The 48,650-nt window shown below is 69.8% G+C and carries 61 protein-coding genes (1 of these 61 running past the window's edge); 4 read left to right on the top strand and 57 right to left on the bottom strand.

Annotation, left to right across the window (positions count from 1 at the left end):
- Positions 1-22 precede the first annotated feature (22 nt).
- Complete coding sequence (locus IH80_RS0109055; RefSeq protein WP_030959061.1) at positions 23-892, bottom strand: polysaccharide deacetylase family protein; 870 nt, start codon at positions 890-892, stop codon at positions 23-25.
- A 14-nt stretch (positions 893-906) separates the two neighbouring features.
- Positions 907-1,785 (bottom strand): polysaccharide deacetylase family protein, encoded by an 879-nt coding sequence (locus tag IH80_RS0109050; RefSeq protein WP_030959059.1) that lies wholly within the window; start codon positions 1,783-1,785, stop codon positions 907-909.
- Between the two features lie 185 nt (positions 1,786-1,970).
- Here IH80_RS0109050 and IH80_RS0109045 point away from each other — a divergent pair, with 185 nt between their 5' ends.
- Positions 1,971-3,167, top strand: coding sequence for a THUMP-like domain-containing protein (locus IH80_RS0109045; RefSeq protein WP_030959058.1), 1,197 nt, complete (start codon positions 1,971-1,973; stop codon positions 3,165-3,167).
- A 160-nt stretch (positions 3,168-3,327) separates the two neighbouring features.
- On the opposite strand, the gene IH80_RS0109040 is transcribed toward IH80_RS0109045, so the two are convergent.
- Genes IH80_RS0109040 through tsaB form a run of 4 tightly spaced genes read right to left on the bottom strand, consistent with a single transcriptional unit; the run spans position 3,328 to position 5,915 of the window.
- Positions 3,328-3,600, bottom strand: coding sequence for a hypothetical protein (locus IH80_RS0109040; protein ID WP_030959057.1), 273 nt, complete (start codon positions 3,598-3,600; stop codon positions 3,328-3,330).
- Positions 3,597-4,754 carry a tRNA (adenosine(37)-N6)-threonylcarbamoyltransferase complex transferase subunit TsaD gene (gene tsaD / locus IH80_RS0109035; RefSeq protein ID WP_030959056.1) on the bottom strand — a complete coding sequence of 386 codons (1,158 nt, stop codon included), beginning with the start codon at positions 4,752-4,754 and terminating at the stop codon, positions 3,597-3,599. The genes IH80_RS0109040 and tsaD overlap by 4 nt, the downstream gene beginning before the upstream one ends.
- Positions 4,747-5,226, bottom strand: coding sequence for a ribosomal protein S18-alanine N-acetyltransferase (rimI, locus tag IH80_RS0109030; protein ID WP_030653711.1), 480 nt, complete (start codon positions 5,224-5,226; stop codon positions 4,747-4,749). Before rimI ends, tsaD begins: the two co-directional genes overlap by 8 nt.
- Positions 5,227-5,252: 26 nt before the next feature.
- Positions 5,253-5,915, bottom strand: coding sequence for a tRNA (adenosine(37)-N6)-threonylcarbamoyltransferase complex dimerization subunit type 1 TsaB (gene tsaB / locus IH80_RS0109025; RefSeq protein ID WP_030959055.1), 663 nt, complete (start codon positions 5,913-5,915; stop codon positions 5,253-5,255).
- Between the two features lie 119 nt (positions 5,916-6,034).
- On the opposite strand from tsaB, the gene IH80_RS0109020 reads away from it, so the two are divergent.
- Positions 6,035-6,595 (top strand): hypothetical protein, encoded by a 561-nt coding sequence (locus tag IH80_RS0109020; RefSeq protein ID WP_030959054.1) that lies wholly within the window; start codon positions 6,035-6,037, stop codon positions 6,593-6,595.
- A 64-nt stretch (positions 6,596-6,659) separates the two neighbouring features.
- Here the strand turns inward: IH80_RS0109020 and IH80_RS43605 are convergent, their stop codons facing one another.
- The 9 genes from IH80_RS43605 to IH80_RS0108975 form a co-directional block, all read right to left on the bottom strand.
- Positions 6,660-6,848, bottom strand: coding sequence for a hypothetical protein (locus tag IH80_RS43605; protein ID WP_107056778.1), 189 nt, complete (start codon positions 6,846-6,848; stop codon positions 6,660-6,662).
- Positions 6,849-6,964: 116 nt separating this feature from the next.
- The gene (gene tsaE / locus IH80_RS0109010) at positions 6,965-7,531 is read right to left on the bottom strand and encodes a tRNA (adenosine(37)-N6)-threonylcarbamoyltransferase complex ATPase subunit type 1 TsaE (protein WP_267883513.1); all 567 of its coding nucleotides are present in this window, start codon (positions 7,529-7,531) and stop codon (positions 6,965-6,967) included.
- Positions 7,482-8,741 (bottom strand): alpha/beta fold hydrolase, encoded by a 1,260-nt coding sequence (locus tag IH80_RS0109005; protein ID WP_078906392.1) that lies wholly within the window; start codon positions 8,739-8,741, stop codon positions 7,482-7,484. Before IH80_RS0109005 ends, tsaE begins: the two co-directional genes overlap by 50 nt.
- A complete protein-coding gene (gene alr, locus IH80_RS0109000) occupies positions 8,686-9,822 on the bottom strand; it encodes an alanine racemase (protein WP_030959048.1) in 1,137 nt (378 codons plus the stop codon). The genes IH80_RS0109005 and alr overlap by 56 nt, the downstream gene beginning before the upstream one ends.
- Before the next feature lie 96 nt (positions 9,823-9,918).
- A complete protein-coding gene (locus IH80_RS0108995; protein WP_030959047.1) occupies positions 9,919-11,322 on the bottom strand; it encodes a bifunctional ADP-dependent NAD(P)H-hydrate dehydratase/NAD(P)H-hydrate epimerase in 1,404 nt (467 codons plus the stop codon).
- 3 nt (positions 11,323-11,325) lie between these two features.
- Entirely contained in the window at positions 11,326-11,694 is a 369-nt protein-coding gene (locus tag IH80_RS0108990) for a holo-ACP synthase (RefSeq protein ID WP_030959046.1), read from the bottom strand.
- 21 nt (positions 11,695-11,715) lie between these two features.
- Entirely contained in the window at positions 11,716-13,563 is a 1,848-nt protein-coding gene (gene glmS / locus IH80_RS0108985) for a glutamine--fructose-6-phosphate transaminase (isomerizing) (protein WP_030959044.1), read from the bottom strand.
- A gap of 108 nt (positions 13,564-13,671) precedes the next feature.
- Positions 13,672-14,442, bottom strand: coding sequence for a hypothetical protein (locus IH80_RS0108980; protein WP_030959042.1), 771 nt, complete (start codon positions 14,440-14,442; stop codon positions 13,672-13,674).
- 196 nt (positions 14,443-14,638) lie between these two features.
- Positions 14,639-15,373 (bottom strand): hypothetical protein, encoded by a 735-nt coding sequence (locus tag IH80_RS0108975; protein WP_158943339.1) that lies wholly within the window; start codon positions 15,371-15,373, stop codon positions 14,639-14,641.
- Positions 15,374-15,629: 256 nt separating this feature from the next.
- Here IH80_RS0108975 and coaA point away from each other — a divergent pair, with 256 nt between their 5' ends.
- Both coaA and IH80_RS0108965 read left to right on the top strand, forming a co-directional pair.
- Positions 15,630-16,679, top strand: coding sequence for a type I pantothenate kinase (gene coaA / locus IH80_RS0108970; protein WP_030959039.1), 1,050 nt, complete (start codon positions 15,630-15,632; stop codon positions 16,677-16,679).
- 16 nt (positions 16,680-16,695) lie between these two features.
- Positions 16,696-17,667, top strand: coding sequence for a DUF389 domain-containing protein (locus tag IH80_RS0108965; RefSeq protein WP_030959038.1), 972 nt, complete (start codon positions 16,696-16,698; stop codon positions 17,665-17,667).
- A 13-nt stretch (positions 17,668-17,680) separates the two neighbouring features.
- Here IH80_RS0108965 and glmM read toward each other — a convergent pair whose 3' ends face one another.
- From glmM to IH80_RS0108755, 42 genes are all read right to left on the bottom strand, one after another.
- Complete coding sequence (gene glmM / locus IH80_RS0108960; RefSeq protein ID WP_030959036.1) at positions 17,681-19,039, bottom strand: phosphoglucosamine mutase; 1,359 nt, start codon at positions 19,037-19,039, stop codon at positions 17,681-17,683.
- Between the two features lie 135 nt (positions 19,040-19,174).
- Complete coding sequence (rpsI, locus tag IH80_RS0108955; protein ID WP_030773858.1) at positions 19,175-19,690, bottom strand: 30S ribosomal protein S9; 516 nt, start codon at positions 19,688-19,690, stop codon at positions 19,175-19,177.
- A 42-nt stretch (positions 19,691-19,732) separates the two neighbouring features.
- Positions 19,733-20,176, bottom strand: coding sequence for a 50S ribosomal protein L13 (rplM, locus tag IH80_RS0108950; protein ID WP_030959034.1), 444 nt, complete (start codon positions 20,174-20,176; stop codon positions 19,733-19,735).
- A 237-nt stretch (positions 20,177-20,413) separates the two neighbouring features.
- On the bottom strand, positions 20,414-21,697 hold the full coding sequence (locus IH80_RS0108945; RefSeq protein ID WP_234432168.1) for a glycosyltransferase family 87 protein: 1,284 nt from the start codon (positions 21,695-21,697) through the stop codon (positions 20,414-20,416).
- Positions 21,698-21,715: 18 nt separating this feature from the next.
- Complete coding sequence (locus tag IH80_RS0108940; RefSeq protein ID WP_078906391.1) at positions 21,716-23,344, bottom strand: ABC-F family ATP-binding cassette domain-containing protein; 1,629 nt, start codon at positions 23,342-23,344, stop codon at positions 21,716-21,718.
- Between the two features lie 44 nt (positions 23,345-23,388).
- Positions 23,389-24,240, bottom strand: coding sequence for a tRNA pseudouridine(38-40) synthase TruA (gene truA / locus IH80_RS0108935; RefSeq protein ID WP_030959031.1), 852 nt, complete (start codon positions 24,238-24,240; stop codon positions 23,389-23,391).
- Between the two features lie 102 nt (positions 24,241-24,342).
- The gene (gene rplQ, locus IH80_RS0108930) at positions 24,343-24,804 is read right to left on the bottom strand and encodes a 50S ribosomal protein L17 (protein WP_030154710.1); all 462 of its coding nucleotides are present in this window, start codon (positions 24,802-24,804) and stop codon (positions 24,343-24,345) included.
- 105 nt (positions 24,805-24,909) lie between these two features.
- Positions 24,910-25,932 (bottom strand): DNA-directed RNA polymerase subunit alpha, encoded by a 1,023-nt coding sequence (locus tag IH80_RS0108925; RefSeq protein ID WP_007265920.1) that lies wholly within the window; start codon positions 25,930-25,932, stop codon positions 24,910-24,912.
- 151 nt (positions 25,933-26,083) lie between these two features.
- Positions 26,084-26,488 (bottom strand): 30S ribosomal protein S11, encoded by a 405-nt coding sequence (gene rpsK, locus IH80_RS0108920; protein WP_003956432.1) that lies wholly within the window; start codon positions 26,486-26,488, stop codon positions 26,084-26,086.
- 54 nt (positions 26,489-26,542) lie between these two features.
- Entirely contained in the window at positions 26,543-26,923 is a 381-nt protein-coding gene (gene rpsM, locus IH80_RS0108915; RefSeq protein ID WP_007265919.1) for a 30S ribosomal protein S13, read from the bottom strand.
- A 199-nt stretch (positions 26,924-27,122) separates the two neighbouring features.
- The gene (gene rpmJ, locus IH80_RS0108910) at positions 27,123-27,236 is read right to left on the bottom strand and encodes a 50S ribosomal protein L36 (protein WP_003956441.1); all 114 of its coding nucleotides are present in this window, start codon (positions 27,234-27,236) and stop codon (positions 27,123-27,125) included.
- Between the two features lie 73 nt (positions 27,237-27,309).
- Positions 27,310-27,531 (bottom strand): translation initiation factor IF-1, encoded by a 222-nt coding sequence (gene infA / locus IH80_RS0108905; protein WP_003956442.1) that lies wholly within the window; start codon positions 27,529-27,531, stop codon positions 27,310-27,312.
- A gap of 138 nt (positions 27,532-27,669) precedes the next feature.
- Positions 27,670-28,521, bottom strand: a complete 852-nt coding sequence (gene map, locus IH80_RS0108900; RefSeq protein ID WP_030959029.1) for a type I methionyl aminopeptidase — start codon at positions 28,519-28,521, stop codon at positions 27,670-27,672.
- 93 nt (positions 28,522-28,614) lie between these two features.
- Positions 28,615-29,262, bottom strand: a complete 648-nt coding sequence (locus tag IH80_RS0108895) for an adenylate kinase (RefSeq protein WP_030959027.1) — start codon at positions 29,260-29,262, stop codon at positions 28,615-28,617.
- Positions 29,262-30,575, bottom strand: coding sequence for a preprotein translocase subunit SecY (secY, locus tag IH80_RS0108890; RefSeq protein WP_030026339.1), 1,314 nt, complete (start codon positions 30,573-30,575; stop codon positions 29,262-29,264). The genes IH80_RS0108895 and secY overlap by 1 nt, the downstream gene beginning before the upstream one ends.
- A 187-nt stretch (positions 30,576-30,762) precedes the next feature.
- Complete coding sequence (gene rplO / locus IH80_RS0108885; protein WP_030842688.1) at positions 30,763-31,218, bottom strand: 50S ribosomal protein L15; 456 nt, start codon at positions 31,216-31,218, stop codon at positions 30,763-30,765.
- Positions 31,219-31,220: 2 nt separating this feature from the next.
- On the bottom strand, positions 31,221-31,403 hold the full coding sequence (gene rpmD, locus IH80_RS0108880; protein ID WP_005313525.1) for a 50S ribosomal protein L30: 183 nt from the start codon (positions 31,401-31,403) through the stop codon (positions 31,221-31,223).
- Complete coding sequence (gene rpsE / locus IH80_RS0108875) at positions 31,403-32,005, bottom strand: 30S ribosomal protein S5 (RefSeq protein WP_007265914.1); 603 nt, start codon at positions 32,003-32,005, stop codon at positions 31,403-31,405. The genes rpmD and rpsE overlap by 1 nt, the downstream gene beginning before the upstream one ends.
- 45 nt (positions 32,006-32,050) lie before the next feature.
- Positions 32,051-32,434 (bottom strand): 50S ribosomal protein L18, encoded by a 384-nt coding sequence (rplR, locus tag IH80_RS0108870; RefSeq protein ID WP_030026334.1) that lies wholly within the window; start codon positions 32,432-32,434, stop codon positions 32,051-32,053.
- 2 nt (positions 32,435-32,436) lie between these two features.
- Positions 32,437-32,976, bottom strand: coding sequence for a 50S ribosomal protein L6 (rplF, locus tag IH80_RS0108865; protein WP_030773832.1), 540 nt, complete (start codon positions 32,974-32,976; stop codon positions 32,437-32,439).
- A gap of 20 nt (positions 32,977-32,996) precedes the next feature.
- Positions 32,997-33,395: a 30S ribosomal protein S8 gene (gene rpsH, locus IH80_RS0108860; protein ID WP_007265911.1), complete on the bottom strand. Its 399-nt coding sequence runs from the start codon at positions 33,393-33,395 to the stop codon at positions 32,997-32,999.
- Between the two features lie 221 nt (positions 33,396-33,616).
- Positions 33,617-33,802, bottom strand: coding sequence for a type Z 30S ribosomal protein S14 (locus tag IH80_RS0108855; RefSeq protein WP_003956452.1), 186 nt, complete (start codon positions 33,800-33,802; stop codon positions 33,617-33,619).
- Positions 33,803-33,807: 5 nt separating this feature from the next.
- The gene (gene rplE, locus IH80_RS0108850) at positions 33,808-34,359 is read right to left on the bottom strand and encodes a 50S ribosomal protein L5 (protein ID WP_030026331.1); all 552 of its coding nucleotides are present in this window, start codon (positions 34,357-34,359) and stop codon (positions 33,808-33,810) included.
- Positions 34,359-34,670: a 50S ribosomal protein L24 gene (gene rplX / locus IH80_RS0108845; RefSeq protein WP_030026329.1), complete on the bottom strand. Its 312-nt coding sequence runs from the start codon at positions 34,668-34,670 to the stop codon at positions 34,359-34,361. Before rplX ends, rplE begins: the two co-directional genes overlap by 1 nt.
- A 2-nt stretch (positions 34,671-34,672) precedes the next feature.
- On the bottom strand, positions 34,673-35,041 hold the full coding sequence (gene rplN / locus IH80_RS0108840; protein WP_003956455.1) for a 50S ribosomal protein L14: 369 nt from the start codon (positions 35,039-35,041) through the stop codon (positions 34,673-34,675).
- Between the two features lie 105 nt (positions 35,042-35,146).
- On the bottom strand, positions 35,147-35,428 hold the full coding sequence (rpsQ, locus tag IH80_RS0108835) for a 30S ribosomal protein S17 (protein WP_030008467.1): 282 nt from the start codon (positions 35,426-35,428) through the stop codon (positions 35,147-35,149).
- A complete protein-coding gene (rpmC, locus tag IH80_RS0108830; protein ID WP_007265907.1) occupies positions 35,428-35,652 on the bottom strand; it encodes a 50S ribosomal protein L29 in 225 nt (74 codons plus the stop codon). The genes rpsQ and rpmC overlap by 1 nt, the downstream gene beginning before the upstream one ends.
- On the bottom strand, positions 35,652-36,071 hold the full coding sequence (gene rplP / locus IH80_RS0108825; protein WP_030653642.1) for a 50S ribosomal protein L16: 420 nt from the start codon (positions 36,069-36,071) through the stop codon (positions 35,652-35,654). Before rplP ends, rpmC begins: the two co-directional genes overlap by 1 nt.
- Positions 36,072-36,076: 5 nt before the next feature.
- Positions 36,077-36,916, bottom strand: coding sequence for a 30S ribosomal protein S3 (rpsC, locus tag IH80_RS0108820; protein WP_007265905.1), 840 nt, complete (start codon positions 36,914-36,916; stop codon positions 36,077-36,079).
- Positions 36,916-37,263: a 50S ribosomal protein L22 gene (rplV, locus tag IH80_RS0108815; protein WP_007265904.1), complete on the bottom strand. Its 348-nt coding sequence runs from the start codon at positions 37,261-37,263 to the stop codon at positions 36,916-36,918. Before rplV ends, rpsC begins: the two co-directional genes overlap by 1 nt.
- Positions 37,264-37,306: 43 nt before the next feature.
- Positions 37,307-37,588: a 30S ribosomal protein S19 gene (gene rpsS / locus IH80_RS0108810; RefSeq protein ID WP_007265903.1), complete on the bottom strand. Its 282-nt coding sequence runs from the start codon at positions 37,586-37,588 to the stop codon at positions 37,307-37,309.
- A 12-nt stretch (positions 37,589-37,600) separates the two neighbouring features.
- The gene (gene rplB, locus IH80_RS0108805) at positions 37,601-38,437 is read right to left on the bottom strand and encodes a 50S ribosomal protein L2 (RefSeq protein ID WP_030388860.1); all 837 of its coding nucleotides are present in this window, start codon (positions 38,435-38,437) and stop codon (positions 37,601-37,603) included.
- A 39-nt stretch (positions 38,438-38,476) separates the two neighbouring features.
- Positions 38,477-38,800: a 50S ribosomal protein L23 gene (gene rplW / locus IH80_RS0108800; protein ID WP_007265901.1), complete on the bottom strand. Its 324-nt coding sequence runs from the start codon at positions 38,798-38,800 to the stop codon at positions 38,477-38,479.
- Positions 38,800-39,450, bottom strand: coding sequence for a 50S ribosomal protein L4 (rplD, locus tag IH80_RS0108795; protein ID WP_030959024.1), 651 nt, complete (start codon positions 39,448-39,450; stop codon positions 38,800-38,802). The genes rplW and rplD overlap by 1 nt, the downstream gene beginning before the upstream one ends.
- A 5-nt stretch (positions 39,451-39,455) precedes the next feature.
- Entirely contained in the window at positions 39,456-40,100 is a 645-nt protein-coding gene (rplC, locus tag IH80_RS0108790; protein ID WP_007265899.1) for a 50S ribosomal protein L3, read from the bottom strand.
- A gap of 14 nt (positions 40,101-40,114) precedes the next feature.
- Complete coding sequence (rpsJ, locus tag IH80_RS0108785) at positions 40,115-40,423, bottom strand: 30S ribosomal protein S10 (RefSeq protein WP_003948644.1); 309 nt, start codon at positions 40,421-40,423, stop codon at positions 40,115-40,117.
- Between the two features lie 467 nt (positions 40,424-40,890).
- Complete coding sequence (locus IH80_RS0108780) at positions 40,891-42,000, bottom strand: hypothetical protein (RefSeq protein WP_030959023.1); 1,110 nt, start codon at positions 41,998-42,000, stop codon at positions 40,891-40,893.
- A gap of 90 nt (positions 42,001-42,090) precedes the next feature.
- On the bottom strand, positions 42,091-44,694 hold the full coding sequence (locus tag IH80_RS40675; RefSeq protein WP_051808968.1) for a peptidoglycan recognition protein: 2,604 nt from the start codon (positions 44,692-44,694) through the stop codon (positions 42,091-42,093).
- A 138-nt stretch (positions 44,695-44,832) separates the two neighbouring features.
- A complete protein-coding gene (locus tag IH80_RS0108770) occupies positions 44,833-46,515 on the bottom strand; it encodes a hypothetical protein (RefSeq protein ID WP_158943337.1) in 1,683 nt (560 codons plus the stop codon).
- Positions 46,516-46,672: 157 nt separating this feature from the next.
- Entirely contained in the window at positions 46,673-47,575 is a 903-nt protein-coding gene (locus IH80_RS0108765; RefSeq protein WP_030959018.1) for a glycosyltransferase family 2 protein, read from the bottom strand.
- A gap of 6 nt (positions 47,576-47,581) precedes the next feature.
- Positions 47,582-48,004, bottom strand: a complete 423-nt coding sequence (locus tag IH80_RS0108760) for a DUF2304 domain-containing protein (RefSeq protein WP_078906390.1) — start codon at positions 48,002-48,004, stop codon at positions 47,582-47,584.
- A protein-coding gene (locus IH80_RS0108755; protein WP_030959016.1) for a glycosyltransferase family 2 protein crosses the window boundary here: on the bottom strand, positions 48,001-48,650 show its 3' portion. 40 nt of this gene lie beyond the right edge of the window; the window shows 650 of its 690 coding nt (coding positions 41-690); its start codon lies beyond the right edge, outside the window; its stop codon occupies positions 48,001-48,003. The genes IH80_RS0108760 and IH80_RS0108755 overlap by 4 nt, the downstream gene beginning before the upstream one ends.

Here is a 48,650-nt window from a genome sequence, read left to right as displayed (position 1 = left end):
AGATGTGTATAAGAGACAGGCCTTAGAGGTAGTCCTCCAGGCGGCCGATCTTGTAGTCCTGCTCCTGGATGCGCTGGAGCATGCGGGTCGTCATCTGGATCTCCGTCGCGCCCTTGAGTTCGGACGGGCCGCGGAAGTGGGCCAGGATGATGTCGCCGGGCTGGAGGGCGGAGCCCTGGGCGTACTGGAAGTTGTTGATCTGCATCGACACCCGCCACAGCAGGACCGACGAGACTCCGCACTCCGAGGCGGCCCGGAGGGTGTCGTCGTTGTAGTTGCCGAAGGGCGGGCGGAAGAGCGGCGGGCGCTGGCCGAAGCGCTTCTCCAGCTTGTCCTGCTGGCCGCATATCTCCTTCTTCTGCGCCTCGAAGGAGAGGTTCCGCAGGTTCGGGTGGGTCAGCGTGTGGTTGTTCACCGTGCTCGCCGAGCCGTTGTCCCGGAGCTTCTCGAAGTACCCGTAGTCCGACGAGGCCACGCTGTCCGTCAGGAACATGCCGATCGGCAGCTTGAGGTCGGCCGCCATCTTCAGGAACTCGGGGTCCTTCTCCGCACCGTCGTCGAAGGTCAGGAAGACTATTTTCTCCCCGGCAGGCAGGGGTATTCGGTCTATTACCGGGACCTTGCCCGGAGCAGCCTTCGGGATCTGCGGCTTCTGTGCGGGCTTCGGCGCGTACTGGACGGGGGCGGCCAAGCCCCACTTCTTGTACGCCTCGTCCGACGCGCCCCCCTGCGCGGGCGCGGGCGAGGACCCAGGCGCCGACGCGGACGCGGACGGCGTCTGCGACGGCTCCTGCGTCGTCTTGCGGCCCAGCCGTTCGATGGGCTCCACACTCTCCCCGCACCCCGTCAGGGAGAGCGCGAGCGCGCCGGCCGCCAGCGTTCCGGCTACCAACCGGCGCGCATACCTCACAAGTAGTCCTCCAGGCGGGCCACGGCATATCCCTTGTCCGTGACGGTCTTCATGACATGACGGATCATGTCAGGCATCGTGCCCTTCCAGTCCTCCTTACCCCGGAAGTGCGTGAGGATGATGTCACCGGGGTGCAGGTCACGGTCCCACTCGCGGTAGTCCATGCGGTTCGTGAACGCCTCCGCGTTCCACAGCGGGACGGCCTTGATGCCGCAGGACTTCGCCGCCTTGAGGGTGTCGTCGTTGTAGTTGCCGTACGGCGGCCGGAAGAGGGTCGGACGCTTGCCGAAAGTCTTCTGGATGGTGTCCTGCTGGCCGCAGATCTCCTCCCGCTGCTGCTCGTACGACAGCCCGGGCATGTAACGGTGGTTGAGGGTGTGGTTGTTCAGGGTGACGCCGGCGGCCTGCATCTGCTTGAAGTACGGGTAGTTGTCCTTCACCAGGTAGTCGCTGAGGAAGGCCGTGTACGGGATCTTCAGCTCCTGCATCATCTTCAGGAACTCGGGGTCCTTCTCCGAGCCGTCGTCGATGGTCAGGAAGACGACCTTGTCCTCGGTCGGGACGGTGGTGAAGACCGGGGGGAGTTCGTCCTCTTCGTGGTTCCACACCTCGAAACCGTCGCGCGTGCCGATGTCCGGCTTCTCCTTCGGCGCCGGGGGCGCGGCGAGCGGGACCTTGCGCAGCCCCCACTTCTTCGCCGCTGCGACGCGCGCCTGCTGCAGCGCCTTGGCCTTCTCGGCCGCACTGAGCGCGCCGGGGGCGCCCGCCTCCGCGCCCTTGGTGGCCTTCGCCTTCTCGCCCTTGTCCGGGGCGCCCGACTGCCCCGAGCCGCACGCCGTGCCGAGGGCGGCTACCAGCAGGGCGGCCACGGCCACCCCGAACCGGCCGCGCGGAACCGCCGCATGCCGGTGACCCAGTTGCGTCTTATCTTCCCTTTGTCCGACTAGCTGCATAGCAGCGCATCCTGGCACCCGACACGCGGGCTTCCGGGACGACACCGCGCACCGGGGTGCGACGTTCCTCCGGCCGGCCCACACACCCCGTCGCCGACAATGGATGCGTGACCCCCGAAGACTTCGCCGCCCTCCTCACCCCCGAGGGCCGCGCCCTGCTCGACCCGCTCCGCGACTACGACCCCGCCCAGGAGCTGGCCGTCGCCACCCGGCTGCGCCGTGAGCACCCCGCAGGGCTGGTCTCGGCGGCCCTCGGGCAGGCCCGGCTGCGGCAGCGCGCGGTGGCGAAGTTCGGGGCCGAGGACGCCTTCCGGATGTACTTCACCCCCGGCGGCGGCGAGATGGCCACCCGCGCGTCCGTGGCCGCGTACCGGGCCGAGCGGCTCGCGGCCCTCGGTGTGCGCAGCGTCGCCGACCTGTGCTGCGGCATCGGCGGTGACGCCCTCGCCCTGGCCCGGATCGGGATCCGGGTCCTCGCGGTGGACCACGACCCGCTGACGGTGGCCGTCGCGCGCGCCAACGCCGAGGCGCTGGGCCTGGCGGACCTGATCGAGGTCCGGGAGGCCGACGTCACGGAGGTGGACACCTCCGGCCACGACGCGGTCTTCATCGACCCGGCCCGGCGCGGGGGCCGTGGGCGGATCTTCGATCCGGAGTCCTACTCACCGCCGCTGTCGTGGGCCGTGGAGACGGCCCGTGCGGCGCAGTACGCCGCCATCAAGATCGCCCCGGGGATCCCGCACGAGGCAGTCCCGGCGGAGGCCGAGGCCGAGTGGATCTCCGACCAGGGGGACGTCAAGGAGGCCGTGCTCTGGTTCGGTACCGCCCCCGGGACCGTGCGCGCCACCCTGCTCCCCGGGCCGCGCGGGCTGCACACCGCCGATCCGCTGCCCGACCCGGAGGCCGGGCCGGTGGGCCGCTGGCTGTACGAGCCCGACGGGGCCGTGATCCGCGCCCATCTGGTCGCCGAGGTCACCGAGCAGCTGGACGGCCGGCTGATCGACCCGACCATCGCCTACATCACGGCGGACGAGCTGCGGGAGACGCCGTACGCGACCGCGTACGAGATCACCGACGTGCTGCCCTTCGGCCTGAAGAAGCTGAAGGCCCTGTTGCGCGAGCGCGGGGTCGGGATCCTGACCGTGAAGAAGCGCGGCTCGGCCATCGAGCCCGAGGAGCTGCGCAAGAAGGTCAAGCCGCAGGGGCCGAACTCGGCGACCGTGTTCCTGACCCGGGTGGCGGGCGCCCCCTCGATGCTGATCGGCACCCCCGCCGGGCCGCCAGCGGCGACGCCCGGGCGGTGACGTACCGGGCGGTGACGTACCGGGCGGTGACGTACCGGGCGGTGACGTGCCGGGCGTGACGTACCGGGCACGGCGGGCACGGCGGGCACGGCCCGGAGCGTCGGGCCGCTCCCCGCGGCAGGCCGCCCGCCCGGCCGATCCCCCTCGGCGGCTCGGCCGGTTACGCCCCGTCGGTCTCCACCGACTCGAACCGCCAGCGGTGCACCGCGCGCGTGATCAGGTCGGCGGCCGGTTCGGGCAGTTCGGGCAGGTCCGCCGCGATGCCCTCGGACGCCTCCCACCAGGTGATCACGAGCACCCGGTCCTGCGGGGCCCGGAACACCTCGCGGCGCACCGGTTCCCGGGCCAGGATCTGGGCCCGGGCCCACTCCAGCAGCTCGTTGCCCCGGCCGTCGGCGGCCCGGGCCTCCCACATCAGCGCGACGGTGCTCACGAGTAGAGGTTGTCCTTGCTCAGCTCGTGCACGTGGTCGTGGTCGTGTCCGTGACCGTGACCGTGCGAGTGATCGTGACCGTCCGAGCCGTCGTGGCCGTGCGTGTGGGACGTGCCCGGCACGTGCGGGTCCGTGACCGGCAGCGAGGAGTCCGCCGACAGGTCCCAGTCCGAGGGCGGACGGTTCCGCTTGACCATCTCCGCGCCGAGGGCCGCCACCATCGCGCCGTTGTCCGTGCACAGCTTCGGCCGCGGCACCCGCAGGGTGATCCCCGCGGCGTCGCAGCGCTCCTGGGCGAGCGAACGCAGCCGGGAGTTGGCCGCGACACCGCCGCCGATCATGAGGTGGTCGACGCCCTCGTCCTTGCAGGCGCGGATCGCCTTGCGCGTCAGCACGTCCACGACGGCCTCCTGGAAGGACGCCGCCACGTCGCGCACCGGCACCTCCTCGCCCGCGTTCCGCTTCGCCTCGATCCAGCGGGCGACGGCCGTCTTCAGCCCGGAGAAGGAGAAGTCGTACGCGGGGTCGCGCGAGCCCGTCAGGCCGCGCGGGAAGTTGATCGCCTTCGGGTCGCCCTCCTTCGCGAGCCGGTCGATGACCGGGCCGCCGGGGAAGCCCAGCTGGAGCACGCGTGCGATCTTGTCGAAGGCCTCGCCGGCGGCGTCGTCGATGGTCGCGCCGAGCGGCCGTACGTCGGAGGTGATGTCGGGGGCCAGCAGCAGCGAGGAGTGGCCGCCGGACACCAGGAGCGCCATGGTCGGCTCGGGCAGCGGCCCGTGCTCCAGCTGGTCCACGCAGATGTGCGAGGCCAGGTGGTTGACGCCGTACAGGGGCTTGCCGAGGGCGTAGGCGTAGGCCTTGGCGGCGGAGGTGCCCACCAGCAGCGCCCCGGCGAGGCCGGGTCCGGCCGTGACGGCGATGCCGTCGAGGTCGCGGGCGCTGACGCCGGCTTCCTTCAGGGCGCGTTCGATGGTGGGGACCATCGCCTCCAGGTGGGCCCGCGAGGCCACCTCGGGCACGACGCCGCCGAAGCGGGCGTGCTCGTCGACGCTCGACGCGATCGCGTCCGCGAGGAGGGTGGTGCCGCGGACGACGCCGACGCCGGTCTCGTCGCAGGACGTCTCGATGCCGAGGACGAGCGGTTCGTCAGCCATTGCTCTCACTGCTCTCAGTTCGTGCTTGTGCGGGGTCGGTCAGGCGCATGACGAGCGCGTCGACGTTACCCGGCTGGTAGTAGCCGCGCCGGAAGCCGATGGGCTCGAAGCCGAAGCGCTCGTAGAGCTTCTGGGCGCGGGTGTTGTCCACGCGCACCTCCAGCAGCACCTCGGCGCACTCGAACGCGGTGGCGGCGCGCAGCAGGTCGGTCAGGAGCCGGGCACCGAGCCCGGTCCCCCACTGGTCGCGGGCGGCCGCGATGGTCTGTACGTCGGCCAGGTCACCGGCGGCGGCCAGCCCGGCGTAGCCGACGAGGCGGCCGTCGGCCGTCTCGGCGACGACGTAGCGGCGGGTGGCCTGCGGTCCGCGCGCGTGGGCCAGTTCGGACCAGAACATCCCGGCGGACCAGGCGTCCTCGGGGAAGAGGTCGTGTTCCAGTTCCAGCACGGGTGCGATGTCCCACCAGCGCATCTCGCGCAGAACCGTCTCGGCCGTGGTCACTGCGGGGTGACCACCTTGTAGTTCTTGGGGACCTGCGCGTCGGGGCGGCGCAGGTAGAGCGGGGTCGGCGGGAGGAACTCCGCGCCCGCGGCGAGTCGTTCCGCCGCGAGGGAGGCCAGTGCGGCGGCCGACTGGTGCTCGGGGCCCCGGGCGTCGGGGAACACCTCGGGGTAGAGGAGCGCGCCCTGGCCGACCGCGGGCAGGCCGGCGACCTGTTCGGCGATCTCGGCCGGGCGGTCCACGGCGGGCTCGCCGACGCGCGTGCGCGGGTCCTCGTAGCGGGCCCAGTAGACCTCCTTGCGCCGCGCGTCGGTGGCGACGGTGAAGGGGCCCTCGATCCCGGCGGTGCCCGCGGCGTAGGCGAGGCCGTCGAGCGTGCACAGGCCGTGGACGGGCACGCCCAGCACGGCGGCGAAGGTGGAGGCGGTGGCGAGGCCGACGCGCAGTCCGGTGTAGGGGCCGGGGCCGACGCCGACGACGATGCCGGTGACGGCGTCGAGCTTCAGCCCGGCCTCGGCGAGGACGCGGTCCACGGAGGGGATGAGCAGCTCCCCGTGGCGGCGGGCGTCGACCTGGGCGGACTCGGCGAGGACGGCCTCGCCGTCGTGCAGGGCGACGGTGACGGCGGGCGTGGCGGTATCTACAGCGAGCAAGAGCACGCGAACAGCCTACGACTCCGGCGGCCGCACCCCTTGCGCCCGGTCGTGGAGCGGGGCGGCTGCTACCTTTCGACGGAGAGATCACGAGGGATCACGTCAGCGCGGAGAGGTGGAGCAAGGTGGCACGCAGCAGCTCGGGAATCGTGGCCGGGCTCACCGCCGCGGCGATCGCCGCCGTCGGCTTCCTCGGCTACCAGGCTTCCGCGACGGCGCCGGCGCATCCGCCGAAGGCGGCCGCGCAGGAACCGGCTCCGGCGGCGAGCCCGGCGGCCGCCGGCAAGCAGGACCCGGCGAAGCCGGTGCCCGTTCCGGAGGGTTCCGGCACGGGCGTGCGCGTCGTGTACTCGGTGGGCCAGAAGCGGGTGTGGCTGGTGGGGGACGCCACGCAGCAGCCGAAGTCGTTCGTGGTGGTGCCGAGCACGGTGCACCCGAAGCCGGGCACCTACATCGTCGGTTCGCGTTCGGGCTCGGTGACGGGCTCGGACGGGGTGCCGATCGAGCACGTGGTCCGGTTCGCCACCCAGGAGGGCGTGGCGGTCGGTTTCAGTGCCCGGGTGGACGGCACGACCCCGGAGCCCGACCCGAACAAGAAGACCGGCGGCATCCGTATGGCGCGCGCCGACGGCGACGCGATGTGGGCCTTCGCGACGATCAATTCCAAGGTCGTCGTCATTCCCTGACGGGACGCCCTTCCTTCACCCGTACGGGCGACCGGCCGTGGCCGGGACCTGGGGGACGGGACCTTCAGGCCGCTTCGGATTCCGGAGCGGCCTGTTCGCGTACGCCCCCCTCGGGCTCGCCCTCGCGCGGTGCGCGCTGTTCGCGCGAGGGCGGCGTGGAGACGGCGTTGGCGGCGATGCCGGCGGCCAGCAGTGCGTGCATGGAGACGGCGGACGGGCGGGGGTGGCGCTGTGCTCCTGCTGGTGCCGACATGGCTGCCTCCTGGACCCCGGGACACCGTACTTAGGCATACCTAAGAAACTCTCGGTACCATGTCATCACGAGGGCCGCCGCCAACGCAATATCTTGCCGACGAGTTGTCGGCACGTTTACTCCGAGAGCGCTCCGGCCAGGGCGTCCAGCCCCGCACCGGCGTCCCAGCGCGCTCCCACGCCGTGCACCGAGACCTCGCGCACGTCGTCCAGGACCTCCTCGTGGCCGACGGCCCGTGCGATCACCACGTGCAGCCTGTCGGCGGAGAGCTCCTCGACCTTGCCGTCGCCCCATTCGACGACGACCACGGACTCGGGCAGCGAGACGTCGAGGTCCAGGTCCTCCATCTCCTCCAGCCCGCCGCCCAGGCGGTACGCGTCCACGTGCACCAGCGCCGGACCGCCGGTCAGGGAGGGGTGCACCCGGGCGATCACGAAGGTCGGGGAGGTCACGGCCCCGCGCACGCCCAGGCCCTCGCCCAGGCCGCGGGTCAGCGTGGTCTTGCCCGCGCCCAGTTCGCCGGTCAGCAGGACGAGGTCGCCGGGGCGGAGCAGGCCGGCGATCCGGCGGCCCAGTTCCTGCATCGCCTGGGGGGAGTCAACGGTGATCCGGGTCTGCGCGCCGTGCCCGGACTCAGCTGCCGGTGCCTGGCTGCGCTGTGCTTCCAGCGGTACTTCTTCCATGCACGCCAACGTTAGTCGCTACGGGGACCGCCACCGCCCCGGTGCGGGCCAGCAGCTCGGTGAGCAGCCGGGTCACGGTCTCGGGGCGCTCCAGCATCATCAGGTGTCCGGTGGACTCCAGGACGACGAGTTCGGCGGCGGGCAGCACGTCCTTGATGGCCAGGCTGTGCCCGGACGGGGTGATCATGTCCCTGTCCCCGGCGATGACGGTGACCGGGATGCCGGCGAACTGCTGGAGCGCGGCGCTCTTGTCGTGGGTCTGGAAGGCCGGGTAGAACTCCGCGACGACGTCGATCGGGGTGGCCTCGATGAGCCGTTCCGCGAAGCGCGCGACGCCCGGGTCCACGTCGCGCGAACCGAACGAGTACATCTTGATCATGCCGGCGAAGAGGTCCGCGGTGGCCCGGCGGCCCTTCTCGACCAGCTCCACCTGCGATCCGAGCGCCTTCAGCACGCCCGGCAGGATCCTGCGCACGGCGCCCATGCCGGCTGCGGGGAGCCCGTACGTCACCTCGCCGAGCCTGCCGCTGGAGGTGCCGACCAGGGCGACGCCGACGACGCGGTCGCGCACGAGGTCGGGGTACTGCTCGGCGAATCCCATGATGGTCATTCCGCCCATCGAGTGACCCACCAGGATCAGCGGGCCCTCGGGGGCGGCCGCGTCGATGACGGCCTTCAGGTCCCGGCCTAGCTGCTCGATGGTCAGCGGTTCGCCGTCCGCCTGGGCCAGGCCGCGCGCGCTGCGCCCGTGGCTGCGCTGGTCCCAGTAGACCGCGCGGACCAGGCCGCGCAGGGCCGCCCGCTGGAAGTGCCAGGAGTCCTGGGCCAGGCAGTAGCCGTGGCAGAAGACGACGGTGGCCGGGGGCTCGGGCTTGCGCCGCAGCCGCCGCCGCTTGCCGTCCTCGGGGAGCTCGTCGACCTCGTAGTGGAGCTCGGTGGCGTCCTCGGCCCGGCAGGTCCCCTCGGTGCCGCGCAGGGAGCCGTAGTCCCCGGCGGCGTCGAGGGCCAGGCGGGCCTTCCTGCGCATGCCGCGCCCGACGGTGATCCGCTCGACCGCGACACCGGCCGCCGCGCCCGCGGCTATCACGCCGATGGCGGCGCCGGCCCAGCCGGCCCTGCGCCAGTTCTCGCTCACGCCGCCGCCCTCACTCCGCTCAGCCGCCCAGGTACACCCGGGGCACGCGCCCACCGATACGGGTGACGATCTCATACGCGATGGTGTGCGCGGCCTGCGCCCAGTCCTCGGCGGAGGGTTCACCGCGCTCCGGGTCCCCGAAGATGACGACCTCGTCGCCGGCGCGGGCCGGGTCTCCCTCCAGGTCGACCACGAACTGGTCCATGGCGACGCGTCCGGCGACGTGGCGCACCTTGCCGCCGACGAGCACCGGGCCGGCGCCCGACGCGTGGCGCGGGATGCCGTCGGCGTAGCCGGCCGGGACCAGCGCGAGGGTCGTCTCGCCGCCGGTGACGTAGTGGTGGCCGTAGCTGACCCCGTGCCCGGCGGGGACGGTCTTGACCAGCGCGAGGGACGCCTTGAGGGTCATGGCGGGCCGCAGGCCGAGCTGGGCGGGGGTGCCGAGCTCCGGGGCGGGCGAGACCCCGTAGACGGCGAGGCCGGGGCGCACCAGGTCGAAGTGCGACTCGGGGAGGGTGAGGGTGGCGGGCGAGTTGGCCATGTGCCGGACCTCGGGGTCGATCCCCTCCTTCTCCGCGTACGCGAGCATCTCGCGGAAGGCGTCGAGCTGGAGCCGGATCGAGGGGTGGCCGGGCTCGTCGGCGCAGGCGAAGTGCGACCAGACGCCGGTGACCTTGACGGTGCCCTCGGCCTGGGCGGCGACGGCCGCGCCGACCAGGGCCTCCCAGTCGGCGGGCTGACAGCCGTTGCGGCCGAGGCCGGTGTCGGCCTTGAGCTGGATGCGTGCGGTGCGGCCGGCCGCGCGTGCGGCCTCGCGCACCTCGTCCAGGGCCCACATCCCGCTGACGGAGACGTCCAGATCGGCCTCGACGGCCTTCCGCCAGGGCCCGCCGGGGGTCCAGAGCCAGCACAGGATGCGGCCTTCGATGCCGGCGGCGCGCAGCGCGAGGGCCTCGTCGGGGGTGGCGGTGCCGAGCCAGGCGGCGCCGGCCTCCCGGGCGGCCCTGGCGCACTCCACTGCCCCGTGCCCGTAGGCGTTCGCCTTGACGACGGCCATCAGCTCGGACCGGGGCGCCCGCTCGCGCAGTGCGCGCACGTTCTCCCGTACGGCGTCAAGATCGATCTCGGCGTACACGCGCGTCGGTGTCTCGTTCATCGCCCACAGTCTCTCAGAATCCCTGCCGGTCCCCGGTGCGGGCGTCCGAAGAGGCGGACCTTTCTCCGTTTCCCCGGCTCCGCCCGGACCCGCAGGTCAGGGGTGGCTCGTGTCCTGCCAGGCGGCCGGGAGGGCTTCGGCCACCTGGTGGGCCAGCAAGGGTCCGCCGGTGCGGCGGGCCGCCAGGCCGTGCAGGTACGCGCCCACCGAGCCGGCGTCCGCTCCGGACAGCCCGCCCGCCAGGAGGGATCCGGCCAGCCCGGACAGCACGTCCCCGCTGCCCGCGGTCGCCAGCCACGGCGTGCCCGTCGGGTTCACGCGGACCGCGCGGACGCCGCCCGAGGCGACCAGCGTCGTCGACCCCTTCAGCAGGACCGTGACCCCGTACCGCTCCGCCAGCCGCCGTACGGCCGCCAGCCGGCCCGCCTCCACCGACTCCCGAGAGACCCCGAGGAGCGCCGCCGCCTCGCCCGCGTGCGGGGTCAGCAGGGTCGGGGCGGTCCGTGCGCGCAGCGCCTCCGGGTCCAGGCCGCGCAGCCCGTCCGCGTCGACCAGGACCGCCGCGTCACCCGCGAGGACGTCCGCGACCTCACCGGCGCGCCCCTCCCCCAGCCCCGGGCCGATCACCCAGGCCTGCGCCCGGCCGGGCCCGATCAGCGTCTCGGGGTAGCGCGCCAGGACGGAGTCCGCGGCCGGGCCGACGTAGCGGACCGCGCCCGCGCCGCCGCGGAGGGCTCCGGCGACGGCCAGCACCGCCGCTCCCGGGTACTGCGCCGATCCGGCGACGATCCCGACGACGCCGCGCCGGTACTTGTCGCTCGACGCCGTCGGCTCCGGCAGCAGCCCCGCCACGTCCGCGTGCTGGAGGACCTCCACCTCGGGCTCCGGCAGTTCCAGCCCGATGTCCACGAGGTGCACCGCGCCCGCCCGGGAGGCCCCGGGGTCGATCAGCAGGCCCGGTTTGTACGCGCCGAAGGTCACCGTCACATCGGCGGTGACGGCCGGGCCCGCCACCTCCCCGGTGTCGGCGTCCACGCCGCTGGGCAGGTCCACGGCGACCACGGGGACCCCCGGCTCGATCCGCTCCGCGAGCGCGGCGCCCGCGGGCCGCAGCCCGCCCCGCCCGCCGATCCCGAGCAGGCCGTCCACCACCAGGTCCGCCCGCTGCGGTACGGCCTCCGCCACCCGCCCGCCGGCGGCCCGCAGCGCGGCCAGCCCGCCCGCGTGCATCCGTTCGGGGTCCATCGGCACGGCCGTCACCCCGGCCCCGCGCCGGGCCAGCCGCGCGCCGGCGTGGAGGGCGTCGCCGCCGTTGTCCCCCGGGCCGACGAGCAGTACGACCCGGGACCCGTAGACCCGGCCGCGCCGGCGTGCCAGCAGGCCAGCGCACACGGCGGCCAGGCCGGCCGCCGCCCGCAGCATCAGGGCGCCCTCCGGCAGCCGGGCCATCAGCTCCCGCTCGGCGGCCCGTACGGTCTCCACGCTGTAAGCAGTACGCATGGGTCAACCCTCCGCGATCACCACCGCGGAGGCCACACCGGCGTCGTGGCTCAGCGAGATGTGCCAGGACTTCACGCCCAGTTCCAGCGCCCGTGCCTGCACCGTCCCCGACACGCGCAGCCGCGGCTGCCCGGTGTCCTCCACGTAGACCTCGGCGTCGGTCCACAGCAGGCCGGCGGGCGCGCCGAGCGCCTTGGCCAGTGCCTCCTTGGCGGCGAACCGGGCGGCGAGCGAGGCGACACCGCGCCGCTCGCCGCTCGGCAGCGTCAGCTCGGCCTCGACGAACAGCCGTCCGGCGAGGTTCGGCGTGCGCTCCAGGGCCGCGCCGAACCGCTCGATCTCCGCCACATCGATCCCGACGCCGACAATCACAAGGACTTCCCCACTACCCGACTACTCCACGGTCACGGACTTTGCGAGGTTACGCGGCTGGTCCACCTCGTTGCCGCGGGCCGTGGCCAGCTCGCAGGCGAACACCTGCAACGGCACGGTCGCCACCAGCGGCTGGAGCAGCGTCGGCGTCGCCGGGATGCGGATCAGGTGGTCCGCGTACGGCACGACCGCCTCGTCGCCCTCCTCCGCGATCACGATCGTCCGCGCCCCGCGGGCCCTGATCTCCTGGATGTTCGACACGATCTTGTCGTGGAGCACGGAGCGGCCCCGCGGCGAGGGGACGACCACGACCACCGGCAGGTCCTTCTCGATGAGGGCGATCGGCCCGTGCTTGAGCTCGCCCGCCGCGAAGCCCTCGGCGTGCATGTACGCCAGCTCCTTGAGCTTGAGCGCGCCCTCCAGGGCCACCGGGTAGCCGACGTGCCGCCCGAGGAAGAGCACGGTGTTCTTGTCGGCGAGGGACCGCGCCAGCTCCCGTACCGGCTCCATGGTCTCCAGGACGGTGTCGACGGCTGCGGCGATGTCGGACAGCTCGCGGACCACCGCCTCGATCTCGTCGCCCCACTTGGTGCCGCGGACCTGCCCGAGGTAGAGCGCGACCAGGTAGCAGGCCACCAGCTGGGTCAGGAAGGCCTTGGTCGAGGCGACGGCGACCTCGGGGCCGGCGTGCGTGTAGAGCACGGCGTCCGATTCGCGCGGGATCGTCGACCCGTTCGTGTTGCAGATGGCCAGCACCCTGGCGCCCTGCTCGCGTGCGTGGCGCAGCGCCATCAGGGTGTCCATGGTCTCGCCGGACTGCGAGATGGCGACCACCAGCGTCCGCTGGTCCAGGATCGGGTCGCGGTAGCGGAACTCGCTCGCCAGCTCCGTCTCGCACGGGATGCGGGTCCAGTGCTCGATGGCCAGCTTCGCGATCATGCCGGCGTGGTAGGCCGTACCGCAGGCCACGATCACGACCTTGTCGACCTCCCGGAGCACCGAGACGGGGATGCGCACCTCGTCCAGGGTCAGCGAGCCGCTCGCGTCGATCCTGCCCAGGAGGGTGTCGGCGACGGCCTTGGGCTGCTCGGCGATCTCCTTGAGCATGAAGTAGTCGTATCCCCCCTTCTCGGCCGCCGAGGCGTCCCAGTCCACGTGGTAGGCGCGGACGGAGGCGACCGAACCGTCGAAGTTGGTCACGGTGACGCCTTCGCGGCGGAGTTCGACGACCTGGTCCTGGCCCAGCTCGATCGCGGACCGCGTGTGGGCGATGAAGGCGGCCACGTCCGAGGCGAGGAAGTTCTCCCCTTCCCCGACGCCCACCACCAGGGGGGAGTTGCGGCGCGCGCCGACCACGACGTCCGGTTCGTCGGCGTGCACGGCGACCAGGGTGAACGCACCTTCGAGGCGGCGGCACACCTGCCGCATGGCCTCGGCGAGGTCGCCGGTGGCCGAGAACTGCTCCGCCAGCAGGTGCGCGACGACCTCGGTGTCGGTCTCGGACTCCAGGCGGTGGCCCCGCTCGGCGAGTTCGGTCCGGAGCGCGGCGAAGTTCTCGATGATGCCGTTGTGCACGACGGCCACGCGCCCCGCATTGTCGAGGTGCGGGTGGGCGTTGACGTCGGTGGGCCCGCCGTGGGTCGCCCACCGGGTGTGCCCGAGTCCCGTGGAACCGGCCGGCAGCGGGTGCGCGACCAGTTCCTTCTCCAGATTGACGAGCTTGCCGGCCTTCTTGGCGGCAGCCAGGCTGCCGTCTGCGAGTACGGCGACCCCTGCCGAGTCGTAGCCGCGGTACTCGAGTCGCTTGAGTCCGGCGATGACCACATCGAGCGCAGACTGCGCTCCCACGTAACCCACAATTCCGCACATAGGGCGCAGCGTACGCCGTGGCCGGCCGTCTGCCGCGTAGCCGAACAAGACGAAACCCCGCCCCGGCGCATGGCCGGGGGCGGGGTTGACGGTGCGTCGGACGGTGCCTCAGCCGAGCTTCTTCACCTGGGTGGCGACGACGTCCTTCGGCTGCTCCGCGGCACCGGTGAGGCTCAGGGCCGAGAAGGTCGCGAGGGTGTTGCCCTTGCGCACGACCACGAGCTCCGTGGTCAACGTCCCGCCGTCCGCCTCACCCGTCACGGTGTAGGCGAGGGCCTCGTCCCCCGCGGTGACGGAAGCACCCGGGGCCACCTTCGTGATCTTGAGGGAGTCGCCGGCCTGGCTGCCCGTGTAGCCGCCGGCGCAGGCCGTGCCCGCCGTCTTGAGGGAGGCGAAGGCTTCCGTGGCGCCCTTGCCCTCGTACGAGGCGAGGTACACCGAGGTGGCCGTGCCGCCCAGGGCGTCCATGCCCGCCTTGAGCTTCTCCTCGGGGCTGGCGTCGGCGGCGGGCGCCTTGCCCTTGACGACGGCGCGGGTTCCGGCGGTGCCCGCGGCGGTGCCCACCGCGTTCATGGACTGCGCCGACACCAGCGGCTGGCACTCCGGCTTGTCGCTCTTGGCGCCGGCCGCACCGGCGGTCTCGGCCGGGGTGGGCGGCTTGACCACGTGGTTCGGCAGGTCGGCCTGGACCACGATCACGCCTTCCAGCTCGGCGCTCGTCTTCGCCTTGGCGGCCGGGGCGGCCGACGTCGCGGCGGCCTCGGACGGCTTGGCGTCGGCCTTGGTGTCCGCCTTGTCGGCGCCGCAGGCGGTGGCCAGTAGGACCATGGACACCGCGGACGCGGCCATGACAGAACGACGGACGAAAGCGTTACGCACGAGAAGACTCCCCCACAGGCAAGGACGGCAACGACACGCAGGAGCGGCACCCGGGAGTCGGATGCCGCTCGAAGACTGCTGTAGGGGCAATCTACAGAGGCAAACGATCAGCATCTTGCGAATTCGCGCAGCCGATCCACATCGTGATCGTCACGAGACCGTTCCGTCCCGGCCGGTGACGGCCGGGAGCCGCTTTTCAGCCGAGCTTCTGCAGCTGCGCGTCGATGAACGCCTGCGCGCTGGCGGGCCTGGCGTCGAAGCGGACCGTGTGGATGACGACGAGGTTGTTGCCCTTGCGGAAGGCGACCATCTGGCTGTGCAGGGCCTCGCCCTCGTCCTCGGTGGCGATCGCCCAGGCCGCGGCGTCGTCGCCGGCGGTCACGGTCGACGGCGTGACGGACTTGACCGTGGTCTTCTCACCCTTCGCCGTGGTCGTGAATCCGCCGCCACACGCCTGTCCGGCGGCCTTCAGCGAGGCGAGCGCCTCCTCGGCGCCCTTGCCGTCATAGGAGGCGAGCTGCACGGACGTCGCGGAGACGCTCAGCGGGTCGGCCGGGTCGGACGGCTTGCCGACGCCGATGCGCTCCGTGGTGGTGACGGCCTTGCCGACCGGGGCCAGGCCGCCCGCCTGGGCGAGCGCCGTGCACTCCGGCCTGCCGGTCGTGACCTCGGCCGCCTTGGCGACGTCGTCCGCCCCGGCCTTCTCGATCTTGACGTCGCGGACGTCGCCGTCGGCCAGCGTGAGCTTCTCCAGCTCGGCGGCGGTGAGGGCCTTGGCCTCGGGCGTGGGCGAGGGGGACGGGGCGGCCGCGGACGGCTTCGCGTCCTGCTCGGTGCCGGCCCCGCCCGAGGAACCGCAGGCGGTGGCCAGCAGGGCCAGGGACGCGCCGGAGGCGGTCAGGAGGGCACGACGGACGAGGGCGGTACGCACGAGGACTCCCGGGAGCGAGGTGGCGTCGGAGCAGCACGAGCGGCCCCGGTCGAGGGGGACGATCAAACGGAATGCGGCGCTCCGCACTCTACGGCCGGTCCGCGCGCCCGCCAGCTGCGTACCGGGCCCGCACGCGGATCGTGATCAGGGCGCAACCGCGATCGTCCCGAATCGAGACGGGAAGACCCGCTCCCCCCTCTGGTCACGTGACCGACCCCACCACCCACAACCGCCCCGGAGCCCCGACAATGGCGGTGTGATCACTTCGCCGCCACGAAGCAACACGCCCGCGGGTGCAACGGAGCACACCGGCCGGGAGGGGCAGCCCCCGCGGACCGCGCACCGTCGCGGCCCCGAGGTCTCGCCCTACCTCGACCTCACCCGTGCCGAATGGAGCGCCCTGCGCGAGCGGACGCCGCTGCCGCTGACCGCCGACGAGGTGGAGCGCCTGCGCGGCCTCGGCGACGTCATCGACCTCGACGAGGTCCGCGACGTGTACCTGCCGCTCTCGCGCCTGCTGAACCTCTACGTCGGCGCCACCAGCAACCTCCGCGGCACGCTGAACACCTTCCTCGGCGACGCCGGCAACGGCCACGGCGCGCAGGCGGGCACCCCCTTCGTCATAGGGGTCGCCGGGTCGGTCGCCGTCGGCAAGTCCACCGTGGCCCGCCTGCTCCAGGCCCTGCTCGCCCGCTGGCCCGAGCACCCGCGCGTGGAGCTGGTGACCACCGACGGCTTCCTGTACCCGATGAAGGAGCTCCAGCGGCGCGGCCTCACCTCCCGCAAGGGCTTCCCCGAGTCCTACGACCGCCGCGCGCTGACCCGCTTCGTCGCCGACATCAAGGCCGGCAAGGACGAGGTGCGGGCCCCGGTCTACTCGCACCTGATCTACGACATCGTGCCGGGCGAGGAGCTCGTCGTCCGCCGCCCGGACATCCTCATCGTCGAGGGCCTCAACGTGCTCCAGCCGGCGCTCCCCGGCACCGACGGCCGCACCCGCGTCGCCCTCGCCGACTACTTCGACTTCAGCGTGTACGTGGACGCCCGCCCGGAGGACATCGAGCGCTGGTACCTCAACCGCTTCCGGAAGCTGCGCGAGACCGCCTTCCAGAACCCCTTCTCGTACTTCCGCAAGTACACGCAGGTCTCCGAGGAGGAGGCCATGGAGTACGCGCAGACGATGTGGCGGACGATCAACCGGCCCAACCTGCTGGAGAACGTGGCGCCCACCCGGGGCCGCGCCACCCTCGTCGTGCGCAAGGGACCGGACCACAAGGTCCAGAAGCTGAGCCTGCGCAAGCTGTAGTGGCTAGGGTGCGGGGATGCTGCATCTGCGGATGATCACCCCGCGCCACCTCACCGAGCAGGTGGTGGAGCTGATCGACCGGACGGTCGGTACCACCCACCTGGTCGTCCTCACGGGCGCCGCCCGCGACCCGGAGGGCGACCTCGTGCTCTGCGACGTGGCGCGCGAGTCGGCCGACGAGCTGCTCCAGGAGATGCGCGCACTCGGCATCGACAGGACCGGTTCCATCGCCGTCGAGAACATCGACCTGTCGATCTCCACACGCGCCGACGACGCCGAGGAGGAGGCACCGGGCGAGGCCGCCGACGCGGTGGTGTGGGAGCAGCTCGCCGAAGCGACGCACGAGGAGTCCACCCTCACCATCACCTACGCCGCCTTCATGGTCCTGGCGACGATGATCGCGGCCTGCGGTGTCGTGCTCGACAACGCCGTGCTCATCGTGGGGGCGATGGCGGTCGGCCCCGAGTTCGGCCCGCTCGCCGGCATCTGCACCGGTCTGGTGCAGCGCCGACCTCGGCTCGCCTGGCGCTCGTTCGTCGCGCTGACGGTGGGTTTCACCGCGGCGATCGTGGCCACCACGGTCTTCAGCCTGGTCATGGACGGGCTGGGCCTCTTCCACGCGCACCTGCTGGAGAACGAACGGCCCAACACCAGCTTCATCTGGCAGCCCGACCCGTTCTCGTTCGTCGTGGCGCTGCTGGCCGGGGTGGCCGGCATGCTCTCGCTGACGTCCGCGAAGGCCGGCGCCCTGGTCGGCGTGGCGATCTCCGTCACGACCGTCCCGGCGGCCGCCAACGCCGCCGTGGCCCTCAGCTACGGCGACCTCGCCCAGATGTGGGGCTCCGGCATCCAGCTGGCGCTCAACCTGGGCGGCATCATCCTCTCGGGCACGCTCACCCTCGTCGCCTGGAAACTGCTGTGGCGCACCCAGCAGAACCGGATGATCCGGAAACCGGGTGCGCCACACAGGCCTGGCGGCGGAATCTAGGCCCGCGCAGGGGCTAGCCGAGCGCCGACTTCACGGCGTCCGCGAGCCGGCCTGCGACCGCGCGCGCCTGGTCGATGTCGGCGGCCTCGACCATCACCCGCACGAGCGGCTCCGTACCGGACGAACGCAGCAGCACCCGGCCGGTGGTGCCCAGCTCGCGCTCGGCGTCGGTCACCGCCACCGCCAGTTCGGCCGAGGTCGCCACCCGGGACTTGTCCACGTCGGGCACGTTGATCAGGACCTGCGGCAGCCGCTGCATGACGCCCGCCAGCTCGGCCAGGGACGTGCCGGTGGCCGCGACCCGCGCCGCCAGCAGCAGGCCGGTCAGGGTGCCGTCGCCGGTGGTCGCGTGGTCGAGGATGATCACGTGACCGGACTGCTCGCCGCCGAGCGCGTAGCCGTGCTCCTTCATCGACTCCAGCACGTACCGGTCGCCGACCCCGGTCTGGACGACCTGGATGCCCTCGCCCTCCATGGCCAGCTTGAAGCCCAGGTTGGACATGACCGTCCCGACCACGGTGTTCTCGCGCAGCTGGCCGGCCTCGCGCATGGCCAGCGCCAGCACCGCGAGGATCTGGTCGCCGTCGACCTCCGCGCCGCTGCCGTCCACGGCCAGGCAGCGGTCCGCGTCGCCGTCGTGCGCGATGCCCAAGTCGGCGCCGTGCTCGACCACGGCCGCCTTCAGCAGGCCGAGGTGGGTGGAGCCGCAGCCGTCGTTGATGTTCAGGCCGTCCGGCTCGGCGCCGATCGTGACGATCTCCGCGCCGGCCCGGGCGAACGCCTCGGGCGAGACGTAGGCGGCCGCGCCGTGCGCCTCGTCGAGGACGATCTTCAGGCCGTCGAGACGGTTGGGGAGGACGCCGATGAGGTGGGAGACGTACTTCTCGAAGCCCTCGGTGTAGTCCGAGACGCGGCCGACGCCGGCCCCGGTGGGCCGGTCCCAGGGGGCACCGGTGCGGTGCTCCTCGTAGACGGACTCGATGCGGTCCTCCAGCTCGTCGGCGAGCTTGTGGCCGCCGCGGGCGAAGAACTTGATGCCGTTGTCGGGCATGGCGTTGTGGCTGGCGGAGAGCATCACGCCGAGGTCGGCACCCAGCGCACCGGTGAGATACGCCACCGCCGGGGTGGGCAGCACACCGACGCGCAGGACGTCCACGCCCGCGCTCGCGAGGCCGGCCACGACCGCGGCCTCGAGGAATTCACCGGAGGCCCGGGGGTCCCGGCCGACCACGGCGGTCGCCCGGTGGCCTTCGAAGGTGCCCGCCTCGGCGAGTACGTGGGCAGCCGCCACGGAGAGGCCGAGCGCGAGCTCCGCCGTCAGATCCGCGTTGGCGACGCCGCGTACACCGTCCGTCCCGAAGAGTCGTCCCACTGTTGTCCTCCCGAGTTTGCGCTTCGCGTATGACCGCTTGTGTCAGGTATTTGCCGCTTGTGGCGGTAAACGAACCGCCCCGGCAGCACAGAGAGTGCTGCCGGGGCGGTTTCGTTGCAGAACAGCAGGCGCAGATTAACGCTTGCTGTACTGCGGAGCCTTACGGGCCTTCTTGAGACCGGCCTTCTTGCGCTCGACCGCACGGTCGTCGCGGGAGAGGAAGCCGGCCTTCTTCAGCGCCGGGCGGTTGTTGTCCACGTCCGCCTCGTTCAGCGCACGGGCCACGCCGAGGCGCAGGGCGCCGGCCTGGCCGGAGACGCCGCCACCCGAGATGCGGGCGATGACGTCGTAGCGGCCGTCGAGCTCCAGGAGCTTGAAGGGCTCGTTGACTTCCTGCTGGTGCACCTTGTTGGGGAAGTAGTCCTCAAGGGTGCGACCGTTGATCTTCCACTTGCCGGTGCCCGGAACGATCCGGACGCGGGCGATGGCGTTCTTGCGACGGCCCAGGCCGGCGGCCGGCTGGGGGTCACCGAAGCGACCGGCAAGGGACTCGGAGGTGTAGTCGCCCTCGACGACGACCTCGGACTCGGTGGTGTACTCCTCGACGCCCTCGAACTCGTCGACGGGGGTCTCGGCGGTGGTCTCGGCCACGATGCTCCTCAGAATTCTCTGTGTCTTAGGGGGTGGCCGGAACTACTGCGCGACCTGGGTGATCTCGAACGGCACCGGCTGCTGGGCAGCGTGGGGGTGCTGGTCGCCCGAGTAGACCTTCAGCTTCGAGAGCATCTGACGGCCCAGGGAGTTCTTCGGGAGCATGCCCTTGACGGCCTTCTCGACGGCCTTCTCCGGGTTGTTCGCCAGCAGGTCGTCGTAACGCACGGAGCGCAGACCGCCCGGGAAGCCGGAGTGGCGGTAGGCCATCTTCTGGGAGGCCTTGTTGCCGGACAGGTGCACCTTGTCGGCGTTGATGATGACGACGAAGTCACCCATGTCCATGTGGGGGGCGTAGGTCGGCTTGTGCTTGCCCTTCAGGAGGGCAGCGGCCTGGGTCGCCAGACGGCCGAGGACGACGTCCTGGGCGTCGATGACGAGCCACTGGCGCGAGATGTCGCCGGGCTTGGGGCTGAACGTACGCACGCGTATGCCTTCGCTTCTTCAGTGGTGGTATCCCACGGGCGCAAGCCCAGCGGGAAGGTCCTGACAGGGTCACCACGGACGATCACGACAGCCCACGTTCACATCAGGGACGCAACCCGAGTGAACGGCCACTGCTGGTCATCGGTCCGGTGGACCGGCGTAAGGCCCTTTCACGTGAGAATGAGAAAGCCAATACGCATAACAAACCAGCAGGATACCCAAGCAGACCCGTACGGGTCAAAACGCGGTCCGCGATGCCGATTCAGTCGGCGTCGCGGCGCACTCCGGTTCGGTCCTGGGTGGGGACCCCGCAGTTGTTACGGGCTCCAGAATAACCCGACCGGAGCGCAGTGCACGACGCGCCAGCAGAAACGCGAGCCCGCACAGGGTGGCGCAGTCCTTGAAGGCGCGCCGTTTGTGGGCCAGCTCCGAGGGCCACGGGACCAGGGCCAGCTGGGGTGTCAACGCCAGCCAGAACCAGGGCGAGCGGGGCATCGAGCCCGGCCGCACCGCCGAGGCCAGCAGCAGCGGCAGCACCACGAGCAGGTAGTGGTCGAAGGACGGCCGCGACACCAGGAATGCGGCGAGCATCACCATGCAGGCCGTCTCCACGAGACGCAGCTCACCCCCGTCGCCGTCCGCCGCGGTACGCCGCCACCGCACCCAGGCCGCCCACAGCCCGGCCGCGGCACCCGCGAAGGCCACCAGCACCGCCACCGCCTGCGGCACCCCCAGCCGCGGCAGCACCGCTATCGGCGAGGCGTCCCAGGGCAGCGCGTACGCGTCCTGCCCCTGGAGCAGGAACGGCAGGGTCTTGGTGAAGAACAGCGTCGGGTTCGGCATCAGCAGCGCCCCGGCCAGCGAGATCGCCAGCGGCACCAGCACCGCCGCCGCCAGCCCCCGCCACCGGCGGGCGAACAGGAAGAGCAGCCCCACCGGCACCAGCATCGGCTTGCAGGCGATGGCCAGCCCGACCACCAGCCCGGCCCTCCCCCACGCCCCCCGGTGCGCGAGCAGCAGCGCCACGGGCAGCGCGGCCGCCGAGACGGCCGTCCAGTTGCCGATCAGCACCAGGTTCACCCACGGCTTATAGGCGAGGGCGAACACGGTGAGAGCGCCCACCGCGAAGCGCGAGCGCAGCGGCACCGAGAACAGCCGCAGAGCGGCCAGCCAGCCGATGCCCAGCAGCCCGGACATCCCGACCGGCAGGATCCAGCGCAGCACCCCCCGCGGCACCAGCGCCTCCGGCACCGCCATGAGCACCGCGCTGGGCAGGTAGAGGAAGCGCTTGTCCTCGTACGGCGACCCGCCCTCCAGCAGCGTCTGCGCCGCCTTGACGACGAAGGCGTTGTCCGAGCCCCAGTTCGCCCGCAGGCTCGTGGAGACGCAGATCCCGAGGAGCACCGCCAGGGAGACCACCCACCAGGACCGCGGGGCCGGCCGCAGCAGCCAGCCGACCAGCCGGTCCCCCGGGGCCAGGGCCTCCCACCTCATGAGCCAGATGCCAGGCCTCAGGCCCACGACGCCCCTCCCTCACCGCTAGCGCTTGCGTTCGACCCTGCGTTCGTCCCAGACGGGCTCCTGAGTCTCCCGCACAACACCGTCCGAACCGAAGACCAGGTAACGGTCAAATGTGCGCGCGAACCAGCGGTCGTGCGTCACGCACAGCACCGTCCCGTCGTAGGACTCCAGGCCGTCCTGGAGGGCCTCCGCGGACTCCAGGTCCAGGTTGTCCGTGGGCTCGTCCAGCAGCAGCGCCGTGGTACCCGCGAGCTCCAGCAGCAGGATCTGGAAGCGCGCCTGCTGGCCGCCCGAGAGCTTCTCGAAGGGCTGCTCGGCCTGGCGCTCCAGCTCGTAGCGGCGCAGGGCCCCCATCGCCTGCCCCAGGGGCTTGGCCGCCTCCGTCCACAGGATCTCCACGAGGGTGCGGCCGAACAGCTCCGGATGGGCGTGGGTCTGCGCGAAATGGCCGGGAACCACCCGTGCGCCCAGCTTCCAGTCACCGGTGTGCTTGACGTCCTCGCCCGCCAGCAGCCGCAGGAAGTGCGACTTGCCCGAGCCGTTCGAGCCGAGCACCGCGACCCGCTCCCCGTAGAAGACCTCCAGGGAGAACGGCTTCATCAGCCCGGTGAGCTCCAGGTTCTCCACGGTCAGCGCGCGCACGCCGGTCCGGCCGCCCTTGAGCCGCATCTTGATGTCCTGCTCGCGCGGCGGCTCCGGCGGCGGGCCGGCCTCCTCGAACTTCTGGAAACGGGTCTGCATCGCCCGGTAGCGCGAGGCCATGTCGGGGCTGCTCGCGGCCTGGTTGCGCAGCCGCAGCACCAGGGCCTTGAGGCGGGCGTGCTCCTCGTCCCAGCGCCGCTTGAGCTCCTCGAAGCGGGCGAAGCGCTCCTTGCGGGCCTCGTGGTACGTGCCGAAGCCCGCGCCGTGCACCCACACGTCGGAGCCCGTCGGGCCGGCCTCCAGGCTGATGATCTTCTCGGCGGCCTGCGTCAGCAGCTCGCGGTCGTGGGAGACGAACAGGACCGTCTTGCGGGTCGCCCGCAGCTGCTCCTCCAGCCACCGCTTGCCCGGGACGTCGAGGTAGTTGTCCGGCTCGTCGAGCAGCAGCACCTCGTCCGGCCCGCGCAGCAGCGCCTCCAGCACGAGCCGCTTCTGCTCACCGCCGGAGAGCGTGCGCACCTCGCGGAACTGCGCGGAGTCGTACGGGATGGCCAGCGCGGCCATCGTGCAGACGTCCCACAGGGTCTCCGCCTCGTAACCCTGGACGTCGGCCCAGTCGCTGAGGGCCTGGGCGTAGGCCATCTGCGCGGCTTCGTCGTCCACCGTCATGATCAGGTGCTCGGCGCGGTCCACGGCCTTCGCGGCCTCCCGGATCCGCGGCTGGGACACCGAGACCAGCAGGTCCCGTACGGTCGTCTCGTCGCGTACGGAGCCCACGAACTGGGACATCACGCCGAGGCCGCCGCTGATGGACACGCCGCCGCCGTGCGGCTGCAGCTCGCCCGAAATCAGCTTAAGCAGGGTGGTTTTGCCGGCGCCGTTCGCCCCGACCAGGGCGACCACCGCCCCCTCCCCCACGCGGAAGGAGACGTCGGGGAGCAGTACCCGCCCGTCGGGAAGGTAGTACTCCAGGTGGCTGGCTTCGAGATGTCCCATGCCGGGCATTGTCCAGGTCGGCGCGCGATCCGCCCAAACGGTTCGGCGGCGGCTCAGCAGCAGCCGGCGCCCGGCAGGGTGCGCATGTTGCGCGCCTCCCTGCTGCGGGCGGCCAGCAGCTCGTCGGCCGGGTAGCCGACCTCCTCCAGGGTCAGCCCGTGGGGCTTGACCACGTGCACCGAGGAGTCCCGTACGCCGGCGGCCAGCACCTTGCCGGGCCAGTCCGTGGGCCGGTGGCCGTCCCCGACGTGCAGCAGGGCGCCCACCAGGGAACGGACCATGTTGTGGCAGAAGGCGTCGGCGCGGACGGTCGCGGTGATGACGCCGTCCTCGGCGCGCTCCCAGCCGAGCTGCTGAAGCGTACGGATCGTCGTGGCACCCTCACGCTTCTTGCAGTACGCGGCGAAGTCGTGCTCGCCCAGCAGCGCGGCGGAGGCCTCGTTCATGGCGTCCACGTCGAGGGGCCACTGGTGCCAGAGGACGTGGCCGCGGCGCAGCGGGTCCACGCCGCCCTGGTGGTCGCCCACGCGGTAGGCGTAGCGGCGCCAGACGGCCGAGAAGCGCGCGTTGAAGCCCTCGGGGGCCTCGGCGACCTTCCACACCCGTACGTCGTGCGGCAGCCGGCCGGCGAGGCGCCGCAGCAGCTTGTCGTGGTGCTCGGCCCACACCTCCTCGGCGAGGTCGAACTGCGCGACCTGTCCGCGGGCGTGCACGCCGGCGTCCGTCCGCCCGGCCACCGTCAGCTCGACCGGCTCCCGCAGTCGCATCACGGTCTGCAGGGCGCTCTCCAGCTCGCCCTGGACGGTCCGCAGCGTGCGCTGCTTCGCCCAGCCGGAGAAGTCCTTGCCGTCGTAGCTCAGGTCCAGCCGCACCCGGACGTGCCCGGGCTCCACCTCGTCACTCACGTGACCGATCCTCTCAGAATCACCCATATGCAGAACGGGCCCGCCCCGGGAGGGGGCGGGCCCGTTCAGAGCCGATCAAGCAAGCTCGATCCCGTAGCGGGATCAGGCCTCCTTGGTCTCCTCGGCGGGGGTCTCGACAGCCTCCGCCTCCTTGACCGCGCGCTTGGTGGCGGCCTCGGCCTCACCGGTGGCCTGCTGGGCGACCGTGAGGGCCTCGACCAGCTCGATCACGGCCATCGGGGCGTTGTCGCCACGACGGTTGCCGATCTTGGTGATGCGCGTGTAACCACCGGGGCGGTTCTCGTAGCGCGGGGCGATCTCGGTGAACAGCGTGTGCACGATGCTCTTGTCCGTGATCGTCTGCAGCACCAGGCGACGGTTGTGGATGTCGCCCTTCTTGGCCTTGGTGACCAGACGCTCGGCGTAGGGACGCAGGCGGCGGGCCTTGGCCTCGGTGGTGGTGATGCGGCCGTGCTCGAAGAGCGCCTTCGCGAGGTTCGCGAGCAGGTGCTTCTCGTGCGCGGCGGAGCCGCCCAGGCGGGCACCCTTTGCGGGACGCGGCATTGTTACTCCTTCAAATCTGCACCGGCCGTGTCAGGTACCGGAGTCAGTTCCCTCAGGCGGTCGCGAGAGGGGGGTGCGGGGGGCGCGAGCCCCCCGCAAGCTTTCTCAGTACTGCTCGGTCTCGACGAAACCGGCGTCCGCGTCGTCGTCGGCGCCGAAGGCGTCGGCGGCGGCGGTCGGGTCGAATCCGGGCGGGCTGTCCTTGAGGGCCAGGCCCATGCCGGCCAGCTTCGCCTTGACCTCGTCGATCGACTTCGCACCGAAGTTGCGGATGTCGAGCAGGTCGGCCTCGGAGCGGGCGACGAGCTCACCCACGGAGTGGATGCCCTCGCGCTTGAGGCAGTTGTACGACCGGACGGTGAGCTCGAGCTCCTCGATCGGCAGCGCCAGGTCGGCGGCCAGGGCGGCGTCCGTCGGGGACGGGCCCATGTCGATGCCCTCGGCATCGATGTTGAGCTCGCGGGCCAGACCGAACAGCTCGACCAGGGTCTTGCCGGCGGACGCCATGGCGTCACGCGGGCGCATGGCCTGCTTGGTCTCGACGTCGACGATCAGCTTGTCGAAGTCGGTGCGCTGCTCGACTCGGGTCGCCTCGACCTTGTAGGTGACCTTGAGGACCGGGCTGTAGATGGAGTCGACCGGGATGCGGCCGATCTCCTGGCCCAGCTGCTTGTTCTGGACGGCGGAGACGTAGCCGCGACCGCGCTCGACGGTCAGCTCCATCTCCAGCTTGCCCTTGCCGTTGAGCGTGGCGAGGACGAGGTCCGGGTTGTGCACCTCGACACCGGCCGGGGGCGCGATGTCGGCAGCGGTGACCAGGCCGGGGCCCTGCTTGCGCAGGTACATCACGACCGGCTCGTCGTGCTCCGAGGAGACGACCAGCTGCTTGATGTTGAGGATGATGTCCGTGACGTCTTCCTTGACGCCCGGCACGGTGGTGAACTCGTGCAGGACGCCGTCCACGCGGATGCTGGTGACAGCGGCACCCGGGATGGAGGACAGGAGGGTACGGCGCAGGGAGTTGCCGAGGGTGTAACCGAAGCCCGGCTCCAGCGGCTCGATCACGAACCGCGAGCGGTACTCGTCAACGACCTCTTCGGTCAGCGACGGACGCTGAGCGATAAGCATGTCTGTGTTCCTTCATTCGTGGACGCCCACTATTTGACGCCCGACGGGAGGCCGTACCGGGGGTACGGCTACTGCAAGGGTACGGGCGGTACGTCCCCCGAAGGGGTCGTACCGCCCGGACACTCAAGAACGCACAGGTGCGTCCGCTGCGTCAGACGCGGCGGCGCTTCGGCGGGCGGCAGCCGTTGTGCGGGGTGGGGGTGACGTCCTGGATCGAGCCGACCTCGAGGCCGGTGGCCTGGAGGGAGCGGATCGCGGTCTCACGGCCGGAGCCGGGACCCTTGACGAAGACGTCGACCTTGCGCATGCCGTGCTCCTGCGCGCGGCGGGCGGCCGACTCGGCGGCCATCTGCGCGGCGAAGGGGGTGGACTTGCGCGAGCCCTTGAAGCCGACGTGGCCGGCGGAGGCCCAGGAGATCACGTTGCCGGACGGGTCCGTGATCGAAACGATGGTGTTGTTGAACGTGCTCTTGATGTGGGCGTGCCCGTGAGCGACGTTCTTCTTTTCCTTGCGGCGCACCTTCTTGGCAGCGCCCTGACGACCCTTGGGGGGCATCTAAATCTCCTACGGGAGGTGGTCGGTCCTACAGCGCAAGACCGCTGAACAGGACTACTTCTTGCCCGGCTTCTTCTTACCGGCGATCGCGCGACGCGGGCCCTTGCGGGTACGCGCGTTCGTGCTGGTGCGCTGACCGTGCACCGGGAGGCCGCGACGGTGGCGGATGCCCTGGTAGCACTGGATCTCGATCTTGCGACGGATGTCGCCCTGGATCTCGCGGCGGAGGTCACCCTCGGTACGGAGGTTGGCGTCCACGTACTCGCGGATCTTGACGAGGTCCTCTTCGGCCAGGTCACGAACGCGGGTGTTCGGGTTCACGCCGGTGGAGGCGAGGATCTCCTTGGACCGGGTGCGCCCGATACCGAAGACGTAGGTGAGTGCGATCTCCACACGCTTTTCGCGCGGGATGTCAACACCGGAAACGCGTGCCATTCAATGGCTCCTGTGTGTTCGGGGGTCTTCCACAGAACCGATCCCGACCGCCGACCACCCGAGTGGGTGATGGTACGTCCGGGTCCCCGGCCCCCGCCGGAGGTGCCGCCGGCCCGTTGCGGGGCTGGGCGGGTTCTGCGTATGTACGTTTTCTTACGTCGCGCGAAGAACTGCGTTAAGGCAGGTCGGTCGGCGTGCGTCAGCCCTGGCGCTGCTTGTGGCGCAGGTTGTCGCAGATGACCATGACCCGGCCGTGACGGCGGATCACCTTGCACTTGTCGCAGATCTTCTTGACGCTCGGCTTGACCTTCATGTTGGTGAGGTTCTCCGGGTCAGTGCCACCACCCGCACCGGGACGGACGCCCAGGCAGGAGTGAGAGCAAGATCTACTTGTATCGGTAGACGATCCGGCCACGCGTCAGGTCGTAGGGAGAGAGCTCCACAACGACCCGGTCATCGGGCAGGATGCGGATGTAGTGCATGCGCATCTTCCCGCTGATGTGCGCGAGGACCTTGTGACCGTTCTGGAGTTCCACCTTGAACATGGCGTTCGGGAGGGACTCGATCACGGTGCCCTCGATCTCGATGGCACCTTGCTTCTTGGCCACGCTTCGCCTTTCGAATCGGCTACCTTGATCGGCCTCGCGCCCCATGCGGACATGGGAGTGCACGAGAGCCGACGAGTCAGTCTACGTCAGGGCACCCAGAAAGACGAATCCGGAAAGTTTGCCCCAGAGTCTAGATCATTAACCGAGGGGGTCCGGGGCCGTGGTGACCCCGTACTCCGCCAGCTTCGCCTTGCCGCAGTCCGGGCTGGTCAGGACGATCGGACCGGCCTCCGTCAGCGCGATGGAGTGCTCCCAGTGCGAGGACCAGGTGCCGTCCGTGGTGATGACCGTCCAGTCGTCCGAAAGGACCTCCGTCTGGGCGGTGCCCAGGGAGACCATCGGCTCGATCGCCAGGCAGACGCCCGGGACCAGCTTGATCCCCTTGCCCCGCTTCCGCGAGACGTAGTTCAGCAGGTGGGGGTCCATGTGCATCTCGGACCCGATGCCGTGGCCGCCGTAGTCCTCGATGATGCCGAACTTGCCGCGGCTGTGCTCACCGGTGGCGGGGCGGGGCTGGCGCTTGATGTACGTCTCGATCGCCTTGGAGATGTCGACGAGGCGGTTGCCCAGCTTCATGGCGGCGATGCCGGCCCACATCGACTCCTCCGTCACCCGGGAGAGCTCCACGAGCTCGGGCGCGTGGCCGGTGCCGACGAAGGCGGTGTACGCCGCGTCGCCGTGCCAGCCGTCGACGATGGCGCCGGCATCGATCGAGATGATGTCGCCGTCCTTGAGGACGGTCTTGTCGTCCGGGATGCCGTGGACGACGACCTCGTTCACCGAGGTGCAGATCGTCGCGGGGAAGCCTCCGTAGCCGAGGAAGTTCGACTTGGCCCCGGCGTCCGCGATGACCTTGCGGGCCACCATGTCCAGATCCCGCGTCGTGGCGCCCGGCACGGCCGCCTCACGGGTCGCCGCATGGATCGCGGCGACGACCAACCCCGCCTCGCGCATCTTCGCGATCTGCTCGGGGGTCTTGATCTGCACCATAGGGGCGTGCCTTCCAGCTTCGAAACGGGTCTTCTCAACAGTACGGCCGCGATGCCCTGGGGACACCGCGGCCGTACCTGTACTACTGGGGGACTACTTCTGCAGGGCGTCCATGGCGCGCTTCGTGACGTCCGCGACCTCACCGAGGGCCGGAATGGTCACCAGCAGGCCCTGGGCCTTGTAGTAGTCGATGATCGGCTCGGTCTGCGTGTGGTAGACCTCCAGCCGGTTGCGCACCGTGGCCTCGGAGTCGTCACCGCGCTGGTAGAGCTCGCCACCGCAGTGGTCGCAGACGCCCTCGGTCTTCGGGGCGGCGTACACGACGTGGAAGACGTGCGCGGACTCGTTGCGGCAGACGCGGCGGCCGGCGATGCGCTTGACGACCTCGTCCTCCTCGACCTCCAGGTCGAGGACGGCGTCGAGCTTCATGCCCGACTCCTGGAGCATCACGTCGAGGGCCTCGGCCTGCGAGACGTTGCGCGGGAAACCGTCGAGCAGGAAGCCGCCCGCGGCGTCGGGCTGCTCCATCCGGTCCTTCGCCATACCGATGGTGATCTCGTCCGGGACGAGGTCGCCGGCGTCCATGAACGCCTTGGCGCGCAGGCCCAGCTCGGTGCCCTGACTGATGTTGGCCCGGAACAGGTCGCCCGTGGAGATGTGCGGGATCGACAGGTTCTTGGCAAGGAACGCGGCCTGCGTTCCCTTGCCCGCACCGGGCGGTCCGACGAGGACGATTCGCATCAGCGGAGGAACCCTTCGTAGTTGCGCTGCTGGAGCTGGCTCTCGATCTGCTTCACGGTTTCCAGACCCACACCCACGATGATCAGGATGCTCGTCCCGCCGAACGGGAAGTTCTGGTTCGCTCCGAAGCCGGCCAACGCCATCGTCGGCACAAGAGCGATGAGACCCAGGTACAGCGACCCCGGCCAGGTGATCCGGTTGAGCACGTAGCTCAGGTACTCAGCGGTGGGTCGACCGGCGCGGATACCCGGGATGAACCCACCATACTTCTTCATGTTGTCTGCAACTTCCTCGGGGTTGAACGAGATCGCCACGTAGAAGAACGCGAAGAAAACGATCAGGAGGAAGTAGACCGCGATGTAGTACGGGTGGTCGCCCTTGACGAAGTGCTTCTGGATCCAGGTGGCCCAGCCCGCGGTGGACCCGCTGAACTGCACGACGAGCGCCGGGATGTAGAGCAGCGACGAGGCGAAGATGACGGGGATGATGCCCGCCTGGTTCACCTTGAGCGGGATGTAGGTGGAGGTCCCGCCGTAGGCGCGGCGGCCGATCATGCGCTTCGCGTACTGGACCGGGATCCGGCGCTGCGCCTGCTCGACGAAGACCACCAGGCCGACCATCGCGAGGCCGACCAGCATGACGACGCCGAACTCGACCCAGCCGTCGGCGATCTTGCCCTGGAGCTTGATCTGCCACAGGGCGCCGATGAAGCCGGCGGCGATCGAGATGAACATGAGGATCGACATGCCGTTGCCGATGCCGCGGTCGGTGATGAGCTCACCGAGCCACATGACGACGCAGGTACCGGCGGTCATGGTGACCACCATGACGACCGTGGTGAAGATCGACCGGTCGGGAACGATCTGGCTGGCGACCTGGCATCCCTGGAACAGGGCGCCCGTCCGGGCGGTGGCGACGAGGCCGGTGCCCTGGAGGATCGCGAGCGCGACCGTCAGATAGCGCGTGTACTGAGTGATCTTCGCCGTGCCGGACTGGCCCTCTTTCTTGAGGGTCTCCAGCTTCGGGATGACCACGGTCAGCAGCTGCAGAATGATGCTCGCCGTGATGTACGGCATGATGCCGAGCGCAAAGATCGTGATCTGCAGCAGCGCGCCACCGCTGAACATGTTGACGAGGCCGAACAGACCATTGCTGCTTCCGGCCTGTTCGACGCAGATCTGTACGTTCTTGTAGCTCACGCCGGGAACGGGGACATGTGACCCGAGCCGGAACAGCACGATGATGCCGAGCGTGAAGAGCAGCTTCTTGCGCAGGTCGGGCGTCTTGAACGCCCGGGCGAACGCGGTGAGCACGGTGCCTCCTGCGACCCCCGCGCTACTGCGTCAGAGGTGACGGTCTGAGGGATCGACGTATACGACAAAGCAATGGTGCACGCCACCTTACCGGCGAGTGTGCCCCCCGTGGAACGACCAACCGGGGATGCCCCATATGTGAGGCATCCCCGGTCGGGTTTTGAGCTATTCAGCCACTGAAATCGTCTTAGACGAGCTCGGTGACGGTGCCGCCGGCAGCGGCAATCTTCTCCTTGGCGGAGGCGGAAACGGCGTCAACCGAAACCTGCAGCGCCACGGAGAGCTCGCCCTGGCCCAGGACCTTGACGAGGCTGTTCTTGCGAACCGCGCCCTTGGCAACCAGGTCGGCCACCGTGACTTCTCCACCCTCGGGGTAGAGAGCACTGAGCTTGTCCAGGTTGACGACCTGGAACTCGGTGCGGAACGGGTTCTTGAAGCCCTTGAGCTTCGGCAGGCGCATGTGGAGGGGCATCTGCCCACCCTCGAAGCGCTGCGGGATCTGGTAGCGGGCCTTCTGGCCCTTCGTACCACGACCGGCCGTCTTACCCTTCGACGCCTCACCACGACCGACACGGGTCTTCGCGGTCTTGGCACCGGGGGCGGGACGGAGGTTGTGGGCCTTCAGCGGGCTGTTCTCAGCCATGATTAGTCAACCTCCTCAACCGTCACGAGGTGGCGGACGGTGTGCACCATTCCGCGGAACTCGGGGCGGTCCTCCTTGACGACGACGTCGTTCAGGCGCTTGAGCCCGAGCGAACGCAGCGTGTCGCGGTGGTTCTGCTTGCTGCCGATGTACGACTTCGTCTGCGTGATCTTGAGGCGGGCCATCAGACACCCGCCCCGGCACGTGCACGAAGGAGAGCCGCGGGGGCGACGTCCTCGAGCGGCAGACCACGGCGAGCCGCGATCTCCTCGGGACGCTGCAGACCCTTGAGGGCCTCCACGGTCGCGTGCACGATGTTGATCGCGTTGTCGGAGCCGAGCGACTTCGACAGGATGTCGTGAACGCCGGCGCACTCCAGAACGGCGCGCACCGGGCCACCGGCGATAACACCGGTACCGGGGGAAGCAGGCTTCAGCAGGACAACGCCGGCCGCCTTCTCGCCCTGGATCGGGTGCGGGATGGTGCCCTGGATGCGGGGAACCTTGAAGAAGTTCTTCTTGGCTTCCTCGACGCCCTTGGCGATGGCCGCGGGAACTTCCTTGGCCTTGCCGTAACCGACACCTACGGTGCCGTCACCGTCACCCACCACGACGAGCGCGGTGAAGCTGAAGCGACGACCACCCTTGACAACCTTGGCGACACGGTTGATCGCGACAACGCGCTCAACGTAAGCGGTCTTCTCGGCGGCAGCGCCACCGTCGCGACCCTTCCGGTCCCGCCGCTCGCCGCCACCGGCACCGCTTCCGCGGCGCTGGGGTCCAGCCATTGGATTACCTCTCTCTGTTACGTCCGTGAGTCCCGGAACCGGGGCTTAGAACTTCAGCCCGGCTTCGCGGGCGGCGTCAGCCAGAGCGGCAATGCGCCCGGCGTATCGGTTGCCACCGCGGTCAAAGACGACGGTCTCGACACCCGCGGCCTTGGCACGCTCGGCGACGAGCGCGCCGACGGCCTGGGCCTGGGCGCTCTTGTCGCCTTCGCCACCGCGGATCGAAGCGTCCAGGGTCGACGCCGACGCCAGGGTGTGGCCCTGGAGGTCGTCGATGACCTGAGCAACGATGTTGCGGTTGGAACGCGTCACGACGAGGCGCGGACGCTCCGCCGTACCCGAGACGTTCTTGCGGATGCGGATGTGGCGGCGAGCCTTGGCAGCGCGCTTGTACGCGTCGCCCTTGGCGATCTTCACACCGTATGCCATGGCTACTTACCAGCCTTTCCGACCTTGCGGCGGATGACCTCGCCGGCGTACTTGACACCCTTGGCCTTGTACGGGTCGGGCTTCCGCAGCTTGCGGATGTTGGCGGCGACCTCGCCGACCTTCTGCTTGTCGATGCCCTCGACCGAGAACTTGGTCGGCGACTCGACCTTGAAGGAGATGCCCTCGGGCGCCTCCACCAGGATCGGGTGGCTGTAGCCGAGCTGGAACTCCAGGTCGGAGCCCTTCGCGGCCACGCGGTAACCGACACCGCTGATCTCGAGAGCCTTGACGTATCCCGTGGTCACACCGGTGATCATGTTCGCCACCAGCGTGCGGGACAGGCCGTGCAGGGCCTTGTTCTGACGCTCGTCGTTCGGACGGGTGACGTTCAGAACGCCGTCCTCGTCCTTGACAACTGCGATGGGCGCCTTAACGGTGTGCGCGAGGGAACCCTTGGGGCCCTTCACGTTGACCGTCTGGCCATCGATGGTGACGTCCACACCGGCGGGAACCTGGATGGGGAGCTTGCCGATTCGCGACATTGCTTTTCCTCCGTTCCCGACTACCAGACGTAGGCGAGGACTTCCCCACCTACGCCCTTCTTGCCTGCCTGCTGGCCGGTCAGGAGACCGTGGGACGTGGAGATGATCGCCACGCCCAGGCCGCCGAGGACCTTCGGCAGGTTGGTGGACTTCGCGTACACGCGCAGACCGGGCTTCGAGATCCGCTTGATGCCCGCGATGGAGCGCTCACGGTTCGGCCCGAACTTCAGCTCGAGGACGAGGTTCTTGCCGACCTCGGCGTCCTCGACCTTCCAGCCGGTGATGAAACCCTCCTGCTTGAGGATCTCCGCGATGTGCGACTTGATCTTGCTGTGCGGCATCACGACGGTGTCGTGGTACGCCGAGTTAGCGTTACGCAGACGCGTGAGCATGTCTGCGATGGGGTCAGTCATGGTCATGAAGTGGCCTTCGGCCTCTCTCGCCGGGGTTTCCTGTATGCGCCATCCCTCTCCCCACTCAGTGGCGGGACGGGTGCGGCACGGGGACCTACGGCGTAGTAAGTCGATAGGGCGGCGGACGCCCAACCACACAAGCCTAAGGCATGCGCGGCTGGGCACCCACCGTCCAGATGCTTACCGAGAGTGCCTGGAAACGCCCAAGTCCTTGCGGACGAGGGTGATTACCAGGAGCTCTTGGTCACGCCCGGCAGCTCGCCACGGTGAGCCATCTCACGGAGGCACACGCGGCAGAGGCCGAACTTGCGGTACACGGAGTGGGGGCGACCGCAGCGCTGGCAGCGGGTGTACGCACGCACACCGAACTTGGGCTTACGGGCAGCCTTCGCGATGAGAGCCTTCTTCGCCATCTCGCTTACGCCTCCTTGAAGGGGAAGCCGAGGTGACGAAGGAGCGCGCGGCCCTCAGCGTCGTTGGTCGCCGTGGTGACCACGGTGATGTCCATACCCCGGGTACGGTCGATCTTGTCCTGGTCGATCTCGTGGAACATGACCTGCTCCGTGAGACCGAAGGTGTAGTTGCCACGGCCGTCGAACTGCTTCGGCGACAGACCACGGAAGTCACGGATACGCGGCAGCGCGAGCGACAGCGTACGGTCCAGGAACTCCCACATACGGTCACCACGGAGGGTGACGTGGCAGCCGATCGGCTGACCCTCGCGCAGCTTGAACTGCGCGATGGACTTGCGGGCCTTCGTGACGGCCGGCTTCTGACCGGTGATCGTCGTCAGGTCGCGGATGGCACCGTCGATCAGCTTCGAGTCACGGGCGGCGTCGCCGACACCCATGTTCACGACGATCTTGACGAGGCCGGGGATCTGCATGACGTTCTCGTAGGAGAACTCCTCACGCAGCTTGCCCGCGATCTCCTCGCGGTACTTCGTCTTCAGACGCGGAGTGGTAGCCATCAGATGTCCTCACCCGTGCGCTTGGCAACGCGGATCTTGTTGCCCTCGTCGTCGAAGCGGTAACCGACGCGGGTGACGACCTTCTTGCCGTCCTTCTCCACGACCAGCTGGACGTTGGACACGTGGACCGGAGCCTCGGTGATCACGATGCCACCGGCCTGGTTCTGGCCGGCCTTGGTGTGCTTCTTGACCCGGTTGACACCCTCGACCAGGACGCGGTTCTCGGCGGGGAAGGCGACGATGACCTTGCCCTGCTTGCCCTTGTCCTTACCGGTGATGACCTGTACCAGGTCGCCCTTCTTGATCTTCATGCTTACAGCACCTCCGGCGCGAGCGAGATGATCTTCATGAACTTCTTCTCGCGCAGCTCACGGCCGACGGGGCCGAAGATACGGGTGCCGCGAGGGTCGCCGTCGTTCTTCAGAATGACGGCGGCGTTCTCGTCGAAGCGGATGTACGAGCCGTCCTGGCGGCGGCGCTCCTTGACGGTGCGAACGATGACCGCCTTGACGACGTCACCCTTCTTCACGTTGCCACCGGGGATCGCGTCCTTGACGGTGGCGACGATGACGTCACCGATGCCCGCGTAGCGGCGACCGGAGCCACCGAGAACACGGATGCAAAGGATCTCCTTGGCACCAGTGTTGTCGGCGACACGCAGTCGCGACTCCTGCTGGATCACGTCTATCTCCTGTTTGTCTGCCGGTTCCCGGCCGGGGCTTCACTGCGACGAGCGGAGCCCCGGCCGAGCCTGGCGGAACGAACCTAAGGGAAACCCCTCAGGTGCTTACTTGGCCTTCTCGAGGATCTCGACGATGCGCCAGCGCTTGCTCGCCGACAGCGGACGCGTCTCCATGATGAGGACGCGGTCGCCGACGCCGGCAGCGTTCTGCTCGTCGTGAGCCTTGAGCTTGTTCGTACGGCGGATGACCTTGCCGTACAGCGCGTGCTTGACGCGGTCCTCGACGGCGACGACGACGGTCTTGTCCATCTTGTCGCTGACGACCAGACCCTCACGGGTCTTGCGGAAGCCGCGCTCGGTCTTCTCAGTCACGTTGTTCTCGCTCATCAGGCGTTCTCCACCGTCTCGATACCGAGCTCACGCTCGTGCATCAGGGTGTAGATGCGAGCGATGTCCTTACGGACGGACTTGAGCCGGCCGTTGTTCTCCAGCTGGCCGGTGGCCGCCTGGAAGCGGAGCTTGAACAGCTCCTCCTTGGCCTCGCGCAGCTTGGCAACGAGCTCCTCGTTGCCGAGCTCGCGGAGCTCGGACGCCTTGGTTCCCGTCGCCATCACGACTCACCTGCCTCGCGCTTGACGATCCGGCACTTCATCGGCAGCTTGTGGGCCGCACGAGTGAGGGCCTCACGCGCAATCTTTTCGTTCGGGTAGGACAGCTCGAACATGACCCGGCCCGGGTGCACGTTCGCGATCCACCACTCCGGGGAACCCTTACCGGAACCCATGCGGGTCTCGGCAGGCTTCTTCGTCAGCGGACGGTCCGGGTAGATGTTGATCCAGACCTTGCCGCCACGCTTGATGTGGCGGGTCATCGCGATACGAGCCGCCTCGATCTGGCGGTTCGTCACGTAGGCGGGGGTGAGCGCCTGGATGCCGTACTCGCCGAACGAGACCTCAGTACCGCCCTTGGCCATACCGCGGCGCTTCGGGTGGTGCTGCTTGCGGTGCTTGACCCTACGAGGGATCAGCATGTCGGTCAGGCCTCCGTTCCGGTGCTCTCAGCCGGAGCGGCGGCGGGAGCGTCGGCCTTGGGGGCCTCGGCACCAGCAGCCTGCTGCGGCTTGCGGCCACCACGGCCGCCGCGCTCGCCACCACGGCCACCACGGCCGGCGGGACGGTCGCCAGCGCCGGCACCACGGGCCGGGCGGTTACCCGCACGGGCCGCAGCGTTCTCGGCGCGAACCTCGGCGATGTTCTTGACGTCGCCCTTGTAGATCCAGACCTTCACGCCGATCCGGCCGAAGGTGGTCTTGGCCTCGAAGAAGCCGTAGTCCACGTTCGCGCGCAGCGTGTGCAGCGGCACACGACCCTCGCGGTAGAACTCGGAGCGGGACATCTCGGCGCCGCCGAGACGGCCGCCACACTGGATCTTGATGCCCTTGGCGCCGGCCTTCATCGTGCCCTGCATGCTCTTGCGCATGGCACGACGGAAGGAGACGCGGGAGGAGAGCTGCTCGGCAACGGCCTGGGCAACCAGCTGAGCGTCGAGCTCGGGGTTCTTGACCTCGAGGATGTTCAGCTGGACCTGCTTGCCCGTGAGCTTCTCGAGGTCACCGCGGATGCGGTCGGCCTCGGCGCCACGGCGGCCGATGACGATGCCCGGACGAGCGGTGTGGATGTCCACACGCACGCGGTCACGGGTGCGCTCGATCTCAACCTTCGAGATGCCGGCGCGCTCCATGCCGGACGTCATCATCCGACGGATGGCGACGTCTTCCTTGACGTAGTCCTTGTACAGCTTGTCGGCGTACCAACGCGACTTGAAGTCGGTGGTGATGCCGAGCCGGAACCCGTGCGGGTTTACCTTCTGGCCCATTACCGGGAACCTTCCTTGCTGCTGACGACCACGGTGATGTGGCTGGTCCGCTTGCGGATCCGGTAGGCACGGCCCTGGGCACGCGGACGGAACCGCTTCAGGGTCGGGCCCTCGTCCACGTACGCCTCGCTGATGACCAGCGTGGAGGCGTCCGGGTGGTTGTAGTTGTGTGCGGCGTTGGCAATGGCGCTGTCCAGCACCTTGCCGACCGGCACGCTCGCGGCCTGCGGGGCGAAACGCAGGACCGCCTGAGCCTCCGTGGCATCCATGCCACGGATAAGGTCCACCACGCGGCGGGCCTTCATGGGCGTGACGCGGATGTACCGCGCCTGGGCCCTGGCTTCCATGGTTGTCCCTTCGGTGTAAGTCATAGTCGTAACCACCCCGCCTTTAGCGGCGCTTCGACTTCCGGTCGTCCTTGACGTGGCCGCGGAAGGTGCGAGTCGGCGAGAACTCGCCGAGCTTGTGGCCGACCATCGACTCGGTGACGAACACCGGGACGTGGGTCTTGCCGTTGTGCACCGCGATGGTGTGACCCAGCATGCTGGGGATGATCATCGAGCGACGGGACCAGGTCTTGATGACGTTCTTGGTACCAGCTTCGTTCTGAGCGTCCACCTTCTTTACGAGGTGGTCGTCGACGAAGGGTCCCTTCTTGAGACTGCGCGGCATCTAAACCCGCTCCTAGCGCTTCTTGTTCGTCTTGCGGCGGCGGACGATGTACTTGCTCGAAGCCTTCTTCGGCGAGCGAGTACGACCCTCCTTCTGACCCCACGGGGAGACCGGGTGGCGACCACCACTGGTCTTGCCCTCACCACCACCGTGCGGGTGGTCAACCGGGTTCATCGCGACACCGCGGACGGACGGGCGAACGCCCTTCCAGCGCATGCGGCCGGCCTTGCCCCAGTTGATGTTCGACTGCTCGGCGTTGCCGACCTCGCCGACCGTGGCGCGGCAGCGCGCGTCGACGAGACGGATCTCGCCGGACGGCATGCGGAGGTGGGCCATGACGCCCTCCTTCGCGAGCAGCTGCACGGAGGCACCAGCGGAGCGGGCGAACTTCGCGCCGCCACCGGGACGGAGCTCGATCGCGTGGATCGTGGTACCGACCGGGATGTTGCGGAGCGCCAGGTTGTTGCCGGGCTTGATGTCGGCCGTCGGGCCGTTCTCGATCCGGTCACCCTGCTGCAGACCGCGCGGCGCGATGATGTAGCGCTTCTCGCCGTCGGCGTAGTGCAGCAGCGCGATGCGCGCGGTGCGGTTGGGGTCGTACTCGATGTGCGCGACCTTGGCCGGCACGCCGTCCTTGTCGTGACGACGGAAGTCGATCACGCGGTAGGCGCGCTTGTGTCCGCCGCCCTGGTGGCGAACGGTGATCCGGCCGGTGTTGTTACGGCCGCCCTTGCTGTGCAGAGGGCGAACCAGCGACTTCTCCGGCGTGGACCGCGTGATCTCGACAAAGTCGGCGACGCTGGAGCCACGACGGCCCGGGGTCGTCGGCTTGTACTTGCGGATACCCATTTCTCAGTCCTCGTCCGATTCCGGACGACTAGACCTCCGTTAGGAGGCCTGGCCGCCGAAGATGTCGATACGGTTGCCCTCGGCAAGGGTCACGATGGCGCGCTTGGTGTTGGCACGCTTGCCGAAACCGGTCTTGGTGCGCTTGCGCTTACCCTGACGGTTGATCGTGTTGACCCCGGTGACCTTGACCGAGAAGACCGCCTCGACGGCCTGCTTGATCTGGGTCTTGTTGGCGCCGGGCGCGACGATGAACGTGTACTTGTTCTCGTCCAGCAGCGCGTAGCTCTTCTCCGAGACAACCGGCTTGATCAGCAGGTCGCGCGGGTCGGTGAAGGTCTTGCTGGTAACGGTCGCCTCAGACATCAGGCGTCGCTCCCTTCGGTCTCGTCGGCCTTGGGGCCAGACACGAAGGACTCGAGCGCGGCCTGGGTGAAGACCACGTCGTCAGAGACGATCACGTCGTACGTGTTCAGCTGGCCCGGCTCCAGGATGTGAACCTGGGGCAGGTTGCGGGCGGACAGCCACGCGGCCTCGTCGGCACGCTCGACGACCAGGAGCAGGTTCTTGCGCTCCGAGATCTTGCCGAACAGCGTCTTGGCGGCCTTCGTGGAGGCGGCACCCTCGACCACGCCGGTGACGACGTGGATGCGGGAGTGACGCGCACGGTCCGAGAGGGCACCGCGGAGGGCGGCGGCCTTCATCTTCTTGGGGGTCCGCTGCGAGTAGTCACGCGGCTGCGGGCCGTGGACGACGCCACCGCCGGCGAACTGCGGAGCGCGGGTCGAACCCTGACGGGCGCGGCCGGTGCCCTTCTGGCGGTAAGGCTTCTTGCCACCACCACGGACTTCGCCACGGGTCTTGGTCTTGTGCGTGCCCTGACGGGCAGCGGCCAGCTGGGCGACGACGACCTGGTGGATCAGCGGAACGCTGGTCTTCGCGTCGAAGATCTCCGCGGGGAGCTCGACGGTACCGGCCTTGTCGCCTGCCGGCGAAAGGATGTCAATGGTGCTCATTAACCTCAAGCCCCCTTGGCCGCGGTACGGACCAGGACGAGGCCGCCGTTCGGACCGGGGACTGCGCCCTTGATGAGGAGCAGACCCTTCTCCGCGTCTACCGCGTGGATGGTCAGGTTCTGGGTGGTGACGCGCTCGTTACCCATGCGACCGGCCATGCGCATGCCCTTGAAGACACGCCCAGGGGTGGCGCAGCCACCGATCGAACCGGGGGAGCGGTGCTTGCGCTGCACACCGTGACCGGCGCCGAGGCCCCGGAAGTTGTGCCGCTTCATGACACCGGCGAAGCCCTTGCCCTTGCTGTTGCCCGTGACGTCAACCTTGACGCCGGACTCGAACACCTCAGCAGTGATCTCCTGGCCGAGCGTGTACTCGCTGGCGTCGGAGGTGCGGAGCTCCACCAGGTGGCGGCGGGGGGTCACGTCGGCCTTGGCGAAGTGGCCCTTGAGGGGCTTGTTCACCTTGCGCGGGTCGATCTCGCCGAAGGCGATCTGGACCGACTCGTAGCCGTCGATGTCGTTCGTACGGACCTGGGTAACGACGCAGGGCCCGGCCTTGACGACGGTCACCGGGACGACACGGTTGTTCTCGTCCCAGACCTGGGTCATGCCGAGCTTCTCGCCCAGGACGCCCTTGATCTGCTTTGCCATCTTCTCGACGCCTCTCAGAGCTTGATCTCGATGTCAACGCCGGCCGGAAGGTCCAGGCGCATCAGCGAGTCAACGGTCTTGGGCGTCGGGTCGAGGATGTCGATCAGGCGCTTGTGCGTGCGCATCTCGAAGTGCTCGCGCGAGTCCTTGTACTTGTGCGGCGACTTGATGACGCAGTACACGTTCTTCTCAGTGGGCAGCGGCACCGGGCCCGCGACCGACGCACCAGTGCGCGTCACCGTCTCGACGATCTTCTTCGCCGAGGAGTCGATGACCTCGTGGTCGTAGGCCTTGAGCCGGATGCGGATCTTCTGTCCCGCCATGGCTACTCCGTAGTCCTGTCTCTGTGTGGAAACGCTCTGGCTCCCGGTCGGCTGCGGGACGGATCCCGCGGCCTCTCCTCCGACCCACGCGGTCGGGCGTGTCGCACTCCCTCCACAGAAAATTCCCATACGGAAATTCCCTCGTCCAAGGGGGTGCGGTCCCATGACCGCGATTCGGGGGAGAAACACCCACCGAGTGCCTGGTGGGCACCGTGCTGACACTTCCCAGAAGATTCCCGTACGTCCGTCCCCATTGCTGCCCCGAGAGGCAGATTAAGGACGACGAGTACTGTGGGACTCGCTTCCGGTCCCCCCGGCGGGAGGCGCGCAGCATCGGCACTCAGCCGAGCAACTTGAGTAGTCTGCCATACGAGACACGTACCTGGCCAATCGGGCCGAAGAGAATACCCCGCCACGCTGAGTGGTCAAACCGCGCCGCGCCCTTCGCGGGGCGGGGCCTCCCCCGGTCAGGAGCGGGTCACCGTCCCGCACCCCTTCTCGTCGTTGATCTCCCTGCTGCGGTCGTACGGGTCCACCGCCGGCCCGGTGGGCTGCGGCCCCGCGGGCAGGTCCGCCGTGAACTGCGGGTGGAGGAACCCGTCGGCCGCCTCGCACTCCACGTTGGACCACTCCGAGTGGTACGCGCGCAGCTGGAGACGTCCCCGGGTGGTCTCCCAGCGGGCCGGGTCGAGCAGGGCGAAGGTGGTCTGCCGCCGCACGATGGTGCGCTGTACCTCCGAGCCCCCCTGCGCCGGCGTCACGGGGTGGACGAAGGTGTAGTCCGCCACCACGAGCAGCTCGCCGGGCTGCCCCTGCTCCGCGCGCATGCTGCCGCGCACCTTGACGACGTCGCCGACCGGCTTGACCCGGGCGGGGTCGAAGCGGGTGAACAGCAGGACGGGCGTGTCCTGCGCGGTGGGCGCCTTCAGGTACTGCTCCACGTCCTCCAGCAGGTCGGGCTGGCGGGGGTCGAGGAGCGCGATCGCGGAGGCGGGCCGGTCCCCCCTCAGGGTCGCCGGGTCCAGGTTGGCCGCGACCAGGAACTGCCGGGCCTTCTGGAGCGCGTCCGCGACCGTCTCCGCGGACATCCCGGCCACGGGCGTCGCCGCGGGGAGCTCGATGCCGGCGGCGCCGTCCGCCCACTGGAGGGCCGGGGAGCCGCGGAAGGGCTCTTTCAGGGTCGGCTGGTCGGGCGGCAGCGACGGGGGCGCGGCGGTCGGCCGTACGGACTCCGCGGGCAGCGGGGCCGCCCTCGCGGCGTCCTCGCGGGCCTGGGCCCTGCCGGTGATCCGGTCGATCACCAGCTCGGGCCGTACGGCGATCAGCGCGAGCGCCGCGATGGCCACGACGGCCGCGGCGGCCCCCAGCCGGCCGGGCCGGCGGCGCCGGCGCGGTACGGGACCGGTGCGCCAGCCCGGCGGCTCCTGGCCCTGTGTGGAGCGCAGCCGCTCGGTGACCATCCGCGCCCGTGCGGACGGCTCCCTCGGCGCGTCCCCCGCCCCCTGCTCGGCCTGCGCCGCGAACCGGGCCCACTCCTCGTCGGAGATGCCGGGTGCGCCGTTGTCGTTGTTCCCCATGTCTGTCCTCCCCTTGTCCCCCGCACGAGCGCGAGGGGCTCCGCACCGGGTGGTGCGGAGCCCCTCAGCTGTGCAAAGACGTTTCTTCCGTCAGCGGAAGTACCCGGTGATGTCCGCGATGAGATCCACGGAGCCCGAGTTGTTGTAGAAGCTGACCTTGCCGTCCACCACGGGCACGACCACCAGGTTGGGGATCGTGAGGCCGGCGGTGAAGTTCAGGTTCGACGCGCTGGAGCGGGTCGTGCCGCTCGGGAAGACCGACACGAAGCTCGCCTCGGTCGGGTTCGTCGCGGTCACGTTCAGCACCACGGCCTTGATCCCGGTGGCCGGGACGCCGCCGACGCCCGCCACGGGCAGGGTGACGACGCTGCCGCCGGTGACCGGGCCCTTGCGGACGCCGGTGCCGGTGCGGGTGTCCATCAGGCGCTTCGGGCCGAAGTTGGCGTGCGCGGCGCCCGTGTCGCTGTCCGAGAAGTAGCCGGTGATGTCCGCGATCAGGTCGACGGTGCCCTGGTTGTTGTAGAAGCTGACCTTGCCGTCCACGACGGGCACGACCACCAGGTTGGGGATGGTCTGGCCCGGGGTGAAGTTCAGGTTCGACGCGCTGGAGCGGGTGGTGCCGCTCGGGTACACCGACACGAAGCTCGGCTGGGTCGGGTTCGTCGCCGTCACGTTCAGGACGACGGCCTTGACGCCGGTGGCCGGGATTCCGTCGACGCCCGCCACGGGCAGGGTGACCACGCCGCCGGCGCCGACCGGGGCGGCCGGGACGCCGGTGCCGGTGCGGGTGTCCATCAGGCGCTTCGGGCCGAAGTTGGTCTGGGTGGCGCCGTCACCGGTCGAGGTGAAGTAGCCGGTGATGTCCGCGATCAGGTCGACGGTGCCCTGGTTGTTGTAGAAGCTGACGCTCCCGTTGACGACGGGCACGACCACCAGGTTGGGGATCGTCTTGCCCGGCGTGAAGTTCAGGTTCGACGCGCTGGAGCGGGTCGTGCCGCTCGGGTACACCGACACGAAGCTCGGCTGGGTCGGGTTCGTCGCCGTCACGTTCAGCACGACCGCGGTGGGCGTGCCGCCGGTCGCGGCGGCCACCGGCAGGGTGACCACTTCGCCGCTGCCGACCGGGCCCCTGCGGACGCCGAGACCCTCACGGGTGTCCATCAGGCGCTTCGGAGAGAGCGGGACGAACGTGGCGCCCTTGACCACCGCGTCGACGGTGACCGGCAGGCTCGTGGAGACCTTGCCGTTCGCGGCGGTCGCCCGGACCCGGACCTCGTGCTTGCCGTCGGTCACGACGGCGGTCGCCTTGCGGGCGGCGCCGTCGGTCACCGCGGTGGCCTCGCCGTCCACGAGCAGCTCGAACTTGGCCAGTCGGCCGGTGGCCGTGCTGGTGGTCCAGTCGACCGTGAGGGCGGCGCCGCTCGGGAGGGTGGCGCCCGGCGTGGCCGTCGCCCCGTTCACGGAGGCGATCTTCAGCTGGGCGGCGGGTCCCGTCTGACGGAGCGCTTCGAGCTGCGGGTAGAGCGAGTTGCCGGGGCACTGGGTGTTGAAGCCGTCGCGGTGACCCGAGAGCGACTTGAACTCGTACGGCTGGCCGGCGGTGAAGCTCTTGCCGGAGAAGTTCGTCTGCGTGGCGCCCGCGGTCAGCGTCACGGTGCCGTTCATGTCGCCGTCGTACTGGCCCAGCTTGTACGCCGCGACCTTGGAGATGCCGTCGAGCGCGGCGGCCGAGGCGCCGGCGTTGGTGTAGTCGCCGAGGACGGAGACGCTCGTCGACTCCGCGTTCCAGCCGTAGGTGTGGGCGCCCTGGACGGGCTGGTCCACACCGCCCTGGCGGCCCTCGAAGACCGTTCCGCACTTGTCGACGAGGAAGTTGTAGCCGAGGTCGCGCCAGCCGTTGCCCTTCACGTGGTAGACGTGCAGGCTGCGGACGATCGCCGCGGACTCGGAGCACTCGTACGGCGCGGTGGCCGCGGTGTGGTGGACGAAGACCGCCTTGATCTTCCCGCCGGGCAGGTAGACCGGGCCCTCGTCGTTCAGGGACTCGTCGGCGCCCCACTGCACGCGCGAGACCACGTCCGGCCGCGGGGCGGTCGATTCCGGTCCCGGCGTCGTCGGCGCGGGGTCCACGGCGGGGAGGGCGAAGGCGGCCGGGCCGAGGCCCAGGTCGCCCTTCTTCTTCGCCTTCGCGGCGCCGGCACCCGGGTCCACCAGGTTCAGCTCCATGCCGGCGGGCAGCGTGCCGCCCCCGGTCACCCGTACTTCGGCGCCGTCGGACGGGCCGACCCAGACGGGTTCGGTGGCGCCGCGCAGACCGGGGCGCTTGCCGTCGAGGCCGGACTCGGCCTGCTCCAGCACGACCCACTTCGACCACTTGCCGCTGTCGGCGTCACGGGTGCGGGCCTCGATCCTGCCCTTCACCTCGGCCTCGGGGTCGGCCCAGGAGACGCCGAGGAGCCCGAACGGCTCGGTGTCCTGCTGGGAGAGGACCGCCTCGCCCCTGCCCTTGGGCTTGAGGGCGAGCTTGTGCAGCTCTCCCGCGACCGGGCCCTTCTCCCGGGCACGGGCGCTGTAGGGCGACACCTCGTCCCCGTCGGAACCGCCCGTGCCGTTTGCGACACCCTGGATGCCCAGGACCGCTACGACGCCGAGCGCGGCGGCCAGAGCCGTCCCGCGCGCACGACCTATCTTCAAGTTGTCCCCAACCCCTGTAAGGATCCTGCCAGGTGACAGCACTGGCCGACCGGATCCTACTGGCCGCCGTGACGACCGATCAGCGGGGGGACGGGGGCTCGCGCGTGATGCGCGTCGCAGTCGGGTCGCACGCGAGTGCTATTCCACCGACTTGTCCTTGAATGGCGCCTTGCGGCCGCAGATCGCGGGCCAGTCCTTCGCCACGATGTTCGCGCACCAGATCTCGCCGTCGTCCTCGAACTGCTTCCACAGCTTGACCTGGAGGTCCTCGCAGTCCTTGTTCGGCGCGAAGCGCGGGCACTTGCCGCTCGGCAGCTTGATGTTGTGCGCACGCCAGGCGTCGAGGCCCATGAGGTCGGTGTCCTCGTGCGTCGGCATGTACCGGTTGACCGACCAGGAGGCGCCCATGGTGGCGAACAGCGCGACCGCGCACACCATGCCCGCCGAGAGCTGACGGATCGTCCGCCGCGGGATGACCCGCGCCGAGGGCTCGGCGGAGGCCGGCCGCAGGGTCCGCTCCGTCCAGCCCGCGCCGCGCTGGACCGCCGCCATCACACCGAGGACCGCCAGGATCATCAGCGAGTACATGATGATCCAGGTGGTCCGCGGGAAGAGCTGCACCGCCTTGTCGTGCGCCATGTGCGAGGCGAACCAGAAGCGGGCCAGCCAGGCGCCCGCGAGGACCGCCGCGGCGGTACGGACCATGACGTGGCGCAGGCCGAGGCCGACACCGAGGCCCACGCCCAGGATCAGCAGCAGCGCGAACCCGGTCTGGCCCGCCATCTCCCCCGATACCGGCCACTGGTTGTACTTGATGTAGCCCGTCCGGTCGGAGATCCAGCCCAGGACGTACCCGGGGTCCGCGTACACACCGAGGTAGGCGTACCGGTCCGGGGTCTGCGAGCCCAGCCGTGCCATCTGGTAGAGCAGCGGGGCGCCGATGACGCCTGCCGTGACCAGCACGGACCCGACGAACAGCGCCGCCCGCTTCACCGCGGGGGCGCCGGCCCGCCACGGGAAGAGGAAGAGGAAGAGCACGGCGGCGCCGGGCGCGGCCCAGACGAACCAGCCCGAGTACCAGAGGAAGAGCCCGCCGAAGACCGCGCCGAGGCCCGCGCCCCGCAGCACCAGGGGCTTCGGAGTGCGGCCGGCCGACCGGCGCAGCTCGCGGAAGAGGTACCCGAGGAGCGGCAGCAGCACGATCATCACGACGTGGCTGTACGGGCGGACCGGGTCGAGGAACAGCACGGCCGCCGGGACCGCGATCAGCAGCGCCCAGAAGGGACGGAGCAGCAGGCGCCACGACAGGTACGCCATCGGGCCGACCAGGGCGCTGCAGACGATCTGGAGGTCGTGCAGGGCGAAGCCCGAGCTGCCGAGTCCGTCGTAGCGGACCTTGGCCCACAGCGCGATCAGCGCCGGGAACGCGGGCGGGTAGATGCCGGACATGCCCTCGCCCGACAGGAACGAGTTGGCCATCTCCACCAGGACGCTCGGGTCGCCCTCCTGGCCGCCGAGCGGGTGCGGGGTGCCGCGCAGCGCGACGACGATGCCGCCGGCCACCACACCGGTGGCCAGCCCGGCCAGGGCGCCGCAGACCAGCCGCTTGACGAGCACGTGGCGCCGGACCGAGCCCCGGTAGGCCGTGTAGAGCAGCAGTCCGAGCAGCGGGAGTCCGAGTACGGCCACGTACAGCTGGAGCTTGGCGAGCCCGCTGACCTGGCCCAGGCGGTTCATCGGGTTGACGCTGATGTGCCGGCTCAGCAGCGTGAACCCGAGGGCTGCCACCACGCTGACGAGCACCTCGGCCAGGATCTGCACCCACCGACGGGACAGCCACCCCCCGCTCCGCGAAGGGGAGGGGCGGCTCTCGCCCTGCGCCGGTTCGCCAGGACGCTGGGCCGGGGCGCCGGCGTCGCCGACCGCCTCGGGGGCCAGGTGTGTCATCTCGGTCCGTTTCGTGGTGGGCGGAGTCTGATCAGTTCTGGCCGGAGGTGAAGGCGTGCTTCGCCAGGGTGCGGGCGCCCTCCTTGTTGCCACTGCGCAGGGCTCCGGGGAGCATCGTCAGCGCGTGCAGCCGGGAGGCGCTGTGGAAGCGCGCGGCGCGCGCCGCCTTCGGCCAGCCGCGGGCGTCCATACGGGCGGCCACCGCGGAGAAGTAGCGCTCGGCCTCGGCGAAGCGGGTGCCGGAGAAGGCCTGTACCGACGACTCGCTGACGGCGTGCCGGCGGTACTGGAAGACGGTCGTCGAGTTGTCGACGACCATCTGCTCCCCGCCTTCGAGCAGGTCGACCACGAGCGCGAGGTCCTGGATGACCGAGTAGTCGTCCCGGAAGTTCACCTTGCGCAGCACCTCGCCGCGCCAGGCGATCGACGGGAAGTAGAGCCAGTTGCCGCGCAGCACGCTGGCGGCCAGCTCCTCCCCGCCCATCAGACGGCGGCCCTTCACCTGCGGTGCGTACAGCCGCTTCTTGGTGGTGTCGGCGAGGCCGCCCTGGGTGACCTGGCCGGTGCCGTCGATGACCTCGACGCCCGGCTGGACCATGCCGATGCCCGGGTGGGCCTCGACGATCCCGCGGACGGTCTCCAGGTAGTGCGGGTGCAGCACGTCGTCGCAGCCCATGATGACCACGTGGTCTGCCTCGGACAGCTGCACGCACTTCTGGAAGTTCTTGGTGATGCCGAGGTTCTGCTCGTTGCGCGTGTAGTGCACGCGGTCGTCGCCGAGCGCGGCGAACCAGCCCGGTACGTCGGGCTCCTTGCCGTCGTCGATCACGACGAGGCGGAAGTCCCGGTCCGTCTGTGCGAGGACGCTGCGTACGGCGTCCTGCATCAGCTGCACGTCCCCGTAGTAGGGGAGCATGAAGTCGAAGGTCACCATGGAGCTTCAGGCCTTCACGGAGTCGGAGTCGGCGTCGGCGTCCGCCTTGACGACTGCCCCGGTGCCGGGCTCGGCACTCAGACGCTCGTCGTTGTGCCGCATGCCCTCGTTGATGGCCACGGTCCGGGCGAGGTCGGTGATCTTCTTCTCCAGCGAGCGGAACCGCAGGAAGGTGTTGAGCGTGAGGAAGCCCATCGCGAGGACCATCACGTAGAGCACCAGGTCGGTGCCGCGGCCTACGCCGAGCTGGTGCGCGAGCCAGGTGACGTCCGTCGGGCGGAGCACCGCGTACACGTTGACGACGACGAACAGCGAGAACGCGATGCGCTTCCAGGCCCGGTTCTTCGCCTGGCTCCACGTACGGATGAACACCAGGGCCATCGACACGGAGCCGACGATCAGGACGAGCTGGATCCAGAAGTACTTCATCGACGCCCACGCTCCCGCAGCGAAATGTCAAAGATGATGTTCACGCCGTTGATGAGGGACTGGCCCTTGGAGCGCGAGTATTCGGTGTAGAGGATGTCCACCGGGACCTCGGTGACCCGCAGGTCGGAGCCCGCCAGGAAACCGACGAGCTCGGACGCGTGCGCCATGCCGTTCATGGTGATGTTCAGCTGCTCGGCGGCCTTGCGGCTCAGGACGCGCAGCCCGTTGTGCGCGTCGGTGAGCTTGAGCTTGCGGGCGGTCGGGCTGACGGCGGCGGCCGTGCGCAGCACGACCTGCTTGATCCACGGCACCTGGCCGTTCTGCTCGATGAAGCGGGAACCGAGCACGACGTCGGCCTCGTCGCGCCGCAGCACGCCGACCATCGTCTCGACGTCCTTGGTCTGGTGCTGGCCGTCGGCGTCGAAGGTCGCGAAGTAGCGGGCGCCGGGCTGGGCGAGCGCGTACTTCAGACCGGTCTGGAGGGCCGCGCCCTGGCCGAGGTTGACCGGGTGGCGGACCAGGTGGGCGCCCGTGGTGGCTACGTGCTCGGCCGAGTCGTCGGTGCTGCCGTCGTCGACGACGACGATGTTGGGGAACGTCTTGCGGGCCCCCTCGACCACGTCGGCGATCACCTGGCCCTCGTTAT

The organism is Streptomyces sp. NRRL S-378 (assembly GCF_000720645.1).
Classification (GTDB): Bacteria; Actinomycetota; Actinomycetes; order Streptomycetales; family Streptomycetaceae; genus Streptomyces.
This window is presented reverse-complemented; position numbering and strand designations above follow the sequence as displayed.

Coding starts and splice junctions, on each gene's coding strand:
- tsaD (WP_030959056.1), bottom strand. CDS start 4,754: ATGGCTGACGAACCGCTCGTCCTCGGCATCGAGACGTCCTGCGACGAG.
- rimI (WP_030653711.1), bottom strand. CDS start 5,226: ATGCGCTGGTGGGACATCGCACCCGTGCTGGAACTGGAACACGACCTC.
- IH80_RS43605 (WP_107056778.1), bottom strand. CDS start 6,848: ATGTCGGCACCAGCAGGAGCACAGCGCCACCCCCGCCCGTCCGCCGTC.
- tsaE (WP_267883513.1), bottom strand. CDS start 7,531: ATGGAAGAAGTACCGCTGGAAGCACAGCGCAGCCAGGCACCGGCAGCT.
- IH80_RS0109005 (WP_078906392.1), bottom strand. CDS start 8,741: ATGAGATCGTCACCCGTATCGGTGGGCGCGTGCCCCGGGTGTACCTGG.
- alr (WP_030959048.1), bottom strand. CDS start 9,822: ATGAACGAGACACCGACGCGCGTGTACGCCGAGATCGATCTTGACGCC.
- IH80_RS0108995 (WP_030959047.1), bottom strand. CDS start 11,322: ATGCGTACTGCTTACAGCGTGGAGACCGTACGGGCCGCCGAGCGGGAG.
- glmS (WP_030959044.1), bottom strand. CDS start 13,563: ATGTGCGGAATTGTGGGTTACGTGGGAGCGCAGTCTGCGCTCGATGTG.
- IH80_RS0108965 (WP_030959038.1), top strand. CDS start 16,696: ATGCTGCATCTGCGGATGATCACCCCGCGCCACCTCACCGAGCAGGTG.
- IH80_RS0108940 (WP_078906391.1), bottom strand. CDS start 23,344: ATGCCCGGCATGGGACATCTCGAAGCCAGCCACCTGGAGTACTACCTT.
- rplQ (WP_030154710.1), bottom strand. CDS start 24,804: ATGCCGCGTCCCGCAAAGGGTGCCCGCCTGGGCGGCTCCGCCGCGCAC.
- IH80_RS0108925 (WP_007265920.1), bottom strand. CDS start 25,932: ATGCTTATCGCTCAGCGTCCGTCGCTGACCGAAGAGGTCGTTGACGAG.
- rpsK (WP_003956432.1), bottom strand. CDS start 26,488: ATGCCCCCCAAGGGTCGTCAGGGCGCTGCCAAGAAGGTGCGCCGCAAG.
- rpsM (WP_007265919.1), bottom strand. CDS start 26,923: ATGGCACGCGTTTCCGGTGTTGACATCCCGCGCGAAAAGCGTGTGGAG.
- rpmJ (WP_003956441.1), bottom strand. CDS start 27,236: ATGAAGGTCAAGCCGAGCGTCAAGAAGATCTGCGACAAGTGCAAGGTG.
- map (WP_030959029.1), bottom strand. CDS start 28,521: ATGGTGCAGATCAAGACCCCCGAGCAGATCGCGAAGATGCGCGAGGCG.
- IH80_RS0108895 (WP_030959027.1), bottom strand. CDS start 29,262: ATGCGAATCGTCCTCGTCGGACCGCCCGGTGCGGGCAAGGGAACGCAG.
- rplO (WP_030842688.1), bottom strand. CDS start 31,218: ATGGCTGAGAACAGCCCGCTGAAGGCCCACAACCTCCGTCCCGCCCCC.
- rpmD (WP_005313525.1), bottom strand. CDS start 31,403: ATGGCCCGCCTCAAGATCACGCAGACGAAGTCGTACATCGGCAGCAAG.
- rpsE (WP_007265914.1), bottom strand. CDS start 32,005: ATGGCTGGACCCCAGCGCCGCGGAAGCGGTGCCGGTGGCGGCGAGCGG.
- rplR (WP_030026334.1), bottom strand. CDS start 32,434: ATGGCATACGGTGTGAAGATCGCCAAGGGCGACGCGTACAAGCGCGCT.
- rplF (WP_030773832.1), bottom strand. CDS start 32,976: ATGTCGCGAATCGGCAAGCTCCCCATCCAGGTTCCCGCCGGTGTGGAC.
- rpsH (WP_007265911.1), bottom strand. CDS start 33,395: ATGACCATGACTGACCCCATCGCAGACATGCTCACGCGTCTGCGTAAC.
- IH80_RS0108855 (WP_003956452.1), bottom strand. CDS start 33,802: ATGGCGAAGAAGGCTCTCATCGCGAAGGCTGCCCGTAAGCCCAAGTTC.
- rplE (WP_030026331.1), bottom strand. CDS start 34,359: ATGGCTACCACTCCGCGTCTGAAGACGAAGTACCGCGAGGAGATCGCG.
- rplX (WP_030026329.1), bottom strand. CDS start 34,670: ATGAAGATCAAGAAGGGCGACCTGGTACAGGTCATCACCGGTAAGGAC.
- rpsQ (WP_030008467.1), bottom strand. CDS start 35,428: ATGAGCGAGAACAACGTGACTGAGAAGACCGAGCGCGGCTTCCGCAAG.
- rpmC (WP_007265907.1), bottom strand. CDS start 35,652: ATGGCGACGGGAACCAAGGCGTCCGAGCTCCGCGAGCTCGGCAACGAG.
- rplP (WP_030653642.1), bottom strand. CDS start 36,071: ATGCTGATCCCTCGTAGGGTCAAGCACCGCAAGCAGCACCACCCGAAG.
- rpsC (WP_007265905.1), bottom strand. CDS start 36,916: ATGGGCCAGAAGGTAAACCCGCACGGGTTCCGGCTCGGCATCACCACC.
- rplV (WP_007265904.1), bottom strand. CDS start 37,263: ATGGAAGCCAGGGCCCAGGCGCGGTACATCCGCGTCACGCCCATGAAG.
- rpsS (WP_007265903.1), bottom strand. CDS start 37,588: ATGCCGCGCAGTCTCAAGAAGGGACCCTTCGTCGACGACCACCTCGTA.
- rplB (WP_030388860.1), bottom strand. CDS start 38,437: ATGGGTATCCGCAAGTACAAGCCGACGACCCCGGGCCGTCGTGGCTCC.
- rplW (WP_007265901.1), bottom strand. CDS start 38,800: ATGTCTGAGGCGACCGTTACCAGCAAGACCTTCACCGACCCGCGCGAC.
- rplD (WP_030959024.1), bottom strand. CDS start 39,450: ATGAGCACCATTGACATCCTTTCGCCGGCAGGCGACAAGGCCGGTACC.
- rplC (WP_007265899.1), bottom strand. CDS start 40,100: ATGGCAAAGCAGATCAAGGGCGTCCTGGGCGAGAAGCTCGGCATGACC.
- rpsJ (WP_003948644.1), bottom strand. CDS start 40,423: ATGGCGGGACAGAAGATCCGCATCCGGCTCAAGGCCTACGACCACGAG.
- IH80_RS0108780 (WP_030959023.1), bottom strand. CDS start 42,000: ATGGGGAACAACGACAACGGCGCACCCGGCATCTCCGACGAGGAGTGG.
- IH80_RS0108765 (WP_030959018.1), bottom strand. CDS start 47,575: ATGGTGACCTTCGACTTCATGCTCCCCTACTACGGGGACGTGCAGCTG.
- IH80_RS0108760 (WP_078906390.1), bottom strand. CDS start 48,004: ATGAAGTACTTCTGGATCCAGCTCGTCCTGATCGTCGGCTCCGTGTCG.